Genomic DNA, 57,671 nt, shown 5'->3' with positions numbered 1-57,671 from the left:
GCGAAGCACTCGGCGTTCTCCACGCCGGTGGAGCTGCTGCAGTTCGTGGCACGCCTGCGCGAGCTGTCGGGCGGCAAGCCGACCGGCTTCAAGCTGGCGATCGGGCACCCCTGGGAATGGTTCGGCATCGCCAAGGCCATGCACGAAACCGGGCTGCTGCCGGACTTCATCGTGGTGGACGGTGCCGAGGGCGGCACGGGCGCGGCCCCGGCCGAATTCATCGACCACGTGGGCGTGCCGATGCACGAGGCGCTGCTGCTGGTCCACAACACGCTGGTCGGGCTGAACCTGCGCGACCGCATCCGGATCGGCGCGGCCGGCCGGATCATCAGCGGCTTCGATATCGCCCGCACCATGGCGATGGGCGCCGACTGGTGCAATGCCGCGCGTGGCTTCATGTTCGCCCTGGGCTGCATCCAGGCGCAGAGCTGCCACAACGACCGCTGCCCGACCGGCGTGGCCACCCAGGACCCGAAGCGCTGGAAGCACCTGGACGTGGCCGACAAGTCGGTGCGCGTGCAGCAGTTCCACGACAACACGCTCAAGGCGCTGCGCGACATGCTGTGCGCGGCGGGGCTGGAGCATCCGCAGCAGCTGGGGCCGGAGCACATCCTGCGGCGCGTCTCGCCAATCGAGGTGCGTTCGCTGGCCGCGCTCTACAAGTTCCTGGAACCCGGTGAACTGCTGGATGGGTTGCCCAGCCATGCGGTGTTCCGCGACTTCTGGCCGGATGCGCGCAGCGACTGTTTCGCGCCGCCGCGGCGGGTCAGTTCGCTGTGCGACACCAAGGACCGTTGACGGGCGGATGCGTTGACCAGGCCCCCGGTCCGCGCTTATCATTCGCGCCCCGATGATTTCGGGCGGTTAGCTCAGCGGTAGAGCACTGCTTTCACACGGCAGGGGTCACAAGTTCGAAACTTGTACCGCCCACCAGTTCCAGCGAAAAGCCCGGCCTTGGCCGGGCTTTTTCGTGTCTGTCCGGCAGGCGTGTGCGCAGACGTCACGCGCGGCCGCGCGGCGCGGCCGATGCGTGACCTTAAGTGCTTGTTTCGCGAGGTGAAACGGCCCGTCGGGTAGGGTGTCTGTGGTACACTCGGCGCGCTGCAGAACCCGCCGGAATCCCCGCCCGATCCTGCCCCGCCGGACTTGTCCCGGCCAGGCGAGCTTTGGCCCGGATCCAGGCCCGAAACACTCTGAGAACACGGAACCCGAATGGCCGATACCGCCAAGGAAATCATCCCCGTCAACCTTGAAGACGAGATGCGTCGCAGCTATCTCGATTACGCGATGAGCGTGATCGTGGGGCGCGCGCTTCCGGATGTCCGCGACGGCCTGAAGCCTGTCCACCGGCGCGTCCTGTTCGCGATGAACGAACTGGGCAACCACGCCAACAAGCCGCACGTGAAGTCCGCCCGCATCGTCGGTGACGTGATCGGTAAATACCACCCGCACGGCGACCAGTCGGTGTACGACACGCTGGTGCGCATGGCGCAGCCGTTCTCGCTGCGCTACATGCTGGTCGACGGCCAGGGCAACTTCGGTTCGGTCGACGGCGATTCCGCCGCCGCCATGCGTTACACCGAAGCGCGCATGGCCCGTCTCACCCACGAGCTGCTGGCCGACATCGACAAGGAAACCGTCGACTTCCAGCCCAACTACGACGAGAAGGAACAGGAGCCGACGGTCCTGCCGACGCGCTTCCCGAACCTGCTGGTCAACGGTTCGGCCGGCATCGCGGTGGGCATGGCCACCAACATCCCGCCGCACAACCTGTCGGAAGTGGTCAACGGCCTGATCGCGCTGATCGACAATCCGGAACTGGATGTCGACGGCCTGATGCAGTACATCCCCGGCCCGGATTTCCCCACCGGCGGCATCATCAACGGCACCGCCGGCATCATCGCCGGCTACCGCACCGGCCGTGGCCGCGTGCGCATGCGCGCCAAGGCCGACATCGAGGTCAACGACGACAACGGCCGCGAGTCGATCATCGTCACCGAGATCCCGTACCAGGTGAACAAGGCGCGGCTGATCGAGAAGATCGCCGAGCTGGTGAAGGAAAAGAAGCTCGAGGGCATCAGCGAGCTGCGCGACGAGTCCGACAAGGACGGCATGCGCATCTACATCGAGGTCAAGCGCGGCGAATCGGCCGAGGTCGTCCTCAACAACCTGTACCTGCAGACGCCGATGGAATCGGTGTTCGGCATCAACATGGTGGCGCTGGTCGATGGCCGTCCGCAGCTGCTCAACCTGAAGCAGATGCTGGAAGCCTTCGTGCGCCACCGCCGCGAAGTGGTGACCCGCCGGACCATCTTCGAACTGCGCAAGGCGCGCAACCGCGCCCACATCCTGGAAGGCCTGACGGTCGCGCTCGCCAACATCGACGAGATGATCGAGCTGATCAAGACCTCGGCCAATCCGCAGGAAGCGCGCGAGCGCATGCTGGCCAAGACCTGGGAGCCGGGCCTGGTCGGTTCGCTGCTCGCCGCCGCGGGCGCCGAGGCCTCGCGTCCGGAAGACCTGCCTGCCGCGATCGGTTTCGTCGACGGCCGCTACCAGCTGAGCGAGGCGCAGGCCACGCAGATCCTGGAAATGCGCCTGCACCGCCTGACCGGCCTGGAGCAGGAAAAGCTGACCGAGGAATACCGCCAGCTGCTGGAAACCATCGCCGGCCTGATCCGCATCCTCGAGAACCCGGACGTGCTGCTGCAGGTGATCCGCGACGAGCTGCTGAACGTCAAGGCCGAGTTCGGCGACGAGCGCCGCAGCGAGATCCGCCACAGCGAGGAAGACCTCGACATCCTCGACCTGATCGCGCCGGAAGACATGGTGGTCACGCTGTCGCACGCCGGTTACGCGAAGCGCCAGCCCGCCAGCGCCTACCGCGCGCAGAAGCGTGGCGGCCGCGGCCGCAGTGCGGCGTCCACGAAGGAAGAGGATTTCATCGACCAGCTGTGGCTGGTCAACACGCACGACACGCTGCTGACGTTCACCAGCAGCGGCAAGGTGTTCTGGCTGCCGGTGTACCAGCTGCCGGAGGCCGGTTCCAACGCGCGCGGCCGCCCGATCATCAACTGGATCCCGCTGGAGCCCGGCGAGAAGGTGCAGGCCGTGGTGCCGGTGCGCGCCTATGAGGAAGGCCGCTACGTCTTCTTCGCCACGAGGAACGGCACGGTCAAGAAGACGCCGCTCACCGAGTTCGCGTTCAAGCTGGCGCGCGGCAAGATCGCGATCAACCTGGACGAGGGCGATGCCCTGGTCGGCGTGGCGCTGACCGATGGCGAGCGCGACATCATGCTGTTCGCCTCCAACGGCCGTGCCGTGCGCTTCTCCGAAGCGCTGGTGCGCGCCATGGGCCGTACCGCCACCGGCGTGCGCGGCATGCGCCTGGTCGAGGGCGCGGATGCGGACGCCGAGGGCGACCATGACGAAGGCGAGATGGCGGACGGCGAGAGCGCGGCACCGATCGTGGAGTCGGGCTCGGAAGTGGTCAGCCTGGTGGTCGTCGACGGCGATGGCGACATCCTGACCGCCAGCGAGCGCGGCTATGGCAAGCGCACCCCGGTGGCCGACTATCCGCGCAAGGGCCGTGGCACCCGCGGCGTCATCGCGCTGAAGACCACCGAGCGCAATGGTCGCCTGGTGGGGGCGATCCAGCTGTCCGACCACCACGAGGTGCTGCTGATCTCCGACGGCGGCACGCTGGTGCGCACCCGCGCGGCGGAAATCTCGCAGGTCGGCCGCAACACCCAGGGCGTGACCCTGATCCGGCTCTCCGAGGGCGAGACGCTGCAGGCGGTGGAACGCCTGGACGCATCGCTGGACGACGAAGAGGGCATCGAGGGCGTGCCCGGCGTGGTCGCCGCGACGCCCGAAGCGACCGACACGCCGCCGGAGGCCTGATCGCCGATTGACCGAAGGCGTGCGGGAATGACCCCGCCGCCTTCATCGCTGCGTTCTATACTGCCGGTACGACCACGGCAGGGAATGGCAGATGGGATCGGTAGACGGGAACAGCAACAACGCGCGCAGCCGCTGGATGCGCGCGTTTTTTATTGGCCTGCTCGCAGCGGCGGCACTGGCCGGCTGCAAGCGCAACGAGTCCGGGCAACTGCCCGAGGCCAGCGGCGAGCCGATCAAGGCACAGGCCGCCACGGTGGACGGCTTCGCGCTGGTCGGTGCCTATCCCGACCAGCATGACGGCGACCTCGCCATCGCGCTGGAATTCAGCCGCCCCCTGGTCAGTTCGCAGGACTTCGACGCGTTGCTGGTGGTGAAGGACGCCAACGGCGCTGCGGTGAAAGGCAGTTGGGTACTGGACGACAAGGGCCTGGTGCTGCGCTTCCCGTCGGTGGAAGCGGCCAAGGACTACGAGGTCACGCTGAAGGCCGGCCTGTCCGCCGCCGACGGCACGCGCCTGGGCAAGGACGACACGCGCAAGGTGCACACCGGCGAACTCGATCCGGCCGTGGGCTTCGCCTCGCAGGGCAGCGTGCTGCCGGCGCGCGAGAGCCGCGGCCTGCCGGTGGTGTCGATCAACGTGCCGGAAGTGGACGTGGAGTTCCTGCGCGTCACCGAGAAGCAGTTGCCCAAGTTCTTTGCCGAGTACCAGCGTGGCGGCCGCCGCGGCAGCTGGGACCTGGACAGCGACTACGGCGACAGCACGCCGCTGGGCAAGCTGGCCGAACCCGTCTACCTCAACCGCTTCGTGCTGGGCGGCAAGCCCAACGAGCGCGTGCTGACCTACCTGCCGATCCAGGACATCCGCGAGCTGCAGGACCCGGGCCTGTACTTCGCGGTGATGAAGCGCACCGGCAAGTTCGCCGGCGAGTTCGAGACCGCCTTCTTCACGGTCAGCGACATCGGCCTGCACACGCGCGCGTACAAGGACAAGCTGTTCGTCCACACCGCCTCGCTGCAGGACGGATCGGCCACCGGCGGCGTCGAGCTGAAGGTGCTGGACGCCCGCGGCGAAGCCATCCTGGCTGGCAAGACCGACGGCAATGGCAATGCGTTGCTGAACTACACGCTGGACGCCGCCCATGTGCTGGTCGCCACGCGCGGCAAGGACGTGTCGATGCTGCCGTTCAACCAGCCGGCGCTCGATCTGTCCGAGTTCGCCGTGGCGGGTCGCGAGCAGGCGTGGTTCGACGTGTTCGCGTGGTCGGGGCGCGACCTGTACCGCCCGGGCGAGACCGTGCGCATCTCCGCGCTGCTGCGCGACAACGACGGCAAGCCGGTGCCGGCCCCCAAGCAGGGCGGCGGCCAACCCGTCTTCCTGCGCCTGAAGCAGCCCGACGGCAAGGTCTTCCGCGAGACGCGCCTGCAGCCGGGTGCGCAGGGTTATTTCAGCTTCGAGCAGGCGATCCCGGTGGAAGCGCCGACGGGACGCTGGCAGGTGGAGTTCCGTACCGACCCGGCCAGCAAGGAGGCGGTGCAGGGCATGACGCTGCGCATCGAGGAGTTCCTGCCCGAGCGCATGAAGCTGGACCTGGACGCGGCGCCGGTGCTCAAGCCGGGCCAGCCGCTGAAGCTCAAGGCGACCGCCGCCTACCTGTACGGCGCGCCGGCCAGCGGCAACCGCTTCACCGCCAAGCTGGCGGTGGCGGTGGAACAGCATCCGCTGGAGCAGTTGCCCGGCTATTTCTTCGGCGATCCGACCATGGAACTGCCCAAGGAAGCCAAGGACGTCGTCGACACCACGCTGGCCGAGAACGGCGTGCTGGAGCAGGACATCGCGCTGCCGGCCGAAGCCAAGCCGCGCAGCCCGATCGCCGCCATCGTGTCCGGCAGCGTCTACGAGACCGGTGGGCGCACGGTCAACCGCACGCTCAAGCGCGTGCTGTGGCCGGCCGATGCACTGGTCGGCATCCGCCCCCTGTTCGACGACAAGGACGGTGCTGACGCCAACGCCAACGCCGGCTTCGAGGTGGTGCGCATGGACGCCGCCGGCAAGCCGCAGCCGGGCAAGGGGCTGAAGGCCACGCTGGTGCGCGAGCTGCGCGACTACCACTGGAACCATTCCGACGACGGCGGTTGGGATTACGACTTCACCCGCCGCTTCGAGAACAAGGAGACGCGCACGCTGGACGTCGGCACCGGCGCGTCGAAGATCGACTTCCCGGTGGAGTGGGGCGAGTACCGGCTGGACGTGTTCGATCCCGCCACCGGCCTGACCACGCGCTATCCGTTCCGCGCCGGATGGAGCTGGGACGACCAGAACCGTGGCCTCGACGCGCGCCCGGACAAGGTCAAGCTGGCGCTGGACCGGACCGGCTACAAGGCCGGCGACACGCTGAAGGTCACGGTCACGCCGCCGCATGCCGGCAAGGGCCTGTTGATGGTCGAGAGCGACCGCATGCTGTACGTGCAGGCGATCGACGCCAAGCCGGGCAGCACGTTCTCCATCCCGGTGACCAAGGACTGGGAACGGCACGACGTCTACGTCACCGCGCTGGTGTTCCGCGGCGGCTCGGCGCCCAGCAAGATCACGCCGGCGCGTGCCGTCGGCGTGGCGCACGTGCCGATGGACCGTCGCGACCGCCGCGTGGCGGTCGGCCTGTCGGTGCCGAAGCAGATGCGTCCCGAGCAGAACCTGCCGGTCACCGTCAGCGTGCCGGAACTGGCCGGGCAGGTGGCGCACGTCACCGTGTCCGCGGTGGACGTGGGCATCCTCAACATCACCCGCTTCCCGGTGCCCGATGCGAACACGCAGTTCTTCGCGCAGCGCCGGCTGGGCGTGGATGCCTACGACATCTACGGCCGCGTGATCGAGAGCTTCGAAGGCGGCAGCGCGCGGATGCGCTTCGGTGGCGACATGGCGCTGGCGGCCCTGCCGCAGGCCAAGCGGCCGACGTCGCGCGTGCAGACGGTGGACCTCTTCTCCGGCGCGGTGAAACTCGACGGCAAGGGCAATGCGCGCGTCGCGCTCAAGGTGCCGGACTTCAACGGCACGCTGCGCGTCTCGGCGCTGGTCTATTCGGATACGCGCTACGGCAACCGCGACCGCGAGACCGTGGTGCGCGCGCCGATCGTGGCCGAAGCCAGCCTGCCGCGCGTGCTGGCGCCGGGCGACAGGAGCACGGTGACGCTGGACGTGCAGAACTTCACCGGCAAGGCCGGCGCGTTCAAGGTGCTGGTGAACGGCGAAGGTCCGTTGAACATCGCCGAAGGCAGCAAGGCCGCCGACCTGGCGGTCGATGCCAAGCGCACGCTGACGTTCCCGATCACCGCGGGCGAGGGCTACACCACCGCGCAGGTGCGCGTGCGCGTGGAAGGCAACGGCTTCAAGGTCGACCGCCGCTACGACGTACCGGTGCGTGCGGGCTGGCCGGCAGTGCTGCGTTCGCGCACGCAGGTGCTGGACAGCCTAGTGCCAGTGGAGATGGGTGCGGGCTTCGCCGATGGACTGATGCCGGGCTCGGCGACCGCCCGCATGACGGTCAGTGCGCTGCCGCCGATTCCGTTCGCCAGTGCCTTGAAGGGCGCGCTGGAGTATCCGTACGGCTGCGCCGAGCAGACCACCAGCAAGGGCTATGCCGCGCTGGAACTCGACGATGCCACGGCCAGGCTGCTGGGCATCGACGGACTGGAAGCGAAGAAGCGTCGCGAACGCATGGAGGGCGCGTTCGGACGGCTGGCGTCGATGCAGGTGGCCAACGGCCACTTCTCGATGTGGGGCAACGATGACTACGTCAATCCCGGCCTGACGCCGTACATCGCCGAGTTCCTGCTGGATGCGCGCGAAGGCGGCTTCGCCGTGCCGGACGCCGTGCTGCAGAAGGCGCTGACCCGTCTCAACGAGGACCTGCTGGCCGGCGGCGCGCAGTTCTACGGCTACGACCGGCGTGACCACCTCAAGTTCGCCAACCAGGCCTACGCCGGCTACGTGCTCGCACGCGTCAACCGCGCGCCGCTGGGCACGTTGCGCGCGCTGTACGACAACGAGCGCGGCAAGACGCTCACCGGCCTGCCGCTGGTGCACCTGGGCATCGCGCTGACATTGCAGGGCGACAAGAACCGCGGTGCGAAGGCGATCGCCGAGGGCTTCGCCAAGACCGGTGACCGTCCGGAGTATCTGGGCGACTACGGCACCCGGCTGCGCGACGATGCGCTGATGATCGCGCTGGTGCACGAGCGCAAGCTCGCCAAGCCGGAGTACGACCGCCGCGCGATCTCGCTGGGTCGCGAACTGGATGCGCGCCGCAACAGTGGCTGGATGTGGCTCAGCACGCAGGAGCAGGTGGCGCTGGCGCGGCTGGGCAAGGCGCTGATGGTGGACCAGAAGAAGCTGGTGTCCGGGCAGTGGAGCATCGGCGGCGATGCGGAAACCGTGGCACCGGTGCGCCTGTTCGGCCGCAGCATCGACTACGCGACGCTGGCCCGTGGCGCGCGCTTCACGCCGGAGGGCTCGCCGCCGCTGTACGCCTCGCTGGATGTGGCGGGTATCCCACGCAGCGCGCCGGCACCGGACGATCGCCAGATCGGCATCGAGCGCCGCTACTACACCACGGACGGAAAGGAGTGGAAGGGTGGCACGCTGAAGGAAGGCGAGGCGCTGATCGTGCGCGTGGGCATTACCGCCAATGTCGCGATGCCGGATGCGCTGTTCACCGACCTGCTGCCGGCAGGGCTGGAGATCGAGAACTTCAACCTCGGCGACGCCAAGCAGTGGGCTGAGGTGGTGGTCGATGGCATCTCGATCAGCGACCGCGGCGGCGCGGCGGACGTCAAGCACGAGGAGTTCCGCGACGACCGCTATGTCGCGGCGCTGAAACTCGAACGCGGCAGCACCGCCAAGGTGTTCTACCTGGTGCGCGCGGTCACGCCCGGCACGTACAGCGTGCCGCCATCGCTGGTGGAGGACATGTACCGTCCCGACATCCGGGGTGTCGGCAGGGCGTCGCCGGCGACGATCACGGTGGTGCAGCCATAACACCCAGGACCGATGCCGTCATCCCGGCGCATGCCGGGATCCATCTCGATCTTCAGGCAGACACGGCCCCTGACTCAGCAGATCAAAAACAGGATGGATGATCCGCCATGCGGCGGCTGAGTAGCTCCTCCAGCATGCGCTGGAATGACGGGATGGGAGGGGCAAAAGGTCTCCCGGCCGTCATCCCGGCGAACGCCGGGATCCATCTTGATCTTCAGCCATCCATGGCCCATGACACAGCGGATCAAACGCGAAGTGGATTCCAGCATGCGCTGGAATGACGAAGCTCGGAGAGGTCGCTGGCTGTCCCGCCTTCGATGGTCGACGGTGGTGGTGCTCGTCGCACTGCTTGTGGCGGATCTCGTCTTCCCACCCCCTCTGCCAAAGACCCGCGACACCAGCACCCTGGTCGTCGCGCGCGACGGCACGCCACTCCGGGCCTTCGCCGATCGTGAGGGCGTGTGGCGTTACCCCGCGTCGCCCGACACGGTCTCGCCGCTCTACCTGCAGGCGTTGCTGAGCTACGAAGACCGCTGGTTCTGGCAACATCCCGGCATCAATCCCTGGGCGCTGGTGCGTGCGGCCGGGCAGTTCGTGCAGCACGGCCGCGTGGTCTCCGGCGGTTCCACGCTGACCATGCAAGTGGCGCGCATGCTGGACCGGCATTCACGCACGCCGTGGGGCAAGGCCAAGCAGATGCTGCGGGCGGTGCAGCTCGAAGTGCATCTGTCCAAGCGCGAGATCCTGACGCTGTATCTGGAACGTGCGCCGTTCGGCGGCACCATCGAAGGCGTGGATGCGGCGAGCTGGGCCTATCTCGGCAAACCGGCGGCTCGGCTCTCGCATGCCGAAGCGGCGCTGCTGGCAGTGCTGCCGCAATCACCGAGCCGGCTGCGTCCGGACCGCCATCCCGATGCAGCGCGCCTGGCGCGCGACAAGGTGCTGCAGCGCATGGCCGACCTCGGCGTCTGGTCGAAGGCCGAGGTCGACGATGCCCGCATCGAACCCGTCGTCGCCCGCAGCCTGCAGGCACCCTTGAGCGCCGCGCTGCTGGCCGAACGCCTTCGCCGGCAACAGCCACGCGCGCCGCGCATCACCTCCACCCTCGACGCCGGTCTGCAGCGTACGCTGGAAGGGCGCGTGCAGGGTTACTTCTCCACGCTGCCCGCCCGTACCTCCGCCGCGCTGCTGGTGGTCGACAACGCCACGATGGAGGCACGTGCCTATGTCGGCTCGGTGGCGTTCGGCGATCGCGAGCGACTCGGGCACGTGGACATGGTGCAGGCATGGCGTTCGCCCGGTTCGACGCTGAAGCCGTTCCTGTACGGGCTGGCCTTGGACGATGGACTGATCCACTCGGAAAGCCTGCTGATCGACGCACCGCAGTCCTTCGGCGGCTACCGCCCCGGCAACTTCGACGCCGCCTTCAACGGCCCGGTCAGCGCCGCCGATGCGCTGCGCCTGTCGCTCAATGTGCCGGCGGTGGACCTGCTGGATCGCGTCGGGCCGGCGCGCTTCTCTGCGCGACTGGCGAACAACGGGCTGGTGCTGCGCTATCCGCGCGGTGCGCAACCGAACCTGTCGCTGATCCTCGGCGGCACCGGTGCACGGCTGGAGGATCTGGTGGGGGCGTACGCCGGATTGAACCGCGGCGGACTGTCGGGCCGCGTGCGCTACACCGCGCAGGAGCCGACGTCCGACCGGCGCCTGCTGTCGCCCGGCGCGGCGTGGATCATCCGCGAAGTGCTGGAGGCGAATCCGCGCCCCGGCTACGGCAGTGGCGTGCTGGATATCGGCCATCGTCCGCGCGTGGCCTGGAAGACCGGCACCAGTTACGGCTTCCGCGATGCCTGGGCGCTCGGCAGCACGCGGCGCTACACGGTCGGCGTGTGGGTGGGTCGCCCCGACGGCACGCCCTTGCCCGGCCAGTACGGTGCCGTCACGGCGCTGCCGTTGATGTTCGAAGTGATCGACAGCCTGCCGCGCGCGCAGGGCGATGCCGGTCCTGCGCCGCCGCCTGCCGATGTCGCGGAGCAGGCGATCTGCTGGCCACTGGGCACACAGGCAGACGCCGAGTCGCCGCAGCTCTGTCAGCGCCGGCGCGAGGCGTGGACGCTGGGCGGCAACGTGCCGCCGACCTTCGCCGAGCGCGACGCGCGCCTGTGGAATGCGGGGCGCGAACGCTTCGAGGTGGATGCCCGCACCGGCCTGCGCCTGTCAGGCGAATGCGCACGGGCGCATGAGGCGCGCGGCACCGAGATCGCGCGCTGGCCCGCACTGGCCTCTCCGTGGCTGCCCGCGCGTGAGCGGATAGCGTCGCGGCTGCCGCCGCTGTCGCCGGACTGCCAGCCCGATGGCCGCGACGCCGCCGAGGAGCTGCGCATTGACGGCCTCAACGATCTCGCCACGCTGGCCCGCGCACCCGGCAGCGAGCATGGCGTGCGCCTGCAACTGCGCGCGCTCGGCACCGACGCGCGCGTGCAGTGGCTGCTGGACGGTCGCTGGATCGCGGAGACGCGCGGCGCGCAGGCGTTCCAGCAGGATTTCACCGAGCCGGGTGAGCACCAGCTCACCGCACTCGCCGACAGCGGTGCCTGGGCGCGAGTGCGGTTCACCGTGCTGCGGTAGGGCGCTCAAATACCCGCGCGGCGTCGCAGGAGCGGGCCTGCCCGCGATGCTTGTTCATGCGATACAGCAAGGCATCGCGCCCGAGGGCGCTCCTACAAGGAAGCGGGTGCGGGACGCGTGGACTCAGCTGATCTGTTCCAGCACATGCTCCGCGCCGGAGACCTTGTACTCGCCCGGGGCTTCGACGAACACGTTCTTCACCACGCCGTCTTCGACGTACAGCGCGAAACGCTTGGCGCGGATGCCCATGCCGTAGGCGCTGGCGTCCATCTCCAGGCCCAGCGCCTTCGCGAAGTCGGCGTTGCCATCGGCCAGCATCTGCAGGCCGTCCGGCACGTGCTGGGTCTTGCCCCAGGCCTGCATGACGAACGGGTCGTTGACCGACACGCAGAACACCTCGATGCCGCGGCTGCGGAAGTCGTCGAAGTGCTGCACATAGCTGGGCAGGTGCTTCTCCGAGCAGGTCGGGGTGAAGGCGCCCGGCACGGCGAACAGCACCGCCTTGCGGCCGTCGAACAGGGTGGTGGTATCCACCGTTTCGACGCCTTCGCGGATACGCTTGAGAGTGACTTCGGGGACGCGCTCGCCAACCTGGATGCTCATGGGATTGCCTTGTGTGGACGGAAACTGAATGCAGTGTAGCGCGCACCCGTGGCGGGGCCGTGACGGCCTTGAAAGCCCGGGCGTCGCGCCTACTTTCCCGGGCACAGGCGGCCGGCGTGGCCGGCGCCACTTCCCGAGGAGACATCGACATGAGCATCGTGCAGTACAACCCCTGGGGCAACGCCCGTGGCCTGCAGGACGAGATCAAGCAGGTCTTCGACCGCTTCCTGGGCGAAGCCGACGCCGACCAGTCCAACGTGGTGACCAGCCAGTGGGCGCCGCGCGTGGACATCCGTGAAGACGGCGACCGCTTCGTGATCCTGGCCGACATTCCCGGCGTGGACCCCAAGGACATCGAGATCCACATGGACAAGGGCATCCTGACCCTGCGCGGCGAGCGTGCCGCGGAGAAGAAGGACGAAGGCACGCGCTTCTCCCGCGTCGAGCGCGTCTACGGCACCTTCTACCGCCGCTTCTCGCTGCCGGACAGCGCCAATCCCGACGGCATCACCGCCAGCGGCAGGCACGGCGTGCTGCAGATCGACATTCCCAAGAAGCCCGAAACCACGCCGCGCCGCATCCAGGTGCAGTGACCCGCGCGTCCCGCCGTCGCTGCACGGCGGGGCCACGGGCGTAGCGATAGAATCGGCCCGTGGCGCCCGCGTCGCGGGCCGTTCTTTTTTCCGGATGTCGTGCGTCTGCGCGCATCCGCGTGATCCTGCGGAGATCCCATGCAGTTCAAGGACTATTACGCGGTACTGGGCGTCGAGCCCACCGCTGGCGATGCCGAGATCAAGACGGCATACCGTCGGTTGGCCCGCAAGTACCACCCGGACGTCAGCAAGGAAGCCGGCGCCGAGGACCAGTTCAAGGCCGTCAACGAGGCCTACGAGGCGCTGCGCGACCCGCAGAAGCGGGCGGCCTACGACCAGTTGCGCGCGCGCGGCTACCGGCCGGGCGAGGAGTTCCGGCCGCCGCCGGATTTCGGCCGCGGCGGACCCGGCGCGCAGGAGTTCGACTACGACGAGATCTTCGGCGGCGCGGGAGGCGGCAGCGGCGGCTTCAGCGATTTCTTCGAAGGCCTGTTCGGCCGTCGGGCGCGTGCGGAGCAGGGCGGCCCACGGGGTCCGCAGCCCACGCGCGATTCGCGCGCCAAGCTCGCCGTACCGCTGCAGGCGGTGCACGACGGCGGCAGCGTGCGCGTGAACGTCAACGACAGGCAGCTGGACGTGAAGGTGCCGAAGGGCGTCAAGCCCGGCCAGGTGATCCGGCTGACCGGGCAGGGCATGCAGGGCGGCAACCTCTTGCTGGAAGTGGAATACGCGCCGCATCCGCAGTTCGAGGTCGACGGCCGCAACATCATCCATGTGCTGTCCCTGACGCCGTGGCAGGCCGCGTTGGGCGCGACGCTCAGCGTGCCCACGCTGGGCGGCGAGGTCGAACTGAAGATCCCCGCCGATTCCGACGCGGGCCGCAAGCTGCGCTTGCGCGGCCGCGGCCTGCCCGGCACGCCGCCGGGCGACCAGATCGTGGAACTGGAAGTCACCGCGCCGCGCGCCGAAACCGAGGAGCAGCGCAAGGCGTACACCAAGCTGGCCAAGGCCTTCGGCCACGCGTAAGGCCAAACATCGCCCCCATGCAGGAGCGGGCCATGCCCGCGATGCTCTTGAGGACATGTACGAAAGGCATCGCGGGCATGGCCCGCTCCTGCAGGCCGGGATGGTGGCGGTACAGCCCGCCGTCACGGGGCCGGAGCATGGCGAAAATTTCGCCACCGATCTTGACAGCCCCGCCGTGCAAGGCGGTCACGCGGTTATCCACAGATTGATGCACGCGTCATCCACATGCCCTGTGGAAAACCCGGCGGCCGGCGACGGCTTTCCGTGGCCCGGAAAGCACCACGCCACCCGAAGGTGGCGTGGTGGAAACGGCCGCGAAACGTCAGGCGCTTACTTGACGGGCTTGCCTGCCGGCGCGCTTTCCGGTGCGGTCAAGCCACGCTTCTCCAGCAGCGGCTCGATCTTCGGATCGTGGCCGGCGAAGTCGCGGAACAGCTTCATCGCGTCCTGGCTGCCGCCCTGCGACAGCAGCGTCTTGCGGAAGTGGTCGCCGTTCTTGCGGGTCAGGCCGCCATTGTTCTTGAACCACTCCACACTGTTGGCATCCAGCACTTCCGACCAGATGTAGGCGTAGTAGCCGGCCGAGTAGCCGCCCATGATGTGGCTGAAGTACGGCGTCTTGTAGCGCGGCGGCACCGGCGCGTAGTTGATGCCGTCGGCGGTCAGTGCGGCGGCCTCGAACTTCATCACGCCGGCGGCGTCGGGCACCTGGTCGGCGGTGATCTGGTGCCAGCGCTGGTCCAGCATCGCGGCGCCGAGGTACTCGGTGGTGGCGAAGCCCTGGTTGAACTTGGACGCGGCGATCACCTTGTCCAGCAGCGCCTGCGGCATCGCTTCGCCGGTCTTGTGATGCTTGGCGTAGTTGGCCAGGATCGACGGCCAGTCGGCCCACATCTCGTTGACCTGCGACGGGTATTCCACGAAGTCGCGCGGCACGCTGGTGCCGCTGAAGTACGGATACTTCACGTCGGAGAACATGCCGTGCAGCGCGTGGCCGAATTCGTGGAACGTGGTGGTCACTTCGTCCCACGTCATCAGCGTGGGCTCGCCGGCCGGCGGCTTCGGCACGTTCAGGTGGTTGGCGACCACCGGCTTGTCGCCGCTCAGGCCCGACTGCGAGACGTACGAGTTCATCCAGGCGCCACCGCGCTTGGAGTCGCGCGCGTACGGGTCGAAGATGAAGATCGCCAGCTGCGAACCGTCGGCGTTGAACACGTCGTAGGTCCAGGTGTCGGCGTGGTACTTCGGCAGGTCGGTGCGTTCCTTAAAGGTCAGTCCGTACAGCTGGGTGGCGGCGAAGAACACGCCGTTCTCCAGCACGTTCTTCATCTCGAAGTACGGCTTGAGCTGCGACTCGTCGAAGTTGTACTTCGCCGCGCGCACCTTCTCGGTGTAGAACGCCCAGTCCCACGGTTCCAGCGCGAAGGTCGGCTGGCCCTTGGCCTTCTGCTCCTGGTCGATCATCGCCTGCAGGTCGGCGGCTTCGCGCTTGGCGTTTGCCACGGCAGCCGGCGCCAGCTTGCCAAGCATCGCGTTGACCGCTTCCGGCGTGCGCGCAGTCTGGTCTTCCAGGCCGTAGGCGGCGTGGTTGGGGTAGCCCAGCAGCTTCGCGCGGTCGGCGCGCAGCTTCATGATGCGCGAGACCAGCGCGGTGGTATCGAACTCGCCACCGCGGCTGCCGCGCGCCACCGAGGCCTCGTGCAGGCGCTGGCGCAGGGCGCGGTTGGTCAGCTGCGACTCCGGCGGCTGGCCGGTGGTGTTGAGCAGGGTCAGCACGTACTTGCCTTCGTGGCCACGCTTCTTGGCGGCTTCGGCGGCGGTGGCGATCTGGCCCTCGGTCAGGCCATCGAGCTGCTTGACGTCATCGACCACGATGGCCGAGGCATTGACTTCCTTCAGCACGAAATCGCTGAACTTCGTGCCCAGCGAGGCGAGCTCGGCATTCATCGCCTTCAGCGTGGCCTTGTCGGCATCGTTGAGGTTGGCGCCGGAGCGGACGAAGCTGGTGTGGTAACGCTCGATCAGGCGCACGCCCTGCGCGTCCAGGCCCAGCGCGTTGCGCTGGTCGTACAGCGCCTTGATGCGGGCGAACAGCTTCGGGTTCAGGCTGATGGCATCGCCATGCGCGGCGAACTTTGCCGAGTAGTCGGCGCGCAGCTTGTTGCGCGCGTCATTGGTGTCGGTGCCCACCAGGTTGAAGAACACGGTGGTGGCGCGGTCCAGCACCTGGCCGGACTTCTCCAGCGCGATGATGGTGTTGTCGAAGGTCGGCGCGGCCGGGTTGTTGGCGATGGCGTCGATCTCCTTCAGCTGCTCGGCCATGCCGGCGTCGAAGGCGGGGGCGAAGTCGCTGTCCTTGATCTTGTCGAACTGCGGGTAGTGCAGCGGCAGTGGGCTTTCGGCGAAGAAGGGATTGGCCGCCTGGGCGGTCTGGGTGGCCGGCGTGGCGGCCTGGCTGTAGGCGGGCATGGCGAGTCCGAGGGTCGCGGCAAGCGCGATGGCGAGGCGGGTGGTCATGAAGCGCTACGTCCTTACAAAGGTGGATTCCCAAGGGTAACCCAAGGGGGAAAGGCCGGACCCATGACGAAAGGCATGGGCGGCCGGCCCGGCGGCATCCCAAGCTCCGGCAGAATGGCGCCTGCGCCTCTGTCGGAGAGACCTGTGAAGCCTGTCCTTGCCTTCTGCTGCGCCTTGTTGCTGACCCCCGCCGCGCTGGCAGCCGAAACGCTGAGGTACGTCGCCCTGGTGGACGGCGGCAAGCAGGCCGGCGAACAGACGGTCGTCACCGGCGACGACGGCATCACGCGGGTGGACTTCATCTTCAAGGACAACGGGCGCGGCCCGGACCTGAAGGAAGAATTCCGGTTGCGGGCGGACGGCACGTTCGAGCGCTACCAGGTAAACGGCGCCTCGACGTTCGGCGCGCCGGTCGACGAGACGTTCGTCCGCGAAGGCGACACCGGCACCTGGAAGAGCACCTCCGACAGCGGGACGCACACGTTCACCGGCACCGCGCTCTACACCCCGCTGGGCGGCACCCCGGCCGCGATGTCGGTCGCGCTGGCGGTGCTGGCCAGGCAGGCCGACGGCAAGCTGCCGCTGGTCCCGAGCGGCACGCTGACCCAGCGCAAGGTCGCGTCGATGGACATCGCCCGCAACGGGAAGACGCAGACCGTCGACCTGCTGGCGTTGACCGGTATCGGCTTCACGCCCAGCTTCGTGTGGGTGACGCGGGGCACCGAGCCGCGCCTGTTCGCCTACATCCAGCCGGGGTTCCTGCAACTGATCGAGGACGGCTGGCAGGGCAGCGCAAACGCACTCGAGGCGCGCCAGAAGACCGCCGAGCGCGAAGCGCTCGTCGCGTTGCAGCAGCGGTTGGCGCATCCGCTGCCGGGCACCACGCTGATCCGCAACGCGCGCGTGTTCGACAGCGAGAAGGCGGTGCTGGGCGCGCCGTCGGATGTCGTCGTGCGCGACGGCAGGATCGTGTCGGTGTCGCCGGCCGGCGCGGCGCCGGTGGAGGCGCAGCAGGTGGTCGACGCGGACAACCGTGTGCTGTTGCCCGGCCTGTACGACATGCATGTGCATGCCGGCAGCTGGGAGGGCGGGCTGCACCTTGCCGCGGGCATCACCAGCGCGCGCGACATGGGCAACGACAACGCCACGCTGCAACAGCTGATGGCGGAGGAGAGGGACGGCACGTTGATGCACCCGCGGGTGATCCCGGCGGGTTACATTGAGGGCAAGAGTCCGCACTCGTCGCAGGGCGGCTTCGTGGTGGAGGATCTGGCCGGTGCGAAGCGGGCCATCGACTGGTATGCCGATCACGGCTACCCGCAGATCAAGATCTACAACTCGTTCCCGAAAGAGATCTTGCGCGACACCACCGCCTACGCCCATCAGCGCGGCATCCGTGTCAGCGGCCATGTGCCGGCGTTCCTGCGCGCGCAGGACGTGGTGGAGCAGGGTTACGACGAGATCCAGCACATCAACCAGGTGATGCTGAACTTCTTCGTCACGCCGGACACCGACACCCGCACGCTGGCACGCTTCTACTTGGTGGCGGACCGGACCGACGGCCTGGACTTCGATAGCGCGCCGGTGCAGGACTTCATTGCCGAACTGGCGAAGAAGCAGGTCGTCGTCGATCCGACGCTGGCCACGTTCGAGTTCCTGCACCAGCGCGAGGGCCAACTGTCGCCGATCGTGGCGGATGTCGCCGCCCACCTGCCGCCGGACGTGCAGCGCAGCCGGCGCGCGGCGGAAATGGATATTCCGGACGATGCCACCGGCGCGCGCTACAAGCGCAGCTTCGACAAGCTGGTGGAGTTCACCGGGCGGATGTACCGAGCGGGCGTGCCGCTGGTGGCAGGCACCGACGAACTTCCGGGCTTCACCCTGCAGCGCGAGCTGGAACTGTACGTGCAGGCCGGGCTGACGCCGTCGCAGGTACTGCAGGTGGCTACGTGGAACGGCGCCAAGTACAGCCGCACGCTCGACGACGCCGGTTCCATCACGCCCGGGAAGCGCGCCGACCTGGTACTGGTGGATGGCGACCCGACCACCGACATCGCCGACATCCGCAAGCTGGCGCTGGTCATCAAGAACGGGCGCGCGTACTACCCGGCGGAGATCCACGAGGCGCTGGGCATCCGGCCGTTCGCGCCGGCACTGAAGGTACAGCCGGCACGCTGACGCAGCTGTTGTGGGAGCGACGTCAGTCGCGACAGCAGATCAGGAGTGCGCCAGGTATGTGGTCGCGACTGACGTCGCTCCTACAGGAGGGCAGGGCTACGTCAGGATTTCGTAGCGCCGCCAGATCCACGACAACTCGTATAGCAGCGCCATCACCGCGAACGTGCCATGGAAGCGCGGACTGCGCGTGGCGATGGCCACCAGGCTCCCGGCGATGTACAGCGCATTGCGTACCCAGTACTCGGAGCCGAGCTGCTGTGCATACGCCAGGCCTTTGATAAGGGTGTCTCCGATATCCACCACGAACATCAGCGCGAGCAGTCCGAAGAACCAGGTCCGTCGGTCGTAGTAGTAATCACGGTAGCCGCTTCCTTCGGTCAGCGATTCGGGAAATACCAGTGCGCACAGCAGGTAGAGCAGCAGCGCGTACAAGGTGACGTACAGGTAGAGCATGAAGCTCCAGTGCGACTGGTGGGAGAGGCTGAATTCCCACCACCAGAAGTGCAGCATGTAGACGAACATGAAACCCGCCCAGACCAGGTGCACGCCGTAGATCCGGTGCGCCCGGGGGCGTTCGACGATGCGCGCCACGTGGCGCAGCAGGTGGGTCAGGCCCAGGCCGACGATCATGCCCAGCAGGATGCGGACATGGATGTAGAGGTTGGCATGGCTGGCGGGATCGTCGGTTTGCATGAGCGTCCACGGACCGGTGCTGGCGGCTACGTTAGCGGATCATCGCCACGCTGCCCATCCGGAGCAGGGGGAGCCTTGCCCTGTCCGCGCCGGAGGTGTCTGATAGCGGCTTTCCGGGAGCCAACGCATGACCACCGCCTACGACTTCTCCGCGCAGGACCTCGACGGTCGCGAGCGATCGCTGTCCGAGTACCAGGGCAAGGCCCTGTTGATCGTCAACGTTGCATCCAAGTGCGGCTTCACCCCGCAGTACACCGGGCTGGAAGCGCTGTGGCGGGAGTTCGGACCCAAGGGGCTGGTGGTGCTGGGTTTCCCGTGCGACCAGTTCGGCCACCAGGAGCCCGGCGACGAGGCCGAGATCCGCAACTTCTGCTCGCTGAACTACGACGTGACGTTCCCGATGTTCGCCAAGGTCGAAGTGAACGGCAATGGCGCGCATCCGCTGTGGACGTGGCTGAAGCAGGAGAAGAGCGGGCTGCTCGGCATCAGCGCCATCAAATGGAACTTCAGCAAGTTCCTCGTCGGTCGCGATGGCAAGGTGATCAAGCGCTATGCGCCCACCGACACGCCCGAGTCGCTGGCGGGCGACATCCGCGCCGCGCTGGGCTGAGGATGCCATGAGCGGTGCCGATACGCGCGTGTTCCACATCGAGTTCGGCAGTACCGACTACGGACTGCGCGCGTGGGTGACCGGCACCAACGGCACGCTGGAAACGACACTGGCCTGCTGGCGGGCCATCGCCGACGAGGTGCGCCGGCTGTCGCCCTTCGGTCTGCTGGTGGTCGACGACATGGAAGGCGTGGCGCCGCCGCCGGAGCAGTTGCTGGAGTTCGTGCAGTCGATGCGCGGGCAGGGCATGGAAGCGGTCCGCATCGCGTATGTCGAGAAGCATGCCGAGCAGATCCCGGAAGTCGAGTTCGCCGGGCTGCTGGCGAACGAGCACGGGTTCGTCGCCCGCGTGTTTGCCGACGAAACCGATGCCGTCCGGTGGCTGCGCTACGGCGAGCGCTGAGCGTCCAGCCGCGCCGGGCCCGCGGCGGCGAGCAGGCGCCGGGCCAGGGGTGACCACACCTTCCACGCGTGGCCGCCTTCCACCACCACCGTATTGTCCTCCGGCAGCAGCGCGGCGAGCGGCGGCATCGCTCCCGCCAGCCGGTCGTCGGCCCCGTAACCCAGCCAGACCGAGCGCGTGCGCGCCGGATCGTTGCGCCAGCCCTGCAGGTGTCGCCACAGCTCGCGCTGGTAGTTGCCGGCGTTCACCTCGGCGGGCACCGGACCCGCATCCCACTGCATCAGTCCGCGGGTACGGATGTCGTCCACCAGCGCGCGATCGCCCAGGTAGGGCGCCAGCAGCACCAGGCCGTCGGCGTCGCCGGGATACGCGCGGTCGTACATCAACGTGCCCATGCCGCCCATGGAGGCACCCATCAGCCACACCTCGCGGTAGCCGCGGGCGCGCGCCGGCACGATCACTTCGTCATGCAACCGTTGCGGTGCGCGTCCCTGCATGTAGTAGCCGAAGCCCAGCCCGGTGAGCACGACGTCGGCGTCGGGCCATGCGGACTGGATGGCCGTCGCGATACCGCTGTCGCGCAGCGCCTGCACATCGTCGCCGCGGCCGGGCAGCACCACCACGAGTCGCGCAGGCGTCCCGGACGCGGGGACGAGCGCCTGCGGCACCGGTGCATGCGGGTTGATCGCAGGCAGGCAACCCGCCAGGGCAAGAGAGACCGCCAACACTGCCCCGTACCACCGCCCGCCTGCCGTCATCGCATCGTCTCCCTGCATCGAGGCGGCGAGACTAGCATCGCCCGCAGGACGGATGCGTGGACGCGCGCGGCGGGCGTGTCAGGGACTGCGCGGCGGTACGCGGCCCTGCAGCGCCTCTTCCGGCAGCAGCGCCATTAGTTCCCGCGCGAAGGACTCCAGCACCGCCTCCGAGTAGCCGCGGTGCGTCTGCACGATCAACCCATCCTGGCCGATGATGAACATGTTGGGCAGCGCGGTGACGCCGTAGCGATCCGTCACCACACCACGCACGTCATGCACGAAGGTCAGGTCCAGGTCCTTGTTCGCACGCAGCACGCCGAGGTAATCGCTGCGCGGCTCCTTCATGTTGATGGCGATGACTTCCAGGTACTCGCGCCCGACCAGCTTCTGCACGTGGCCGAGCATCGGCAGCTCGCGCCGGCAGGGGCCGCACCACGACGCCCAGAACGTCACCACCACCACCTTGCCCTTGAGCGCATCCAGGTCCACCGGATCGCCTTCGCGGTCCTTCAGCGTGATCGGTGGCGGCAGCTCGCCGATCGCGGGTTGCTTGACGGCATCGGCCGCCTGCACGCAAGGAGACGCGGCCAGCAAGGCGGCCAGCAGGAACAGGCTACGGATCACGGCAGGTCCTCCCCAGGACGTCGTGGGCGCAGCCTAGCACCCGTCGCGACCGCGGGGCGAGCGCGCGCTACTTCTCGACGAAGGCGCGCTCGAACACGTACTGGCCGGCGGTGCCGATGCGCGGCGCGGCGGTGAAGCCGCGGCCATCCAGCAGGGCGCGGAAGTCGGCCAGCATCTGCGGGCTGCCGCAGATCATGGCGCGGTCGTGCTCGGCATCCAGCGGTGCGATGCCGAGGCTGTCCATCATCGCGCCGCTGGCCATCAGGTCGGTCAGGCGGCCCTGGTGGACGAAGTCCTCGCGGGTGACGGCCGGGTAGTACAGCAGCTTCTCGCGGATGGTCTCGCCGAGGAACTCGTGCTGCGGCAGTTCCTTCTCGAAATAGTCGCGGTAGGCCAGGTCTTCGGCATGGCGCACGCCATGGGTCAGGATGACCTTGTCGAAGCGCTCGTACGTTTCCGGGTCCTTGATGATGGACAGCCACGGCGCCAGGCCGGTGCCGGTGCCCAGCAGGTAGAGGTTGCGGCCGGGATGCAGGTCGCTGATCAGCAGCGTGCCGGTGGGCTTGCGCCCGATCAGCACGGTGTCGCCGGGCTGGATGTGCTGCAGGCGCGAGGTCAGCGGACCGTTCTGCACCTTGATGCTGAAGAACTCGAGCTGCTCTTCCCAGTTGGCGCTGGCGATCGAATAGGCGCGCAGCAGCGGCTTGCCGTCGACTTCCAGCCCGATCATCACGAACTGGCCGTTCTCGAAGCGGAAACCGTCGTCGCGGGTGGTGGTGAAGCTGAAGTAGGCGTCCGTCCAGTGACGGACGTCGAGCACCGTCTCGGTGCCGAACGCAGAGGACATGGGGGAATGGGGGCGAGTGAAGCGACGCGTCATTGTAGCCGACCGGCGCGCGGCGGCCTTGATCGTGCTCAATCCGCACCGTCTGGAGCGGGCATCCGCCCGCCGCGCTGGTGGAAGCAGAGTTGCTCGACGATGCGGCGTACCGGGCGCGCCGTCAGCAGCAGGTCCATCGGCGCATCGAACTGTCCGTGGTCGAACGCCCAGCGCAGCAGGCGTTTGAACGCGAAGCCCGGAACCGGCGGCGCCATCGAGGCGTCCGCGGCCGCTTCGCCGGACAGGTGGCGGGCCAGCCCGTGCCCGATGGCCGCGCCGTGGCGAAGGCCGGAATGGATGCCGCCGGCCGTCAGCGGCGACACCATGCCGGCGGCATCGCCGACGAGCACCGCGTCGTCGCGCCGCATGGGCCGGACCGGACCGCCGCACGGAATCAGGCCGGCGCGGATGCTGTCCGGCCGTCGTGTGGCCGTCAGCCCCGTCATCGGTGCGATGTGCTGCAGGAAGCCGATCATGTCCGGCGCCTGCGTGCTGCCCGGTCGGTACCGCCGCGCCAGACCCGCCTGCACGCCGGTCGGTGTCTGCGCCACCCAGCCCAGGTAGCCGGGTGCGAAGCGCTTGCTGACGAAGCAGTGCAGGGCATCGGGTTCGCGCAGCGCGATGCCGTCGAACTCGTATTCAACACCGTGCAGGAACTGGTTCACCCGGCCCAGTCCCAGCCGCTGCGCGACCCGCGAGCGTGCGCCATCGGCGCCGACCAGGAAGCGGGCGTGGCCGACGCCTTCCACCTGCCATCCCGTCGAGGTTCGCACCGCGTTGCGGAACGCGCAGCCCCGCTTCAGTTCCACGCCGCACGCCTCGCCACGCTCGCCCAGCCAGCGCATCAGCGCCGGCGTGTCGGTGGTGAGGAAGCGGTAGCCGTCCGCGCCGAGCCGCACGCTGCGCAGGTTCGGCGCGTAGAGGCGGACGTGGGGCACCGCACGCACGAGGGCCGGCGGCAGGCCGGCCAGCAGCGGGGCGTCGCAGGCTTCCTGCACGAGGATGCCGGTGGTGTGGACGCGCTCGCCGAGATCCTGCTTGCGATCGATCACGCAGGCGCGAAAACCACGATGGGCGAGTGCGTGCGCACAGGCGAGGCCGGCGAAGCCGGCACCCACCACGATCACGTCATAACGGGGGGCCTGCATCGGCGGGCATGCGCTCCATCAAAGATGGAGTGCAGCGTGCAGGCCTGACGGGGAGTGGCGATGAAGTCGCCATGAAGTCACCGCGACCAACCCGCAGAAAGCGAGAAGGCGCCGATGGGCGCCTTCTCCGTGTTGCTTCAACCGTGGCCGCCACCGCCGCCACGGGGGCCGCGCTGGCCGCCGCCGCCGGGACGACCGCCGGGGCCGCGTCCACCCGCAGGACGTCCGCCCGGTCGCGGACCGGCCTGCTGCGGACGGTTGCCGCCGCCACCGGGACGCCCCTGCGGCCGCGGGCCGCGCGGCTGCTGGCCGTAAGGACTGAAACCGGGATTGGCATGGTCGGAGGGGAAGCTCGGCGCGCTGCCGGGATGGCCGTACGGACGCGCCGCACGCTGCGGTTTGCCGGCAGCGCCCTGGGCGCCCCGCGGACCGCGTTCTGCCCCGAAGCCGGGACCACGCTCGTTGCCGAAGCGGTCGCCACCGAAGCCACCCGGTCCGCCGCCGGGGCCACGCTTGCCTGCGCCGCCACCGGGCTTGCCACCCGCGCCCGGACGCCCGCCCGGCTTGCCGCCGTAGGGCTTCTTCGGGCCGCCGGGACCGGCGTTGCGGTGACCGGCCGGGCCGGTGTCCACGCCATCCGGGACGTACCAGCTGCGGAACGCGGCCGGATTGCCATCCGGCAACGGCTTCGGCCCCTTGGGCGTGCGCTGCTTGAACGGACGCTGCGACTGCTTGGCCGCCTGTTCGCCGCTGACGGTCAGGCCGCCGTGCGGCTTCTTGCCGCGACCACCGCGGCCGCGGTCTTCACGCACATGGTCGAAGCGGCGCAGTTCGCGGCCTTCGTCGGCGCTGTTGTGGCCGTTGACGTAAGCGCTGCCGCTGCGGCCGCCGCCCACGTGCACGGTGGACTTGGCGGCCTTGCGCTGGCCGATCACCGGCTGCAGGGTCAGGGCGGCGGGCGCGCCGACGTCCAGGCCCAGGTCCTTGCGCAGCGCTTCGACCTGCGCGTCGGGCAGTTCCTGCGTCTGGCCGCGCAGCAGCGGCTGCGGCAGGCTGACCTTGCCGTAGCGCACGCGCTTGAGGCGGCTGACCTGGCAGCCCTGCGATTCCCACAGGCGGCGCACTTCGCGGTTGCGGCCTTCCTTGACCACCACGCGGAACCAGTCGTGCGAATCGGTGCCGCCGATGCGGTCGATCTCGTCGAACTTGGCCGGGCCGTCTTCCAGCGCCACGCCGCGGCGCAGGCGGTCGACGATGTTGTCCGGCACGCTTTCCTGGCCTTCCGGCGCACGCACGCGCACGACGTACTCGCGCTCTACTTCGTACGAAGGATGCATCATCGCGTTGGCGAGTTCGCCGTCGGTGGTCAGCACCAGCAGGCCGGTGGTGTTGATGTCCAGGCGGCCGATCGCGATCCAGCGCGCACCCTTCAGCGAGGGCAGCGCTTCAAAGATCGTCGGACGGCCTTCGGGGTCTTCGCGGGTGGTGACTTCGCCTTCCGGCTTGTTGTAGATCAGCACGCGGGCCGGTTCGGTCAGTGCGCTGGCGACGAAGGTCTTGCCGTCCAGTTCGACGCGGTCGCCGCCCTTGATCGACATGCCGGTCTGCGCGACTTCACCATTCACCTTGACCAGGCCGTCGGCGATGCGCTGCTCCAGCGCACGGCGCGAGCCCAGGCCGGCCTGCGCGAGCACCTTGTGCAGGCGTTCTTCCAGGCGGTGGGTGTCCGCTGCCTCGGCACCTTCGCCGCGCTTCAGCGACAGCTTGCCCAGGGAGGTTTTCTTCGGAGGGGTGTTGCTCATTGTTTCTGCTCCGACGGTGCCCGGTCTTCCTGGTCGGAAGCAGCGGCGTCGTCATCTTCGGGTTGAGGTTCATCGTGATGGCTGGTGTCGTCGCCAGCGTCGTCCGATGGGGTGTCGTCGTCGGCATCGTCCGATGCCGCGGTGTCGTGGTGCTGGTCGTCCGTGGCGCCGTCATCGTCCGCGACGGGCGTGTTCTCGTTGTGCGTGTCGTCGTCCTGATGCGGGTCGACGGCATCGCCACTGGCGATGCTGACCGGCAACGGGGCGCCGTCCAGCGGCAGCTGCGGTTCCAGTTCGCCGATGTCCTTGAGTTCGGACAGCGGCGGCAGTTCGTCCAGCCGCTTCAGGCCGAAGTAGTCGAGGAAGCTCTTGGTGGTGCCGAACAGCGCCGGCTTGCCGGGCACGTCGCGGTGGCCGACCACGCGGATCCATTCGCGTTCTTCCAGGGCCTGGATGATGTTGCTGCTGACCGCCACGCCGCGGACCTGTTCGATCTCGCCGCGGGTGATCGGCTGGCGGTAGGCGATCAGTGCCAGCGTTTCCAGCGTGGCACGGGTGTACTTGGTCTTGCGCTCGGTCCACAGGCGCGCGACCCAGGCATGCACGTCGGCCTTGACCTGGTAGCGGTAGCCGGAGGCGACTTCGACCAGCTCCACGCCGCGGTCGGCGCAGGCGTCAGCCAAGTCCTGCAGCGCCTGTTCGACGCTGCCTTCCGGCGCAGGGTCGTCCTCGGGGAACAGGCCATGCAGCTGCGCCAGCGTCAGCGGCTGGGTGGCGGCCAGCAGGGCGGCCTCCACGATGCGGTTAATGAGCGATTGATCCATGCGGTCCTGTCGTTCGGAAGTGCGGCGGGCGGGCGCCCGGCCGCGGTCACGGGCTGTCGTTGGCGGCGTCGCTGTCGTCGAATTCGCTTGAGAACTGCAGCGGTTCGTTGGTGTTGTTCAGCGCCAGCGACTTGATGTAGATGGGAGCGAGCGGAGCTTCCTGCACGATGTCGAGCAGTTGCTCCTTGGCCAGTTCCAGCATGGCCAGGAAGGTCACCAGCACGCCAAGCTTGCCTTCCTCGGGGGTGAACATGCTCTCGAAGCGATGGAACCGCCCGTCCTCCAGCCGGGTGAGCACGTCGCCCATCCGCTGGCGCACGCTGAGCGCCTCGCGCTTGATGGCGTGGCCGGTGAACAGCTCGGCGCGCTTCAACACGTCGTGCAGGGCCAGCAGCATTTCCTTCAGCTCGACCGGCGGCGGCAGTTTGACCGAGGCACGGTCCGGCACGTCGGCATGCACCGGGGTGGTGTCGCGGTCCTGGCGGGGCAGGGCGTCCAGGTCCTCGGCCGCCTGCTTGAAGCGCTCGTACTCCTGCAGACGGCGGACCAGCTCGGCGCGCGGGTCGCCTTCTTCGCCTTCCTCGCTCACCGGCCGCGGCAGCAGCATGCGTGACTTGATCTCGGCCAGGATGGCGGCCATCAGCAGGTATTCGGCGGCCAGCTCGAACCGCAGCTCCTGCATCACATTGATGTAGGCCACGTACTGCCGGGTGATCTCGGCGACGGGGATGTCCAGGATGTCCAGGTTCTGCCGGCGGATCAGGTACAGCAGCAGGTCCAGCGGGCCCTCGAAGGCATCGAGGATGACTTCCAGCGCGTCCGGCGGGATGTACAGGTCCTGCGGGATCTGCAGGACGGGCTGGCCATGCACCACCGCCAGCGGCATTTCCTGCTGCTGCGGACGCGTGGACGGGGATTGTGGGTTCGCGTCGGACGCGAGTTCTGGGCTCATCAAGTAACAGCCATCGTGCGGGTCACCCTGCGGGCCTGCACGTGGCAGGACGGCGCGGCACCGGCAATGCACCAACCATCATCATGCGTCGCAGGGCGAACGCTTCCCTTACAGCAACCAGCAAAGCACACCGCAGGACTGCGGTGGCGGACAGCGAGAGGTCGTCGGGCGCGGGCGGGTGGGGGCAGCGAATCGAACGTCCCGGTGGTCCCTCGACGGGGCAGGGAGGTCGGCGTGGCCGGTCTTCCCCTGGACGGGCCGCTGCTTCCGGCCGTGCAATGGAACACAGGGTAAGCCTTGGCCCCGACCGTGTCCAGCATCGGCAAGCGGGCCGGCCCGTACAATTCAGACTTCGCCCCAGGAGTGAACACCATGTGGTATGCCATTGAAGGCCATGACGGCCCCGACGTTCTGGCCCGGCGCCTGGCCGCGCGGCCCGAGCACCTGGCGCGGCTGACCGCGCTGCGCGACGAAGGCCGGCTGCTGCTGGCCGGTCCGTGCCCGGCGATCGATGCCGAAGATCCCGGCCCAGCCGGGTTCAGCGGCAGCATCGTGATCGCCGAGTTCGATTCGCTGGAAGACGCCCGGGCCTGGGTCGATGCCGACCCGTATGTCGCCGCCGGCGTCTATGCCCGCGTCGACGTGCGCCCGTTCCGCAAGGTCCTGCCGTGAGCCGGGTCGAACGCATCCGCGACGCGCTGCAGGCCGCCCTGCAGCCGTCGTCGCTGGAGGTGGTGGACGACAGTCACAAGCACGCCGGCCACGAAGGCGCCCGCGACGGACGCGGTCACTTCACCGTTCGCATCACCAGCGACGCCTTCATCGGCAAGGCCCCGCTGGCCCGCCACCGGGCCGTGTATGCCGCCCTGGGCGAGATGATGCAGACCGACATCCACGCCCTGGCCATCGAGGCCCGCACACCGGACGAAGCCGGCTGACATCCTCTGTTCGGCAGCGCGGCATGCGCCGGCCGATGAAAACGTTTACATTCGCCCCCTTTCGTCACGCCGGGAGGGCGCCATGTTCATCAATCACCTTTCATCGCGCCCGCTGCTGGCTGGCCTGATCGCCACCTTGCTGGCCGCCCCGGCCGCCGCCGCGCCGCCGGTATATGCCACACCGCAGGAGAAAGCCTTCGTCGACGCCCTGATGGCGAAGATGACGGTCGAGGAGAAGCTGGGCCAGTTGAACCAGCCGGCCGGCGTGGGCAACAACACCGGCCCGGCCGCCATGACCGGCAACGAGGACCAGATCCGCAAGGGCGAGATCGGCACCTACCTGGGTACCCAGGGCGCGGTGCTGACCTGCCGCCTGCAACGGATCGCGGTGGAAGAGTCGCGGCTGAAGATCCCGCTGATGTTCGGCTTCGACGTGATCCACGGTCACCGCACGGTGTTCCCGGTTCCGCTGGGCGAGTCGGCCAGCTTCGACCCGGTCGAAGTGCAGAACGGCGCCCGCGTGGCCGCGGTCGAAGCGGCGGCGCACGGCATCCACTGGACCTACGCGCCGATGGTGGACATTTCCCGCGACCCGCGCTGGGGCCGCATCGTCGAGGGCGCCGGCGAAGACCCGTATCTTGGCTCGGTGCTGGCCGCTGCACGCGTGCGTGGTTTCCAGGGCGATGACCTGAGCGCGGCGGACACCGTGCTGGCCACCGCCAAGCACTTCGTCGCCTACGGCGCGGCCGAGGGCGGCCGCGACTACAACGTGGCCGACATCTCCGAACGCGCGCTGCACGAGGTCTATCTGCCGCCGTTCAAGGCGGCCGTCGATGCCGGCGCGCAGTCGATCATGGCCGCCTTCAACGAAGTGGCCGGCGTGCCGATGCACGCGCATCGTCCGTTGATCGAGGACGTGCTGCGCAAGCAGTGGGGCTGGGACGGCCTGCTGGTCAGCGACTACACCGGCGTGATGGAACTGATGCCGCACGGCGTGGCCGCCAACCGCGAGGAGGCCGGCATCCTTGGCCTGCGTGCCGGCGTGGACGTGGACATGGTCAGCCAGATCTATGTGAAGGACCTGCCGGCGGCGGTAAAGGCCGGAAAGATCCCCATGGCCGAGCTGGATGCATCCGTGCGTCGTGTACTCAACGCGAAGTACCGCCTGGGCCTGTTCGACGATCCCTACCGCTACTGCACCGACGACGGCGCCCGCGAGCGCGCGCTGACGCTCACCCCGGAGCATCGCGCGGCGGCGCGCCGCATGGCGCAGAAGTCGCTGGTGCTGCTGGAGAACGACCGCAACGTGCTGCCGCTGTCGAAGTCCGTGCGGACGCTGGCGGTGATCGGCCCGCTGGCCGACCATCGCCGCGCCATGCTCGGCAACTGGGCGGTGGCCGGGCGCGAGGAAGACGCGGTGACGCCGGTGCAGGGGCTGAAAGCCGCGTTGGGCGAGGACACGCGGCTGATCGTCGCCAAGGGCGCCGACATCGACAGCCAGGACACGTCCGGCTTCGCCGAGGCGGTGGCGGCGGCGCAGCAGGCCGACGCGGTGGTGATGTTCCTTGGTGAACATCCCGACATGAGCGCCGAGGCGCACAACCGCACCACGCTGGACCTGCCGGGCGTGCAGGAACAACTCGCGCTGCAGGTCGCCGCGACCGGCAAGCCCGTGGTGCTGGTGCTGCTGAACGGGCGTCCGCTGTCGATCGGTGCGCTGAAGGGCAAGGTGCCGGCGATCCTGGAAGCGTGGTTCCCCGGTGTGGAAGGCGGACATGCCATCACCGACGTGCTGTTCGGCGACGTCAATCCGTCGGCCAAGCTGCCGGTGACGTTCCCGCACAACGTCGGGCAGATCCCGCTCTACTACGCGCACCGCAACACCGGCCGTCCGCCAAGCGACACCGACAAGTACACCAGCAAGTATCTGGATGCGCCGTCCACGCCGCTGTACGCGTTCGGCCACGGGCTGAGCTATACGACCTTCCGTTACGACGCGCCGGTGGTGGCGAAGAAGACGCTGGCCCCGTCCGCCCTGCAGCAGCAGGTCAGCGTGCGTGTCACCAACACCGGCAAGCGTGCAGGCGAGGAAGTGGTGCAGCTCTACGTGCGCGACGACGTGGCCAGCGTCACCCGCCCGGTCAAGCAACTGCGCGGCTTCCAGCGCGTGGCGTTGCAGCCGGGCGAGTCGAAGACGGTCACCTTCGAACTCGGCTTCGAGGATCTGGCGATGTACGACGCACGCATGCAGCAGGTGGTGGAGCCGGGCACCTTCACGGTGTTCGTGGGCGGAAGCTCGGATCGCACGCAGCAGGCCGCGTTCTCGGTGGCGGCGCCCTGAAGGACGACTGCGGTGCGGCATCGGTGATGCTGCGCCGCAATATTTTCTGCGACATCAAGGTTCGCGCAAACGACTGAATTCACAACGTATTTCGCACCAACTAACGCGGGCTTTACACGTTTCCGTGAAAACGGTTACAGTCCGCGCCACTCAAGGCTGTCATCACCGCGGAGGGGCGGGGAATGGCGAGAACCTCGGTCACCATCAAGGATGTCGCACGCGAGGCGCGGGTCTCCGTCGCCACCGTGTCGCGTGCCTTGAACGGGCACGAGAACGTCGCCGACTCCGTTCGCCAGCAGGTCCTGGCCACGGCCGACCGCCTGCGCTACCAGCCGCATGCCGCCGCGCGCAGCCTCAGCAGCCGCCGCACACAGACCATCGGCGTGGTGTTGCCGGACCTGTACGGCGAGTTCTTCTCCGAACTGATCCGCGGCATCGACCAGGTCGCCCGCGCACGCCGCCAGCATCTGCTGGTGTCCAGCTACCACGGCCATCCGGAAGAGCAGGGCGAAGCGCTGCGCGCGATGCGTGGCCGCGTCGACGGCTTGCTGGTGTTGTCGCCGTATACCGACCGTCCGGGCTTCCTGGTCGACAACCTGCCGTCGTCGCTGCCGGTCGTGCTGATCAACACCGATGTGCAGGACTCGCCGTATCCGGCGTTGACCATCGACAACTACAGCGCCGCCGTGGCGATGGTCGAGCACCTCGTCCAGGCTGGCCATCGCCGCATCGCGTTCATCGGCGGGCCGGAGGGCAACTTCGATGCGCGTGAACGCTTGCGCGGCTACCGCGATGCGATGGCGCGTCTGCTGCCGGGCGCGCAGCCGCAGGAATTTTCCGGCGATTTCAGCGAGTCCGCCGGCTACGAAGCAGGCAAGCACATCGCGCATTCGGCGGACAGGCCGCAGGCCGTGTTCGCCGCCAACGACATGACGGCGCTGGGTTGCCTGTACGCCTTCAACGAAGCCGGCGTGCGCGTGCCGCAGGACGTGGCCCTGGCCGGTTTCGACGACATTCCGCTGGCGCGCTTCGTTCACCCGACCTTGACCACGATGCGGGTGAGTATTGCCGAGCTGGGGGGGCAGGCGATGAGCCGTCTGCTGGAAACGATCGAATCCGATGGTGCGCGTGTGGCGCCTTCGGCCATGTTGACGCCGGAGCTGATCGTCAGGGCGTCCAGTGTGGGAGAGGGCCGCCACACACAGACATAGGGAAAGCGTGACCGCTTTTTTTTGGAGCGGGTTGTAATCGATTACAAGCGGCATCAAGCCGATTTGCAGTACATCAATCTTTGGAGGGAGAGCCAATGAAGCAGCGCAACCGCACCACCACATTCCGACCCAATCGCAAGCTGTTGTCCTGTGCCCTGGCGAGCTGCCTGGCCATGGCGGCGCCGCAGGTGATGGCGCAGTCCACGTCCGCCACGCTGCGTGGTGCAGTGACGGCGGACTCGACCATCACCGTCACCAACGTGGATACCGGCCTGACCCGTACCGCGAAGGCCGCGAACGGCAGCTACAACATCGGCGGCCTGCCGCCGGGCACGTACCGGATCGACGTCAATGCCGGCGGCCAGACCAGCAGCCGTGCAGTGACCCTGGCCGTGGGCCAGACCGCCACGCTCAACCTGCAGGACGCACCGCCGGTGTCCGCGCCGACGGGTGACGCGACCACGCTCGACACCGTGCGCGTGACCGCGCCGATGCTGGTGGAAACCAAGACGTCGGAAGTGGCCACGTACGTGTCGAACAAGCAGATCGAGCTGCTGCCGCAGAACTCGCGCAACTTCCTGGCGTTCGCCGACACGGTGCCGGGCATGCGCTTCGTCACCAGCGGCAACGGCAACGAATCGCAGCTGCGCAGTGGTGCGCAGGGTGCCAGCCAGATCAACGTCTTCATCGATGGCGTCGGCCAGAAGAACTACGTCACGCCGGGCGGCATCACCGGTCAGGACGACAGTCGCGGCAACCCGTTCCCGCAGCTGGCGATCGGCGAATACAAGGTCATCACGTCGAATTACAAGGCCGAGTACGACCAGATCAGCAGCGCAGCGGTCACGGCGGTGACGCGTTCCGGCACCAATGACTTCTCGGGCAGCTTCATCTGGGACCGCTACAGCGAAGGCTGGCGCGAGCCCACGCCCGGCGAAGAGGTCGCCGGCCGGAAGAGCGAAGAAACCACCGAGCAGTACGGCATCGCCTTCGGTGGTCCGATCATTCGCGATCGTCTGCACTTCTTCGTGACATACGAAGCGAAGGATTTCATCGTGCCGGAGCTGGTGACCCGCCCGAACAACACGGGACACGTGAATATTCCGGCGAACATCCTGGCGCAGTACGGACCGACCAGTCGCCCCTTCGACCAGGACGTCTACTTCGGCAAGTTGAGCTGGCAGGCCAGTGACGAGCACCTGATCGAGTTCTCCGCACGCGTTCGCGAGGAGGTCGGCATCCTGGACGTGGGTGGCACGAACGCCCAGAGCGCGGCGACCGCGCTGAACAACGACGAGACGCGTTATGACCTGCGCTCGCTGTATTCGGCCGAAAACTGGATGAACGATGCGCACCTCACTTTCGAGGAGTCGTCCTACAATCCGTCTCCGCTGGTGAACGCGCCGATCATCCGCTACACCGCCCGCAACCAGGCGAACAATGGCGACATCACCCTGCTCAACACCGGCGGCGGTGGCAGCTTCCAGGACAAGGGCCAGAAGGGTTGGGGCCTGCAGAACGATTTCACCTGGTACGGGTGGCAGGACCACACCATCAAGGCGGGCGTGAAGTACAAGGACGTCGAGCTCACCGCGTTCCAGCAGTTCCCGCCGAATCCGCGTTATATCTACGACGTGGCGGTCAATCCCGGGCAACCCTATCGCATCGAGTACACGACGGCCCGTGCCGGCCGTACGCCCTTCGTCGAGTCCGGCAACAAGCAGTTCGGCCTGTACATCCAGGACGACTGGCAGGTCAACGACAAGCTGACGTTGAACATGGGTATCCGCTGGGATTACGAGGACATGGCGGCGTACAGGGACTATGCGCTCGATCCCGCCATCGCGAGTGCCTTGCGTGGTTGGACGAACATCCAGAACACCGATTACGACATCGAGAACTACATCAGCGATGGCGGCAACCGCAAGAGCGACAAGGACAATTTCGCTCCGCGCATGGGCTTCTCGTACGACCTCTCCGGCGACCAGCGTCACGTGATCTTCGGCGGTATCGGCCGCTCCTACGACCGCAACCTGTTCGACTACATGGCGCGCGAGTTCTACGGTGGCGCGTTCACGACGTACACCATCAACTTCCCGGACGTGAACCATCCGTGCAATCCCAGCCCCACCTGCATTCCGTTCAATCCGGCGCTCCTGACGCCTGAGGGTCTGGCGGCATTCGCGGCTGCCAATCCCACGGCAGGTGGTGAAGTCAATCTGCTCGCGAACGACCTGGAAACGCCGTACTCGGACCAGTTCAGCATCGGCACGCGCAACACGTTCACGGTGTGGGGCCATGACTGGAACACGTCGGCGACGGTCGCGCACATCCGTGCGAAGGAAGGCATCTACTTCCGTCTCGGCAACCGTTATCCGGGCGGCAGTTTCCGCGACCCGGCGTTCCCGAACGCCACGTGGGGCCGTCAGCCCTGGGGCCAGGCCATCCCGGGTTACGGCAGCCTGATCCTTGGCCAGAATGGCATCGAGAGCAAGCTCAATTCGCTGCTGCTGTCGATCGACAAGCCGTACACGGAGCAGTCGCCGTGGGGCGTGACGTTGGCGTACACCTACAGCGACGCCAAGGAGAACCGCGTCAACGCGTCGAACGGCGAGACCTATGTCTTCGACTACCCCGATGCCGGTGATACGTTCTATCTGTCCAATGGCGTGCCCAAGCATCGTCTGGTGGCGACGGGCATCTATGGACTGCCGTGGGATGTGACGCTGTCGGCCAAGCTGATCCTGGAGACCCCGACGCCCCGCAGCGCGACCAACTGCTTCGATGCGCCGAGCAACGACAACTGCTTCTTCGATCCCTACGAGCGTTCGGAAACCATCGGTTTCAAGCAGTTCGACATTGCGCTGCAGAAGGTCTGGGATACCGGTACCGATCTGAAGTTCAAGGTCCGCGCCGATCTGATCAATGCCTTCAACTGGCGCAACTGGACGGATTTCGACGACTGGCGCGGCGGCCCGGGCGTGGCCAATCCGAACTTCGGTCAGCGTAGCGGCAATGGCATCCTCTGGCCCACCCGCACGTTCAAGCTGTCGCTCGGCTTCGACTGGTAATACATACCCGCCCTCGGGCGGCGCCTCCGGGCGCCGCCTGACCGGCGGGTTTGTTTTGTGCTCTTTTGTAATCGGTTACAACGGGATAACGTTTTGAACAAGATCACCCCAGCCCCGCGCACGCCCTGGCTTATAGGCGTCGTGCTGACTCTGTTGATCGCCGGCTGCCAGAAGGCGCCGGAGGAGAAAGCCGCACCCGCCGCGAAGCCTGCCGCTCCCGTCGTGGCCGCCAAGCCGGAACCGCCGGCGAAGCCGGAGTTGCCGCCCCTTTTCCGCGACATCGAACGTCGTACGTTCCAGTTCTTCTGGGACACCACCAACGAAGTGAACGGCATGACGCCGGACCGCTATCCGTCGCGTCCGTTCGCCAGCATCGCCTCCATCGGCTACGCGTTGACCGCGTATCCCATCGGCATCGAGAACGGCTGGGTCAGCCGCACGCAGGCGGTCGACCGCACGCTGACCACGTTGAAATTCCTGCGCGACATCCCGCAGGGCCCGCAGAAGGAAGGGAAGGGCGGCCACAAGGGCTTCTACTACCACTTCCTCGACATGAACACCGGCGAGCGCTTCAACACCTGGGTGGAACTGTCCAGCGTGGATACCTCGCTGCTGTTGATGGGCGTGCTGTTCGCGCAGTCCTACTACGACCGCGACGATGCACGCGAGAAGGAGATCCGCGCGCTTGCCGACACCATCTACAAGCGCGTCGACTGGACGTTCCTGCAGAACAACAAGCCGCTGATCTCGATGGGTTGGTTCCCGGAGAGCGGCGTCATCCCGCACGACTGGAAGGGCTACAACGAGGCCATGATGGTCTACGTGCTGGCGATGGCCTCGCCGACGCATCCGGTGGGTCCGGAAGCGTGGGAAGTGTGGACGCGCAGCTACAGCGAACTGTGGGGCGTGTTCCAGGGGCAGGAATACCTGACCTTCGCACCGCATTTCGGCCACCAGTACAGCCATGTCTGGATCGACTTCCGCGGCATCCAGGACGCGTACATGCGCGAGCGCGGCATGGACTACTTCGAGAACAGCCGTCGCGCCACCTACGCCCAGCGCGCCTACGCCATCGAGAATCCGATGAAGTGGAAGGACTACGGCGCGAACGTCTGGGGCCTGACCGCTTCCGACGGGCCGCAGCAGACCACCCAGGAATACCGCGGCGAACAGCGTCCATTCCGCCATTACTCCGCACGTGGCGCGGGCTTCCGCGAGAACTTCGATGACGGCACCATCGCGCCGACGGCGGCCATCGCCTCGCTGCCGTTCGCGCCGGAGATCGTGATTCCCGCCACGGAGGAAATGCATCGTCGTTACGGCGACTACCTGTACTCCAGCTACGGCTTCCTGGATTCGTTCAATCCCAGCTTCGACTACGACATCCCACTGAAGACCGGACGCATCGTGCCGGGCAAGGGCTGGGTGGCCAGCGACTACATCGGCATCGACCAGGGTCCGATCCTGGCGATGATCGCGAACTACCGCAGCGATTTCGTCTGGAGCGTGATGAAGAAGAATCCGTATATCCGTGACGGATTGAAGAAGGCCGGCTTCCAGGGCGGCTGGCTGGATGCGGAGAGCGAGCATGCCAGCGGCAGCAGCCCCGTGGCGGCGCCGACCGCACCGCCGGATCTGGACGCGGCCGCGGCGCGCGCGCTGGGCACCGCGGAGTCGCGCGCCAACCAGGCCTCACAGCCCGAGGCGACGCGCCCGCAGCAGCCCGAGTAAGCTGTTCGCATGGATCGGCGTGCACCAGCAAGGGTCTCTCCAGCACGCATCAGGGTCTTCTCCGGTGGAAGGAGGGCCCTGGTGCGCTGCTGTTTCCCTGCGCTCCTGATGCTGCTGGTGCTGGCGATCGCCGGTTGCGCGCGCACGCAGGACGACCGCACCACCGTGCGGTTCTGGGTGATGGGCTACGAAGGCGAGGTCGTCGCCCGGCTGTTGCCCGAATTCGAGCGCCTGCACCCCGATATCCGCGTTGACCTGCAGATCGTGCCGTGGCTGTCGGCGCACGAGAAACTGCTGACCGCCTTCGCCGGCGAGTCGCTGCCGGATGTCAGCCCCATCGGCAATACGTGGATCCCGGAGTTTGCGGCGCTGGATGCGCTGGAGCCGTTGGATGACGAGATCGCCGCGACGCCTGGCTTCGATCAGGCCGACTTCTTCCCCGGCGTCTGGGACACGGGCGTGATCGAGGGCCGCGCCTACGCGGTGCCGTGGTATGTCGAGACCCGGCTGCCGTTCTATCGGCGCGACATGCTGGCCAAGGCGGGCGTGGAGACGCTGCCGGTGAGCTGGGACGACTGGCGGGTCGCGATGCGCGAGGTCAAGCAGGTCGCGGGGCCGGGCAACTATTCCATCCTGCTGCCGCTCAACGAGTTCGAGCCGCTGTTGAGCCTGGCGATCCAGCAGCCGGAGCCGTTGCTGCGCGAAGGTGGCCGCTACGGCAATTTCCGCAGCGTAGGCTTCCGCCAGTCACTGGGCTTCTACAAGGAGATGTTCGAGCAGGGCTGGGCGCCGGTGGTCACCAACAACCAGATCTCCAACGTGTGGGACGAGTTCGGCAAGGGGTTCTATTCGTTCTACATTTCCGGCCCCTGGAACATCGCCAAGTTCAAGGAGCGTCTGCCGGCCGCGCAGCAGAAGGACTGGGCGACGATGCCGTTGCCGGGCCCCAACGGCCCCGGCGCATCGCTCGCCAATGGCACGAGCTTCGTCGTGTTCAAGGATTCGCCCAACAAGGCGGCGGCGTGGCAGCTTATCGCCTGGTTGTCGTCGCCGAAGGTGCAGGCCGAATTCCACGCGTTGACCGGCGACCTGCCGCCGCGCCGCTCGCCGTGGCAGACGCCCGCGCTGGCGAGTGATCCCTACGCCAAGGCCTTCCGCGAGCAGCTGGAGCGCGCGGTGTCCACGCCGAAGGTACCGGAGTGGGAACGCATCGCCACCGAGATGCGGCTGGTCGGCGAACAGGTCGCCAATGGCCGCATGAGCGTGGACCAGGCGGCCGAGGAACTGGATCGCCGCGCCGACCGCATCCTGGAGAAACGTCGCTGGATGCTGGACCACGCCGGCAAGGCGGGGGCGGCGCCATGAGGTCCACGCACTCGCTCGCCGGCTGGCTGTTCGCCGCGCCTGCGCTGACGGTGATCGTGGTCTTCTTCGGCCTGCCGGTGCTGGCCGCGCTGGCGCTCAGCCTGACCGATTTCGACATCTACGCGCTGGCCGACATCGGCAACCTGCGCTTCGTCGGCGTCGACAACTACGTCGGCCTGCTGCAGAACCCGATGTTCTGGAAGTCGCTTGGCAACACCGTCTACTTCGTCGTGGTCGGCGTGCCCCTGTCGGTGGCGCTGTCGCTGGGCGCGGCGCTGCTGCTGCACTCCAAGCTCGGCCGCTTCAAGGGTTTCTTCCGCACCGCGTTCTTCGCGCCGGTCGTCACCACGGTGGTGGCGGTGGCGGTGATCTGGCGGTACCTGTTCCACACGAAATACGGTCTGGTGAACTGGGGCCTGTCATGGGTCGGCATCGATCCGGTCGACTGGCTGGGCGATCCCACCTGGGCGATGCCGACCATCATCCTGTTCGCCGTGTGGAAGAACTTCGGCTACAACATGATCATCTTCCTGGCCGGCCTGCAGAGCATTCCGGAAGACCTGTACGAGGCGGCCCGCATCGACGGTGCCTCGCGCTGGGCGCAGTTCCGCCACGTCACCCTGCCGCAACTCGGTCCGGTGCTGCTGCTGGTCGGCATCCTGACCATGGCGGGCTATTTCCAGCTGTTCGCCGAACCCTACGTCATGACGCAGGGCGGCCCGCTGGAAAGCACCAAGAGCGTGCTGTACCTGATGTACGAGGAAGGCTTCAAGTGGTGGAACCTGGGCAATGCGTCCGCGGTGGCCTTCCTGCTGTTCGTGCTGATGACGGCGGTGACCAGCGGCCTGCTGTGGTTCGCCCGCAAGCGGGGCGTGGAATGAACCCTCGGCTCGCCACCGTCGTCGTCAACGCCTTGCTGGTCGCGCTGGCGATCGTCAGCATCGGTCCGCTGCTGTGGATGCTGTCGGTGTCCTTCATGCAGACCGGCGAGGCCGGCCACTTCCCGCCACCGCTGCTGCCATCGGCACCGACGCTGGACAACTACCGCGAACTTTTCGTACGCGCCGGCATGGGGCGTTACCTGCTCAACAGCTTCATCGTGTCCACCAGCGTCATGCTGCTGTCCCTGCTGTTCAACACCATGGCCGGTTATGCCTTCGCCAAGCTGCGTTTCAAGGGGCGCGACCGCACCTTCCGCGTGCTGATGGCGGCGCTGGTAATCCCGGCCCAGGTGGCGATGATGCCGCTCTTCCTGCTGCTCAAGCAGATGGGCCTGGTGAACACCTACGCCGGCGCCATCGTGCCAGGCATGGCGGCGATCTTCGGCATCTTCCTGGTACGCCAGTACGCGCGCTCCATACCGGATGAACTGCTGGAGGCCGCGCGCATCGACGGCGCCAGCGAGGCGCGCATCTTCTTCCAGATCGTGTTGCCGGGATTGAAGCCGATCCTGGTGACGCTAGCGATCTTCAGTTTCCTCGGCGCATGGAACGATTTCATGTGGCCGCTGATCGTGTTGAGCGATGACAGCCTGCAGACCCTGCCGGTCGCGCTGGCGGGCCTGTCGCGCGAACACGTGATGGACTACGAACTGATGATGGCCGGTTCGGTCGTCACCATCCTGCCGGTGCTGCTGCTGTTCCTGGCATTGCAGCGCTATTACATCCAGGGCCTGTTGCTGGGCAGCGTCAAGGGCTGACCGGGAAGCCGGATCGTCGCGGAGCTTGAATCACCATGAACATCGAACCGTCATTCCTGCGCAGTCGGGAAACCCATGTCTTCGCTTTCCGCAAGGCTGCACTGGCTTGCGGCGTACTGCTCGCGTGCGCTGCGCCGGCCTTCGCCGCAGAGGAGGGCATCCGCATCCTCGACGACTTCAGCGATGCGTCCGCATGGCGCGTGGTGACGTCCAACCAGGTCAGTGGGGCGCTGCGTACGGTCGACGGCGTGGACGGCAAGGCGCTGTGCCTGGACTATGACTTCAACGGCGTATCGGGCCATGCCGGCATCCAGCGCGACCTGCCGTTGTCGTATCCGGCCAACTACCGGTTCGGCTTCCAGCTGCGCGGGGATTCGCCGCGCAACGACCTGCAGTTCAAGGTGGTCGATGCCAGCGGCGACAACGTCTGGTGGGTCAACCGGCCGAAGTACGAGTATCCGACGGTGTGGACGCCGGTGCGCTACAAGCAGCGCCACATCGACAAGGCCTGGGGCCCGGACCCGGACCGCGTGCTGCGGCGGAGCGAGAAACTGGAGTTCACCGTCTACAACAACGCGGGCGGCAAGGGCTCGGTCTGCTTCGACCAGCTGACGTTCGAGCCGCTGCCGGTCGACGACGGTGCGCCACTGACGGGCAAGGCGAGCGCATCGCTTGCATTTCCGGCGGGCGCCGCGGGGTTGGCCGTCGATGGCAACTCCGACAGCGCGTGGGCAGCCGATCTGCGTGGCGAACAGGATCCGCAGCTGACGCTGGACCTGGGCAAGGTGCGGGAGTTCGGTGGCCTGGTGCTGCGCTGGAAGCCTGGCCAGCATGCATCCGACTATCTGGTGCAGCTGTCCGACGACGGCGTGCGCTGGCGCGATGTGCGCACGGTCGTTGGTGGCAACGGGGGCACGGACTACCTGGCGCTGCCGGAGTCCGAGGCGCGGTACGTGCGCCTCGCGATCGGCGACGGGCCCGAGCATTCGTTTGCGCTGGCAGAGCTGGAAGTGAAACCACTCGCCTTTGCCGCACATCCCAACGATCTGTTGAAAGCGATGGCGGCGGAATCACCCAAGGGCTGGTTCCCGCGCGGCTTCAGCGGCGAACAGCCGTACTGGACCATCGTGGGCCTGGATGGTGGGCGTGAGCAGGGTCTGATCGGCGAGGATGGCGCCATCGAGATCGCCAAGGGTGGCGTCAGCGTCGAGCCGTTCGTGCAGGTCGATGGACGCTGGGTCGGCTGGGCCGACGTGGTGTCCACGCAATCGCTGCAGGACGGCTACCTGCCGATCCCGACGGTGGCCTGGCAGCACGCGGACTTCGCGCTGACGACCACGGCTTTCGCGGCAGGCAAGCCCGGCGATTCGCGTGTGGTCGCCCGGCATCGGTTGACCAATACCGGCAAAGTGCCGCGCGAGTACGTGCTGGCGCTGGCCGTGCAGCCCTGGCAGGTCAATCCGCCCAGCCAGTTCCTCAACACGACGGGTGGCTTCAGTCCGATCCGCGATATCGCGCTGCGCGATGGCGTGGCCAGCGTGAACGGAAGGCCGAGCGTGCGCTTCACGCCACCGGATGCGGCGCTGGCGTCGCGCTTCGACGAAGGGCTGGTGCGCGAGCGGCTGGCGTCCATGGAGACAGACATGGACGGTGCCTCCGCGCAGATATCCGGCGAATCGAACGGACTCGCGTCGGCGGCGGTGCTGTACCGGATCACGCTGGCCGCCGGCGAAAGCCGCGACATCGACTGGGTGGCGCCGCTGGAAGGCGCTTTGCCCGCACGCATCGACGCCGCACGCGACCAGCAGGCCACCGCCAGCATGTGGCGGACCAAGCTCGGCGAAATGAAGCTGCAGGTCCCCGCCGAAGGCCAAGCCATCGCCGACACTCTGCGCACCGCGCTCGCGCACATGCTGATCTCGCGCATCGGCCCGCGCTTGCAGCCCGGTACGCGTTCGTACTCGCGCAGCTGGATCCGCGACGGCGCGATGATCTCCGAGGGGCTGCTGCGCCTCGGTCGCCCGGAGGTGGTCAAGGAATACGTCGAGTACTACGCGCCGTACCAGTTCGAGAACGGCAAAGTGCCGTGCTGCGTCGACGACCGTGGCAGCGATCCGGTGCCGGAGAACGACAGCCACGGCGAGCTGATCTTCAACATCGCCGAGTATTACCGCTATACCGGCGACAAGGCGTTCCTGAGGAAGATGTGGCCGCACGTGCAGGGGGCCTTCGCCTACATGGAAGAACTTCGCCTGAGCGAGCGCACCGAAGCCAACCGCGCGGTCAACGCGGCGTTCTACGGCATGATGCCGGCGTCGATCAGCCACGAAGGCTACTCGGCCAAGCCGATGCATTCGTACTGGGACAACTTCTGGGCGCTGCGCGGCTACAAGGATGCCGTCGAGGTCGCCGATGCGCTGGGCGAGACGGCGGCGTCGAAGCGCATGGCCGCCTCGCGCGACCAGTTCCGCGACGACCTGTACGCCTCGTTGCGCGCGGCCACGCAGATCCATGGGATCAACTACCTGCCGGGTGCGGCGGAGATCGGCGATTTCGATCCCACCTCGACGACCATCGCACTGGCACCGGGCGGCGAGCAGGGCAAGCTGCCGGCGGACCTGCTGCACGGCACGTTCGAGCGCTACTGGACCGAGTTTGTGCAACGCCGCGACGGCCAGCGCGCGTGGAAGGACTACACACCGTACGAATGGCGCAACGTGGCCGCTTTCGTCCGCCTGGGTTGGCGCGAGCGTGCCTGGGAGGTGGTGGACTTCTTCTTCAAGGATCGCGCGCCGCCGGCCTGGAACCAGTGGGCGGAAGTGGTGTCGCGCACGCCGCGCACGCCGTTCTTCGTCGGCGACCTGCCGCACGCCTGGGTAGGCTCGGACTTCGTGCGCTCGGCGCTGGACATGTTCGCCTACTCGCGCGAACTCGACGACAGCCTGGTGCTGGCGGCCGGCGTGCCGGCGACCTGGCTGGACGGCGAGGGCATCGCCATCGACGGCCTGCGCACGCCGAATGGCGTGCTGGGCTACTCGCTGCGCAGGACCGGCGGCGACGTGGTGCTGGAAGCGAAAGCCGGACTGAAGCTGCCGCCCGGCGGCCTGGTACTGACGTGGCCGTACAAGACGGCGCCCGGTGCGACCCGGGTCAACGGCAAGCCGGCGCAGTGGAAGGACGGCGAACTGCGCATCACCGTGCTGCCGGCACGCGTCGTGGTGACGTCCCCCTGACCTGTAGAGCGGAGCTTGCTCCGCTGCGTGTCGCAGTTGATCGTACGTAGAGCCGAGCAAGCCCGGCTCTACGCCAGGGGCGGAATCCGTCCCGGTGCGCCGATTCGTAGAGCGGAGCTTGCTCCGCTGCTTCGATGCCAAGGGAACCGGCATGCGCTGCCTGCATGAGTCGCGCAAGCTCGGTTCTACGCTTGGGGCGGAATCCGTCCCGGTGCATCGATCCGCAGAGCGGAGCTCGCCCCGCTGCGTGTTGCGTCGAATTGCCCTTGGCTGGACAGGTGCGGCTCCACGTCGCGTCGCGGGACGGAGTACATTGCCGGGCAACGTCCTGTCCTGTCGTTGTCATGGTCGCTGACAACTCGCGCATCCCGCTCTGGCCGCTGCCACTGTTGCTGACGCTGCTGTTCGTGGTCGCCGCCCACGCCGCCTATCTGTTGTCGATCCAGGGCGGCCACGTGCCGGCCTGCATTCCCTATCTCGATGGGTGCGTGTCGATCAGTCGCGCCGCCCGGCACGGGTGGGGCAACCACCTGTTCCGGCTGCTGGTGATTCCCTGCGCTGTGCTGCATGCGCTGGTGTGGTGGCTGTCGATGCGCTGGTTGCGCGACGGACGCGTCATGCTGTCACTGGGTGTGGTGTCTGCGTTCGCACTGGCCGTGTATGCCACGTTCCTCGGCACGGAAGGCGATATCTACCGCTTCCTTCGCCGCTACGGCGTGATCGTGTATTTCGGATTCGGCTATCTGGCGCAGTTGGCGTTGATGCGGCGCGCGTCAGCGGCGAAGGCGCTGCCACCGCGCCTCATCGTGGCGATGTCATGGATATCGATCGCGATGCTGATGCTGGGTGTCGCGAACGTCGCGGCCGGCCAGCTCGCGCCCGATCCGGCGATGAAGGATCGCTGGGAGAACATCTTCGAGTGGTGGCTCGGCCTGCTGATGGTGGGCTGGTATGCCGTGCTGGCCGTGGGGTGGCGAAAGCAGCATCTTGCGGTGCACATCGAGCGTCGCGACCCGCTGTAGGAGCGACGTCAGTCGCGACCGCACGGCAACAATTCTCCGCAAGGCGTCAAAGCAGGCGCGGCATAACTTTCTGTCTGGAATCCGCGCGCGTTCCATCATCAGGACGCTCGATTCTCGCGGTCGCGACTCACGTCGCTCCTACATGTCGGGAGACGCGTCAGCGGCGGACGCTTCTCACGATGGTGGCGGCCTTCGCCGAGCTCTCGGTGACCTTGTCCCACTCGCCGTTGTCGAGCCAGCCCTTCGGCACCATCCACGAACCGCCGATGCAGACCACGTTCGGCTGCGACAGGTAGTCGGCAGCGGTGTCTTCGGTGATGCCGCCGGTGGGGCAGATCTTCAGTTCCGACAGCGGGCCGGCGAGGCCCTTCAGCATAGCCAGTCCGCCGACGGCGGTGGCGGGGAACAGCTTGCAGACGCGGAAGCCGCGCGCCATCAGCGCCAGCAGCTCGGTCGGCGTGGCGGCACCCGGCACCACCGGAATGTCGGCGGCGGCCAGCGCATCGGCGAGCGCCGGCGGCGTGCCGGGCGTGACCAGGAAGTCGGCGCCGGCGTCGATGGACTGCGTCATCTGCTCGGTCGTCAGCACCGTGCCGGCGCCGATCACGATGTCGGGCAGTTCCTTCTTCAGCATCGCCAGCGCTTCCATCGCGACCGGCGTACGCAGCGTCAGTTCGATTGCCGGCAGCCCACCTTTCAGCAGCGCCTCGGATACCTTGCGCGCCTCATCCAGCGTGTGGACGGTGACGACCGGCAGGATGCCGGCGGCGCGGAGGAGGGATTCGGCTTTCTGCTGGCGGGCTTCGATGGTCATGGTGTGTCGATCAGTTGGAGTGAGCCCCTCTCCCATCGGGAGAGGGGTTGGGGAGAGGGCGACGAAGGTCAGGGCAGTTCACCCTCACCATGACACCCGCCCTCATCCGCCGTTCGGGCACCTTCTCCCAGGGGGAGAAGGGAAAGGCTCAGGCATCCTTGGCCTCATGCGGTGCCTCTGCCGCATGCGCGGCGTCGCCCAGTTCGTATTCGGCATCGTATTCCCAGGTGCCGTCGTGGTAGGGCAGGCCGCAGGAAATCGACATCGCGCCGCGGTCGGCTGGCGTGACCACGTCGCGGCTGACCGCGAACAGGTTGCGGCCCAGGTCCAGCGCGGCCGGCGAGGTGTTGGGCGCGATCTCGCGTGCGGCCCACTCGTCGGCATCGACCAGCGCTTCCAGCGTGCCGGCCTCCGCATCGAGGCGGATGATGTCGCCCTCGCGCAGCTTCGCCAGCGGACCACCGCGCGCGGCTTCCGGGGTCAGGTGGATGGCGGCGGGGATCTTGCCCGAGGCGCCGGACAGGCGACCGTCGGTGACCAGCGCCACGCGACGTCCCTGGTTCTGCAGCAGGCCCAGCAGCGGCGCCAGCGAGTGCAGTTCCGGCATGCCGTTCGCACGCGGACCCTGGTAACGCACCACGGCCACGAAGTCCTGCGGCAGCACGCCCGCGGCGTGCAGCTTGTTGAGCGCACGCGGATCATCGACGACCACGGCGGGCGCCTCGATGTAGCGGTACTCGGCCTTCACCGCGGAAGTCTTGATCAGCGAGCGACCCAGATTGCCGCGCAGCAGGCGCAGGCCACCCTGGGCCTCGAACGCACGCGTCACCGGGCGTACGACATCTTCGTCCGCGCTCTGCGCGACACCGGGGGCGTAGGCGAGCTTGCCCTCCTGCAGGCGCGGTTCCTCGCAGAACGCACGCAGGCCACCGGGCACGATGGTGGTGATGTCGTGCATCAGGCCGGCATCGAGCAGTTCGCGGAACACGAACTGGATGCCGCCGGCTGCGGCGAAGCGGTTCACGTCGGCATCGCCGTTCGGATACACGCGCGCCAGCAGCGGCACCGTCTGCGCGATCAGGTCCATGTCGTCCCAGGTCAGCACGATGCCGGCCGAGCGCGCCACGGCGATCCAGTGGATCGTGTGGTTGGTGGAGCCGCCGGTGGCCATCAGGGCGGTCATCGCGTTGACGATGGCGCGCTCGTCGATCAGCCGGCCGATCGGGCGATAGTCGTCGCCCAGTGCGGTGATGCTGAGCGCGCGCTCGGCGGCGGCACGCGTCAGCACGTCGCGCAGCGGCTGGTCGGGATTGACGAACGAGGTGCCCGGCAGCTGCAGGCCCATCGCTTCCAGCAGTACCTGGTTGGAATTGGCGGTGCCGTAGAACGTGCAGGTGCCGGCCGCGTGGTAACTCGCGGCTTCGGCTTCCAGCAGCTCCTCGCGCGTGGCTTCGCCGGCGGCGTAGCGTTCGCGGACGGCGGCTTTTTCCTTGTTGGGGATGCCCGGCGACATCGGGCCGGCCGGCACGAACACCGCCGGCAGATGGCCGAAGGCCAGTGCGCCCATCAGCAGGCCGGGCACGATCTTGTCGCACACGCCCAGGTAGAGCGCGGCGTCGAACATGTCGTGGCTCAGCGAGATCGCCGTGGCCTGCGCGATCACGTCGCGCGAGAACAGCGACAGTTCCATGCCGGGGCGGCCCTGGGTCACGCCGTCGCACATCGCCGGCACGCCACCGGCGACCTGCGCGGTGGCGCCCAGGTCGCGCGCGACCTGGCGGATGATCTCGGGGTAATGCTCGAACGGCTGGTGCGCCGACAGCATGTCGTTGTAGGCGTTGATGATGCCGAGGTTCGGCGTCACGTCGGCGCGCAGGCGGCCCTTGTCGGTGGGGCCGCAGGCGGCGAAGGCATGTGCCAGGTTGCCGCAGCTCAGGCGCGCGCGTTGCGGGCCGTCGCGATGGGCGGCGTCGATGCCGTCGAGGTAGGCGCGGCGCAACGGGGCGCTGCGCTGGCGGATGCGTTCGGTGACTTCCTGGATGCGGGGGTGCAGGCTCATGGGCGTAGGGCTAGGCTGCAGACACGGACATTCTGCATGGCGTGGCGAAATGAGGCCGTGAGGCGCAGCCTTCCGGCATCTCCAGCGCGTGGAGGGGAAGGGCGGGGAACGACGGCGACGGCATGATGCTTTCTACCGCCTTTGCCGCAGGCGCGAAAGCGACCAAAGGCAGACCAGTCTCCGCAGCGGGGCCTTGCGCGTGTTGCGTTGCAGCGCGCATCTGCGCAAAACCTCAGCTGCGAGCCGCGCTATTCGGACCGAACAGTTCGACCGCGTATGCCGCCGCACCCAGCAGGCCGGGCCGCGGATGCATGTTGGCGAGCGTCGGCACGCGTCCCATCGCCGGCGAGAAGCGGCCCTTGTGTTCGAAGCGCTGACGGAAGCCGGAATGCTGCAGCGACGTCAGCAGCTTCGGCACCAGTCCGCCGGTGAGGAACACGCCATCCCAGGCGCCGGTGGTCAGCACCAGGTCGCCGGCGATGGCGCCGAACACCGCGCAGAACACGTCCAGCGTGCGCACGCAGCGCGGATCGCCGGCAGCGGCGCGTGCGGTGACGTCCTTCGGTTCGATCGGACCACCCGGGTCCTCGCCTGCGATCTCGCTGAGCGCGCGATACAGGTTCACCAGGCCCGGGCCGCAGATCAGGCGCTCGTTGGAGACGCGGCCGAACTGCGCCGACAGGATGTCGAGGATGCGGATTTCTTCCGGCGTGCCGGGCGGAAAGCTGACGTGGCCACCTTCGGTTTCCAGCGGATAAGCGCGGCCGTCGCGGATCACCAGCGCGGCCACGCCCAGGCCCGTGCCGGGACCGATCACGGCATAGGTGCGCGGTACCGACAGCGGTGCCGGCGTCCATTGCGTACCGCCGATCGCCACCACGTCGCGTGGCGTCAGCAGCGACACCGCCATCGCCTGCGCGGCGAAATCGTTGACCAGCTTGAGGCCCTGGAAACCCAATGCCTGCCGCGTGCGATTGACCGAAATGACCCACGGATGATTGGTGATGCGGGCTTCGTCGCCATCGACGCGACCGGCAACGGCAAAGACGCCGTTCTGTGCGGTGGCACCGGTCTCGTCCAGGTAATGCCGGGCGGCATCGGCAAGCGACGGGAAATCGGCCACCACGAATTCGCGCACGCTCTCGTCCAGCAACGGCACGCTGGCGCAGGCGTCGGCCAGCGCGAAGCGCGCGTTGGTGCCACCGATGTCGGCAAGGAGGACGCGATCGGTGCTGCTCATGCGGCAAACATCCTGTTCGATGCGGGGTGGCTTCCAAAACGGGTCCGCTGCATTCGCCTGGTCGATCCTGTGCTGCCGGGAAGGGGCCACATCGCGTGGGCGGCGCATGATAGCGCGCACCCGCGCGGCCGGTGCGCGGGCACGCACGAACGCGCGCCATCCGTATACGTATGCGCGGTTTCGCGAACGAAGTGTGCGATGGCGGATCTGCGGAGACGCGAGTGGGACATGGACGGCGAAGGGAAGAAGCGAAGGGCCCGGGCCACGTGCGCACGCTGTCCGCTTGCGTGGTGAAAACGGTTACATGGCAGAATAGCGCAACTTCCCGCACGGCGGAACGGGAGGCCGGGTGCATCGCCCACGCGGGCAGGCCCGTACCGGGAGGGCCGGGCCGCCGCGAACAATCACGGGCGTCGCCCGACCGGAGCAATGATGGCCAGTGTCCAACTCGACCGCGTGCGCAAGGTGTACGACAACGGCCAGGTGGCCGTGCACGGGGCCAGTTTCGAGATCGCCGACGGCGAGCTCATGGTGCTGGTCGGTCCGTCCGGCTGCGGCAAGTCCACGCTGCTGCGGATGATCGCCGGCTTGGAGGAGATCTCCGAAGGCAACCTGCTGATCGGCGAGCGGCGCGTCAACGACGTGGCGCCGAAAGACCGCGACATCGCCATGGTGTTCCAGAGCTACGCGCTGTATCCGCACATGACGGTGGCCGAGAATCTCGCCTTCGGGTTGAAGCTGCGCGGCGTGCCGCGCGCCGAGATCGACCGGCGCGTCCGCGATGCGGCGGAGACGCTCGGTATGACCGACATGCTGGACAAGCTGCCGCGCGAGATGTCCGGCGGACAACGCCAGCGCGTGGCGCTGGGCCGGGCACTGGTGCGTGAGCCGTCGGTGTTCCTGCTGGACGAACCGCTGTCGAACCTGGACGCCAAGCTGCGCCATTCCGTACGCACCGAGATCGGCCGCCTGCATCGCAAGCTCGGCGCAACGATGATCTACGTGACCCACGATCAGGTGGAAGCGATGACGCTGGGTCAGCGGATCGTGGTGCTGAAGGACGGCGAGATCCAGCAGATCGACACGCCGATGGCGCTGTACGAGAAGCCGGCCAACCTGTTCGTCGCCGGCTTCCTCGGCAGCCCGGCGATGAACGTGTTGCACGGCACGCTGCAACAGGCCGACGGCCTGCAGCTGGCGCTGGACGGCGGCGGGCAGATCCCGTTGGGCCATGCGGCGGTCGCGGAGGCGTGGATCGGGCGGCGCGTCGCCCTGGGCATCCGTCCGGAACACCTGCAGCCTGCCGGCATCGGCAAGCTCGCGTTCGAGGCGCATGTCGACCTGATCGAGCCGGTCGGCAACGAAGTCTTCGTCAACCTGCGCTTCGTCGGTCAGCCGCTGGTGGCGCGGATGCCGCCGCAGGTGTTGCCGGAGCCGGGGCAGGGCCTGCGTGTCACGGTCGAGAACGCGGCGCTGCACTGCTTCGATCCGGACAGCGGCCTGCGTCTGGGCTGAGGCTGCCTGAGGCGACAAAGAAAAGGGAGGCCATGGCCTCCCTTTCTTGTACCCGATAACGGTGCAGGTCAGCCGCGACTGACCGTGCGCACCGCGTCGGCCACATAGCCGAGGTTCTGCTGGTTCAATGCGGCCACGCAGATGCGGCCGGTGCCCACCGCATAGATGCCGAACTCGTCGCGCAACCGGTCCACCTGCGCCTTGCTCAGGCCCGAGTACGAGAACATGCCGGCCTGCTGCTGGATGAAGGCGAACTCCGGTGCGCCGAGGGCGGCCAGCTTGTCCACCAGGCCGGCGCGCAGGGCATGGATGCGCTCGCGCATGCCGCCCAGTTCGCTTTCCCACAGCGCACGCAGCTCGCTGCTCGCCAGTACGCCGGCCACCAGCGCGGCGCCGTGGGTGGACGGGCTGGAATAGATGGTGCGGATGATGCGTTTGACCTGCGACTGCACTGCCTTGGTCGCGTTCGCATCCGGACCGACCACCGACAGCGCGCCGACGCGCTCGCCGTACAGCGAGAACGACTTGGAGTACGAATTGGCGACGATGAAGGCGTCGATCCCGGCCTCGGCGACGATGCGCACCGCGGCACCGTCCTCGACGATGCCCTGGTCGAAGCCCTGGTAGGCCATGTCGATGAAGGGGAACAGGCCGCGGTCCTTCATCAGCGCGGCCACCTGCTTCCACTGCTCGACCGTAAGGTCGGCGCCGGTGGGGTTGTGGCAGCAGGCGTGCAGCAGCACCACGGTGCCGGGCTTCAGCTGGCCGACATCGGCGAGCATGCCGGCGAAGTCCAAGCCATGCGTGGCGGCGTCGAAGTAGGTGTAGTCGACGATGTCGAAGCCGGCCGCGCCGAACACCGCGCGGTGGTTTTCCCAGCTCGGGTTGCTGATGGCGATGGTGGCGTGCGGCAGCAGCTTCTTCAGCAGGTCCGCGCCCACGCGCAGCGCGCCGCTGCCGCCGACGGTCTGGGTGGTGGCGACGCGGCCGGCGGCCACCAGCGCCGAGTCCTTGCCGAACACCAGCTCGCGGGTGGCCGCGTCGTAGGCGGCCAGGCCGTCGATCGGCAGGTAACCACGCGGTTGGCCGGCGGCGGCGAGCGCCTGTTCCACCTGGCGGACGCAGTCGAGCAGGGGAATGCGCCCCTGTTCGTCGTAATAGATGCCGACGCCCAGATTGACCTTCTGGGTGCGGGGATCGGCGTTGTAGGCCTCGGTCAGCCCCAGGATGGGGTCGCCGGGCACCAGTTCGACGGATGCAAAAAGAGACACGGAGTGGGGACCGTTGATGGGTGAGGGAGGGGGGTGAAGCCGCCCGCGATGCTAACAGGCGCGCGCCCGCTCCGTACGCCCGTGGCGCGTCGGCGTACGGCGCCCGCAGGCCCGGGCATCGCGTGACAGGGGCGGCTATACTCATCCGTTGGCGTGCCTGATGGCAGGCCGGATTGCCGGACAATCAACAACTTGGCAGTCGAAGCTGATCCCACTTCACACTTGCGGCAGCGCGTCGGACCGGTCCGGTCGCGGTGCCCGGAAGACACCGTCGCATGCGCCTTTCCACCATCAAGCTGTCCGGCTTCAAGTCGTTCGTCGATCCCACCGTGCTGCACCTGCCGACCAACATGACCGGCGTGGTCGGGCCGAACGGCTGCGGCAAGTCGAACATCATCGACGCCGTGCGCTGGGTGATGGGCGAGAGCTCGGCCAGTCGCCTGCGCGGCGACTCGCTGACCGACGTGATCTTCTCCGGCTCGGCAGCGCGCAAGCCGGTCTCGCAGGCCTCGGTCGAGCTGATCTTCGACAACAGCGACCACACCATCAGCGGCGAGTTCGCCGCCTTCAACGAAATCTCGGTCCGGCGCCTGGTCAGCCGCGACGGCCAGAGCAACTACTACCTCAACGGCACCAAGTGCCGCCGCCGCGACATCACCGACCTGTTCCTCGGCACCGGCCTGGGCCCGCGCAGCTACTCGATCATCGAGCAGGGCATGATCAGCCAGATCATCGAGGCCCGCCCGGAAGACCTGCGCGTGTACCTGGAAGAGGCCGCAGGCATCTCCAAGTACAAGGAGCGCCGCAAGGAAACCGAAACCCGCATCCGCCACACCCGCGAGAACCTGGACCGCCTCAACGACCTGCGCGAGGAGATCGGCAAGCAGCTCGAACACCTCAAGCGCCAGGCCAAGCAGGCCGAGCAGTACAAGGCCCTGCAGGAAGAGCGCCGCATCAAGGACGCCGAGTGGAAGGCGCTGGAGTACCGCGGTCTGGACGGCAAGCTGCAGGGCCTGCGCGAGGCGCTGTCGCAGGAAGAGACCAGGCTCCAGCAACTGATCGCCGAACAGCGCGAAGCCGAACGCCTGCTGGAAACCGACCGCGTGCGCCGCGAGGAAGCCGCCGACGCGCTGAACAAGGCGCAGGGCGAGGTGTACCAGGTCGGCAGCACGCTGGCCCGCATCGAACAGCAGATCCAGCACCAGCGCGAGCTGGGCGACCGCCTGAAGCGCGCGCGCGACGAAGCCCACAACGCCCTGCAGGAACTCGGCCAGCACATCAGCGGCGACGAGACCCGCCTGAACGTGCTGCGCGAATCCGTCGCCGACGCCGAACCGCAGCTGGAGCAGCTGCGCGAAGACGACGTGTTCCGCCAGGACGCGCTGCGCGAGGCCGAGGCCGCGCTGGCCGACTGGCAGCAGCGCTGGGAAACCCACAGCCGCGAGTCGGCGGAAGCCTCGCGCGCCGGTGACGTCGAACGCACCCGCGTGGACTACCTCGACCGCCAGTCGCTCGAAGCCGAGCGCCGTCGCGAGGCGCTGGCCAACGAGCGCCTCGGGCTGGACCTGGACGCACTGGCATCCGCCTTCGAGCAACTGCAGCTGCAGCACGACACGCAGAAGGAATCGCTGGACACGCTGGCCGAGCAGGTCGAGGCGCGCAAGCAGGGCGCCGCCGACGTGCAGGAACAGCAGCGTGGCACGCAGACCGAACTGTCCGACGTGCGCAAGCGCGCGCAGGAAGCGCGCGGTCGCCTGTCTTCGCTGGAAACCCTGCAGCACGCCGCGCTGGGCCAGGAACAGGGCGCCGCCATGACCTGGCTGAAGGCGCGCGGGCTGGACAATGCCGCGCGCGTCGGCGAGAAGCTGACCGTCGAGCCGGGCTGGGAAAATGCCGTCGAAGGCGCGCTTGGCCAGCTGATCGAAGGTGTGCTGGTCGATGCGCCGGAAGCCCTGGTCGACGCGCTGGGCGAACTCGGCGACGGCCGCATCGCGCTGGTGTCGGACGACCGCAGCGATGTCGCGTTCGCACCGACCTCGCTGGCGGCCAAGGTGCAGGGCCCGGCCGCGATCCGTCGCCTGCTGGCCCGCCTGCACGTGGCCGAGAACCTGGCCGAAGCCCGCCGCCTGCAATCGCAGCTGGGCGACGGCGATTCCGTCATCACCCGCTCCGGCGAGCGCCTCGGCGCCGGTTGGGTGCGTGTGTTGCGCTCCGGCGCGGCCAAGCAGGGCGCACTGCTGCGCGAGCGCGAGATCCAGTCGCTGCGCGGCGAAATCGAAACCCTGCAGGCGCGCGAAGCCGAGCTGGAAGAGCGCCTGGCCCACCTGCGCGACCAGTTGTTGGCCGCCGAACAGCAGCGCGAGGACGCCCAGCGCACCTTGTACATGGCGCACCGCGGCGTCTCCGAACTCGCCGGCCAGCTGCAGAGCCAGCAGGGCAAGGTGGAGTCCACCCGCACCCGCCTGGAACGCATCGACGGCGAGATCGCCCAGTTGGTCGAAACCCTCGACGCCAGCCGCGAGCAGGCCCGCGAAGCGCGCAGCAAGCTGGAAGATGCGGTCTCCCGCATGGGCGACCTGGAATCCGCACGGCAGGCACTGGAAGGCGAGCGCCGCCAACTGGTAGACGCCCGCGACCAGGCCCGCGAAGCCGCGCGCAGCTCACGCGACACCGCGCATGCGCTGGCGCTGACGCTGGAGTCGCAGCGCGCGCAGATCGTCTCGCTGAGCCAGGCGCTGGACCGCATGGGCGGCCAGCGCGGCCAGCTCGATTCGCGCCTGGAAGAACTCACCCTGCAGCTGAGCGAAGGCGATTCGCCGGTTCAGGAACTGGAAGCCCAGCGCCAGGCCGCGCTGGAACACCGCGTCACCGCCGACCGCCAACTGGCCGAGGCGCGTTCGCTGCTGGAAGGCATCGACAACGAACTGCGCCAGTACGAACAGACCCGCCAGCAACGCGACGAACAGGCGGTGGCCCAGCGCGAGCGCATCTCGCAGCGCAAGCTCGACCAGCAGGCGCTGGCACTGAAGGCCGAGCAGCTGTCCGAGGCCGTGGTCGCCGGCGGCTTCGTGCTGGACGACGTCATCAACACGCTGCCCGAGGTCGCCGACATCCGCGAATGGGAGCAGGCCGTCACCCAGATCGATGGCCGCATGCGCCGGCTGGAGCCGGTCAACCTGGCCGCCATCCACGAGTACGGCGAAGCCAGCCAGCGCTCGGAGTATCTGGACGCGCAGAACGTCGACCTGACCACCGCGCTGGAAACGCTGGAAGAAGCCATCCGCAAGATCGACCGCGAGACCCGCGGCCGCTTCAAGGACACCTTCGACCGCGTCAACGCCGGCGTGCAGCAGCTGTATCCGCGCCTGTTCGGCGGCGGCCATGCCTATCTGGAATTGACCGGCGAAGACCTGCTCGACACCGGCGTGGCCATCATGGCGCGTCCGCCCGGCAAGCGCGTGTCCAACATCTCGCTGCTGTCCGGCGGCGAGAAGGCGATGACCGCGGTGGCGCTGGTGTTCGCCATCTTCCAGCTCAATCCCGCACCGTTCTGCCTGCTGGACGAAGTCGATGCGCCGCTCGATGAAGCCAACGTCGGCCGCTTCACCAACATGGTGAAGGAGATGAGCGAGAAGGTGCAGTTCCTGTTCGTATCGCACAACAAGGCCACGATGGAAGCCGCACACCAGCTCAGTGGCGTTACCATGCGTGAACCCGGTGTCAGCCGGCTGGTGTCGGTGGACCTGGAAGAAGCCGCCCGCCTGGCCGGCGCCGCCTGACCCTGATCGATCCCAACCTGCCGGAGAAACCCCTGTGTCCGACATGGCCATGCTTCGTTTCGGAATCATCATCGCCGGCGTCCTGCTGGTGGCGGCGATCTTCCTGTTCGGACGCCCCAAGAAGCCCAGCCAGGGCCGTCGCATCGAAACCACCGAGCGCGACAACGCGCGCGTCGAGCCCAGCATCGCCGGCGACGACACCAGCGAGCAGGTGCAGGACTACAGCGACGCACGCGTCAGCCAGCCCGAACTGGGCCTGCCCGGCGGCACGCCGGTCGCCGGCGTGGAAAGCGACCTGGGCAAGCGTCCCAGTCAGGATTTCGACAAGATCGTCTCGCTGTACGTGGCGGCCAAGGCCGGGCAGGTGCTGCGCGGCGAGGACATCGTGGTGGCCGCCGAGAAGACCGGCCTGACCTTCGGCCACATGAATGTCTTCCACCGGTTGGTGGAAGGGCATCCGGAACGCGGCCCGGTCTTCAGCATGGCCAACATCATGCAGCCCGGCAGTTTCGACATGGCCAACATCCGCACGCTGGAAACCCCGGCCATCGCCTTCTTCCTCACGCTGCCCGCGCCGATGACCGCGCTGGAAGCGTGGGAAAAGCTGCTGCCCAACGTCGAGCGCATGGCCGAACTGCTCGGCGGCGTGGTCCTCGACGACAGCCGTAACACCCTCGGCCGCCAACGCATCCAGCATATCCGCGAAGAACTGCGTGCGTACGATCGCCAGCATGAGGCGCCGCCGCTGACTAAGGCGCCGCGGTGGTGAGGTTGCGGCGGGGCTAGTTCAATTCTTGGTTAGCCGATGACGAACATAACGCCCAGCGTGAATTGCGGAAAATGTTGGGCGGCGTGTCTCGACGGATGTGGCGGTGGAGCATCTAGGGAGCATTTGGTATCCAAGGCGATGTTGCCTGAAACCAATGTCACGGTGATGGGTTTTGATTGGTGTCCGACTTGGACCAAGGTGGGGGTCAGTTCACTTACGAGCAAGATTCTTTGCCGGCGTCACAACAGTCTCCTTTCCAGCGTAGATGAAGTCGGCTTACTAGTAAGTCGTTCGCTCAGAGATCCGGCCGACTCTAGATCTGTTCTCGGATTCGACTTTGAGCGTTGGCTTCTAAAAACCCTCATAAACATTTCAATTGGGGGCGATGCAAGAATTGGGATTGGCATGGCAGGCGGCGCATTGGGGATTGCGCCGCCCTACTTGGTAGATGTTGCCTTCGGAAACCTAAATTTGACCCATCGTATGGGTCTGTATTTTCTCCGTTGCATTGAACCCTATGGGGCAAATCCCGGAGAGATTATGTGCACCCCGTTTGTACGGGATGCGGAAATAGGTGGTGCGCTGTTTTTGATCGCAGGGATGTACTTCTTCCTGTCTTTGAATCCCGGACACGCCCCCAGCAGGATCGGCGAAATGGCTCGCGGTTCTTGGCCGGGGCATCTCGCAACTGCGGAGCTTGTTTACCGACCTGAGTATCTACGAGTTCAGATGCGGGACGGGCGGGATGGTGTGATCAACTTTGACTGGGGCACGTAGGATGGATATCGCTTTCGGATCAGCGCATAGGTTGGGTGAGCGAAGCGAAGCCCAACGTCGCACGCGTTGGTCAGGCGTCGGACTCTGATCGAATTTGCGTGTTGGGGTTCGCTTCGCTCACCCCAACCTATCGGGTTCATGCCGACGTCAACGCAGTGCGTAGGATGGGTTGAGCGAAGCGATACCCATCATCTTGAATTCCGAAACATTTTGATGGGTATCGCCTGCGGCTCAACCCATCCTACGATTGCGATTCATCGCTTCGTTTCGTGCCTCTGAAGGAATGACGATGTCCGGCCACCGCATCTTCACGACCCCCTTCGCCAGCGTGTATCCGCTGTACGTGCAGAAGGCCGAGCGCAAGGGCCGGACGAAGGCGGAGGTCGATGAGGTCATCCGCTGGCTGACCGGCTACGACCAGGCCGGGCTTGAGCGGCAGATCGATGTCAGGAAGGATTTCGAGACCTTCTTCACCGAGGCCCCGCAGCTCCACCCCCATGCGTCGCTTATCAAAGGCGTGGTCTGCGGGTTGCGTGTGGAAGACGTGGACGACCCGCTGATGCAGAAGATCCGTTACCTCGACAAGTTGGTCGACGAACTCGCGAAGGGGAAGGCGATGGAGAAGATCCTGCGCTGATCGCGGGCGGCGGGCCAAGGCCCGCCCTACGCGGATCGGGTTTTGCGTAGGGTGGGCCTTGGCCCACCGCCACACGATCCCGCACACTCGCGCCATGCCCCGCAACGTCCTCTTCATCTGCACCCAGAACCGCCTGCGCAGCCCGACGGCCGAGCAGGTGTTCGCCGAGTGGCCGGGGATCGAAACCGCGTCCGCCGGCCTGGGCAACGACGCCGAGGTCCCCGTCTCGCCGGAGTTGCTGGCGTGGGCGGATATCGTGTTCGTGATGGAGAAGGTCCACCGTACCCGTTTGTCGGCGAAGTTCGGGCGCCACCTCAACGGCAAGCGGGTGATCTGCCTCGACATCCCGGACGAGTACGACTACATGGATCCGGACCTGGTCCGCCTGTTGAGGCAGAAGGTGACGCGCTTCCTGCCTGCGGCATGAGGGTCTCCTCGCGCCTTCAGCAACGGAGACCGCCATGACCCCGACATCAGGCCCCGAAGCCGACGCCCTGCAACGCGCCGTCAGCGAGGTGCTGCACTACGTCTGGGATCCCATCGGCGTCGCCGCCAGGCCGGAGGCGCGCAACGAATACGACGGCTATGTGGAAGGTGTCTGCGCGCTATTGTGGCGCGGTACGGATGTGGGCGGGCTGGTCGCATACCTCGTCGACATCGCCGATACGTCAATGGGTCTGGCAGGTACGCACGCACGTGCGGACCGTGCCGCGAACATCTTGCTGACCTGGCGCGATATCGTGACGCGCTGACGTTTTGCCCCCGGGCGAGAGCACTGTAGGGCGTGGTTGGAGCGCAGCGGAAACCCGGCAGAGCCGACATCGCGCGCGATGCTGGGTTTCCGCTGCGCTCCAACCCAGCCTACGAACGCGGCAACGAGGTGGCGCGATTGCATGCACCTTATCTCTTGGCGATCTGCCAGATTAGATGCCGAGAGCCGGCGTGGTCGAGCGTCACACCTTGGGTGCTACGACCGCGGGAGAGCAAGCTCGCCACGCCGGAATCTCCCTGCACACGCCCGAACA

At 67.4% G+C, this 57,671-nt stretch carries 41 protein-coding genes and 1 tRNA gene (1 of these 42 running past the window's edge); 28 read left to right on the top strand and 14 right to left on the bottom strand.

The genetic code is table 11. From position 1 onward, the window contains the following. The 5 genes from MMG85_RS07680 to pbpC form a co-directional block, all read left to right on the top strand. Window positions 1-798, top strand: partial view of an FMN-binding glutamate synthase family protein gene (locus tag MMG85_RS07680; RefSeq protein ID WP_241045515.1) — the 3' portion only. Its footprint begins 825 nt before the window's first position; the window shows 798 of its 1,623 coding nt (coding positions 826-1,623); the start codon falls outside the window, past its left edge; its stop codon occupies window positions 796-798. A 60-nt stretch (window positions 799-858) separates the two neighbouring features. Beyond that, window positions 859-933, top strand: a tRNA-Val gene (locus tag MMG85_RS07675). Window positions 934-1,212: 279 nt separating this feature from the next. Next, on the top strand, window positions 1,213-3,903 hold the full coding sequence (gyrA, locus tag MMG85_RS07670) for a DNA gyrase subunit A (protein WP_241045514.1): 2,691 nt from the start codon (window positions 1,213-1,215) through the stop codon (window positions 3,901-3,903). 136 nt (window positions 3,904-4,039) lie between these two features. Next, entirely contained in the window at window positions 4,040-8,935 is a 4,896-nt protein-coding gene (locus MMG85_RS07665; RefSeq protein WP_241045563.1) for an alpha-2-macroglobulin, read from the top strand. Window positions 8,936-9,202: 267 nt separating this feature from the next. Continuing rightward, entirely contained in the window at window positions 9,203-11,563 is a 2,361-nt protein-coding gene (gene pbpC, locus MMG85_RS07660; RefSeq protein WP_241045513.1) for a penicillin-binding protein 1C, read from the top strand. Between the two features lie 123 nt (window positions 11,564-11,686). On the opposite strand, the gene MMG85_RS07655 is transcribed toward pbpC, so the two are convergent. Then, window positions 11,687-12,166 (bottom strand): peroxiredoxin, encoded by a 480-nt coding sequence (locus MMG85_RS07655; protein ID WP_241045512.1) that lies wholly within the window; start codon window positions 12,164-12,166, stop codon window positions 11,687-11,689. A gap of 149 nt (window positions 12,167-12,315) precedes the next feature. Between MMG85_RS07655 and MMG85_RS07650 the strand changes: the two genes are divergently transcribed. Both MMG85_RS07650 and MMG85_RS07645 read left to right on the top strand, forming a co-directional pair. Further along, a complete protein-coding gene (locus MMG85_RS07650) occupies window positions 12,316-12,759 on the top strand; it encodes an Hsp20/alpha crystallin family protein (protein WP_055944230.1) in 444 nt (147 codons plus the stop codon). Window positions 12,760-12,897: 138 nt separating this feature from the next. After that, window positions 12,898-13,785 carry a DnaJ C-terminal domain-containing protein gene (locus MMG85_RS07645; protein WP_241045511.1) on the top strand — a complete coding sequence of 296 codons (888 nt, stop codon included), beginning with the start codon at window positions 12,898-12,900 and terminating at the stop codon, window positions 13,783-13,785. Between the two features lie 330 nt (window positions 13,786-14,115). Here the strand turns inward: MMG85_RS07645 and MMG85_RS07640 are convergent, their stop codons facing one another. Then, the gene (locus tag MMG85_RS07640; RefSeq protein ID WP_241045510.1) at window positions 14,116-16,302 is read right to left on the bottom strand and encodes a M3 family metallopeptidase; all 2,187 of its coding nucleotides are present in this window, start codon (window positions 16,300-16,302) and stop codon (window positions 14,116-14,118) included. 144 nt (window positions 16,303-16,446) lie between these two features. Here MMG85_RS07640 and MMG85_RS07635 point away from each other — a divergent pair, with 144 nt between their 5' ends. Beyond that, the gene (locus MMG85_RS07635; RefSeq protein ID WP_241045509.1) at window positions 16,447-18,480 is read left to right on the top strand and encodes an amidohydrolase family protein; all 2,034 of its coding nucleotides are present in this window, start codon (window positions 16,447-16,449) and stop codon (window positions 18,478-18,480) included. Window positions 18,481-18,576: 96 nt separating this feature from the next. Here MMG85_RS07635 and MMG85_RS07630 read toward each other — a convergent pair whose 3' ends face one another. Then, window positions 18,577-19,173, bottom strand: coding sequence for a hypothetical protein (locus tag MMG85_RS07630; protein ID WP_241045508.1), 597 nt, complete (start codon window positions 19,171-19,173; stop codon window positions 18,577-18,579). A 127-nt stretch (window positions 19,174-19,300) separates the two neighbouring features. Here MMG85_RS07630 and MMG85_RS07625 point away from each other — a divergent pair, with 127 nt between their 5' ends. Together MMG85_RS07625 and MMG85_RS07620 are read left to right on the top strand one after the other, a co-directional pair. Then, a complete protein-coding gene (locus MMG85_RS07625) occupies window positions 19,301-19,783 on the top strand; it encodes a glutathione peroxidase (RefSeq protein WP_241045507.1) in 483 nt (160 codons plus the stop codon). Window positions 19,784-19,790: 7 nt separating this feature from the next. Beyond that, window positions 19,791-20,186 (top strand): hypothetical protein, encoded by a 396-nt coding sequence (locus MMG85_RS07620; RefSeq protein ID WP_241045506.1) that lies wholly within the window; start codon window positions 19,791-19,793, stop codon window positions 20,184-20,186. Here MMG85_RS07620 and MMG85_RS07615 read toward each other — a convergent pair. From MMG85_RS07615 to MMG85_RS07585, 7 genes are all read right to left on the bottom strand, one after another. Continuing rightward, a complete protein-coding gene (locus tag MMG85_RS07615; RefSeq protein WP_241045505.1) occupies window positions 20,171-20,911 on the bottom strand; it encodes an alpha/beta hydrolase in 741 nt (246 codons plus the stop codon). The two genes, MMG85_RS07620 and MMG85_RS07615, sit on opposite strands and share 16 nt — an antisense overlap. A 111-nt stretch (window positions 20,912-21,022) precedes the next feature. After that, window positions 21,023-21,568, bottom strand: a complete 546-nt coding sequence (locus MMG85_RS07610) for a TlpA disulfide reductase family protein (protein ID WP_241045504.1) — start codon at window positions 21,566-21,568, stop codon at window positions 21,023-21,025. 67 nt (window positions 21,569-21,635) lie between these two features. Then, window positions 21,636-22,415, bottom strand: coding sequence for a ferredoxin--NADP reductase (locus MMG85_RS07605; RefSeq protein ID WP_241045503.1), 780 nt, complete (start codon window positions 22,413-22,415; stop codon window positions 21,636-21,638). A gap of 68 nt (window positions 22,416-22,483) precedes the next feature. After that, on the bottom strand, window positions 22,484-23,596 hold the full coding sequence (locus MMG85_RS07600) for an NAD(P)/FAD-dependent oxidoreductase (RefSeq protein WP_241045502.1): 1,113 nt from the start codon (window positions 23,594-23,596) through the stop codon (window positions 22,484-22,486). Between the two features lie 137 nt (window positions 23,597-23,733). Continuing rightward, complete coding sequence (locus tag MMG85_RS07595) at window positions 23,734-25,398, bottom strand: pseudouridine synthase (protein WP_241045501.1); 1,665 nt, start codon at window positions 25,396-25,398, stop codon at window positions 23,734-23,736. Continuing rightward, window positions 25,395-26,222, bottom strand: coding sequence for an SMC-Scp complex subunit ScpB (gene scpB / locus MMG85_RS07590; protein WP_241045500.1), 828 nt, complete (start codon window positions 26,220-26,222; stop codon window positions 25,395-25,397). The genes MMG85_RS07595 and scpB overlap by 4 nt, the downstream gene beginning before the upstream one ends. Window positions 26,223-26,268: 46 nt before the next feature. Beyond that, the gene (locus MMG85_RS07585) at window positions 26,269-27,174 is read right to left on the bottom strand and encodes a ScpA family protein (RefSeq protein ID WP_241045499.1); all 906 of its coding nucleotides are present in this window, start codon (window positions 27,172-27,174) and stop codon (window positions 26,269-26,271) included. A 372-nt stretch (window positions 27,175-27,546) separates the two neighbouring features. Here MMG85_RS07585 and MMG85_RS07580 point away from each other — a divergent pair, with 372 nt between their 5' ends. The 11 genes from MMG85_RS07580 to MMG85_RS07530 all read left to right on the top strand — a co-directional run bounded on the left by MMG85_RS07580 (window position 27,547) and on the right by MMG85_RS07530 (window position 43,785). Beyond that, a complete protein-coding gene (locus tag MMG85_RS07580; protein ID WP_241045498.1) occupies window positions 27,547-27,846 on the top strand; it encodes a YciI family protein in 300 nt (99 codons plus the stop codon). Then, window positions 27,843-28,112: a BolA family protein gene (locus MMG85_RS07575; RefSeq protein ID WP_241045497.1), complete on the top strand. Its 270-nt coding sequence runs from the start codon at window positions 27,843-27,845 to the stop codon at window positions 28,110-28,112. Before MMG85_RS07580 ends, MMG85_RS07575 begins: the two co-directional genes overlap by 4 nt. Before the next feature lie 82 nt (window positions 28,113-28,194). Continuing rightward, window positions 28,195-30,453: a beta-glucosidase BglX gene (bglX, locus tag MMG85_RS07570; RefSeq protein WP_241045496.1), complete on the top strand. Its 2,259-nt coding sequence runs from the start codon at window positions 28,195-28,197 to the stop codon at window positions 30,451-30,453. 182 nt (window positions 30,454-30,635) lie between these two features. Next, the gene (locus tag MMG85_RS07565) at window positions 30,636-31,664 is read left to right on the top strand and encodes a LacI family DNA-binding transcriptional regulator (protein ID WP_241045495.1); all 1,029 of its coding nucleotides are present in this window, start codon (window positions 30,636-30,638) and stop codon (window positions 31,662-31,664) included. A gap of 95 nt (window positions 31,665-31,759) precedes the next feature. Continuing rightward, window positions 31,760-34,735, top strand: a complete 2,976-nt coding sequence (locus MMG85_RS07560; protein ID WP_241045494.1) for a TonB-dependent receptor — start codon at window positions 31,760-31,762, stop codon at window positions 34,733-34,735. A gap of 132 nt (window positions 34,736-34,867) precedes the next feature. Then, a complete protein-coding gene (locus tag MMG85_RS07555) occupies window positions 34,868-36,466 on the top strand; it encodes a glucoamylase family protein (protein WP_241045562.1) in 1,599 nt (532 codons plus the stop codon). An 81-nt stretch (window positions 36,467-36,547) separates the two neighbouring features. Beyond that, complete coding sequence (locus MMG85_RS07550) at window positions 36,548-37,831, top strand: sugar ABC transporter substrate-binding protein (protein WP_241045493.1); 1,284 nt, start codon at window positions 36,548-36,550, stop codon at window positions 37,829-37,831. Continuing rightward, on the top strand, window positions 37,828-38,712 hold the full coding sequence (locus MMG85_RS07545; protein WP_241045492.1) for a sugar ABC transporter permease: 885 nt from the start codon (window positions 37,828-37,830) through the stop codon (window positions 38,710-38,712). Before MMG85_RS07550 ends, MMG85_RS07545 begins: the two co-directional genes overlap by 4 nt. Beyond that, window positions 38,709-39,530 (top strand): carbohydrate ABC transporter permease, encoded by an 822-nt coding sequence (locus MMG85_RS07540; protein WP_241045491.1) that lies wholly within the window; start codon window positions 38,709-38,711, stop codon window positions 39,528-39,530. Before MMG85_RS07545 ends, MMG85_RS07540 begins: the two co-directional genes overlap by 4 nt. Window positions 39,531-39,565: 35 nt before the next feature. Then, a complete protein-coding gene (locus MMG85_RS07535) occupies window positions 39,566-42,763 on the top strand; it encodes a discoidin domain-containing protein (protein ID WP_241045490.1) in 3,198 nt (1,065 codons plus the stop codon). Window positions 42,764-43,107: 344 nt separating this feature from the next. Further along, the gene (locus tag MMG85_RS07530) at window positions 43,108-43,785 is read left to right on the top strand and encodes a hypothetical protein (protein WP_241045489.1); all 678 of its coding nucleotides are present in this window, start codon (window positions 43,108-43,110) and stop codon (window positions 43,783-43,785) included. Between the two features lie 157 nt (window positions 43,786-43,942). Here the strand turns inward: MMG85_RS07530 and MMG85_RS07525 are convergent, their stop codons facing one another. The 3 genes from MMG85_RS07525 to glk all read right to left on the bottom strand — a co-directional run bounded on the left by MMG85_RS07525 (window position 43,943) and on the right by glk (window position 47,898). Further along, a complete protein-coding gene (locus MMG85_RS07525; protein WP_241045488.1) occupies window positions 43,943-44,599 on the bottom strand; it encodes a bifunctional 4-hydroxy-2-oxoglutarate aldolase/2-dehydro-3-deoxy-phosphogluconate aldolase in 657 nt (218 codons plus the stop codon). A 148-nt stretch (window positions 44,600-44,747) separates the two neighbouring features. Further along, entirely contained in the window at window positions 44,748-46,658 is a 1,911-nt protein-coding gene (gene edd / locus MMG85_RS07520) for a phosphogluconate dehydratase (protein ID WP_241045487.1), read from the bottom strand. A 232-nt stretch (window positions 46,659-46,890) separates the two neighbouring features. After that, the gene (gene glk, locus MMG85_RS07515) at window positions 46,891-47,898 is read right to left on the bottom strand and encodes a glucokinase (RefSeq protein WP_241045486.1); all 1,008 of its coding nucleotides are present in this window, start codon (window positions 47,896-47,898) and stop codon (window positions 46,891-46,893) included. 432 nt (window positions 47,899-48,330) lie between these two features. On the opposite strand from glk, the gene ugpC reads away from it, so the two are divergent. Continuing rightward, on the top strand, window positions 48,331-49,413 hold the full coding sequence (gene ugpC, locus MMG85_RS07510; RefSeq protein WP_241045485.1) for a sn-glycerol-3-phosphate ABC transporter ATP-binding protein UgpC: 1,083 nt from the start codon (window positions 48,331-48,333) through the stop codon (window positions 49,411-49,413). Between the two features lie 68 nt (window positions 49,414-49,481). On the opposite strand, the gene MMG85_RS07505 is transcribed toward ugpC, so the two are convergent. Further along, complete coding sequence (locus tag MMG85_RS07505; RefSeq protein WP_241045484.1) at window positions 49,482-50,684, bottom strand: amino acid aminotransferase; 1,203 nt, start codon at window positions 50,682-50,684, stop codon at window positions 49,482-49,484. Window positions 50,685-50,959: 275 nt separating this feature from the next. Between MMG85_RS07505 and smc the strand changes: the two genes are divergently transcribed. The 6 genes from smc (at window position 50,960) to MMG85_RS07475 (ending at window position 57,398) form a co-directional block, all read left to right on the top strand. Continuing rightward, on the top strand, window positions 50,960-54,463 hold the full coding sequence (gene smc, locus MMG85_RS07500; RefSeq protein ID WP_241045483.1) for a chromosome segregation protein SMC: 3,504 nt from the start codon (window positions 50,960-50,962) through the stop codon (window positions 54,461-54,463). Between the two features lie 34 nt (window positions 54,464-54,497). Then, window positions 54,498-55,232 carry a cell division protein ZipA gene (gene zipA / locus MMG85_RS07495; RefSeq protein WP_241045482.1) on the top strand — a complete coding sequence of 245 codons (735 nt, stop codon included), beginning with the start codon at window positions 54,498-54,500 and terminating at the stop codon, window positions 55,230-55,232. A 138-nt stretch (window positions 55,233-55,370) separates the two neighbouring features. Then, window positions 55,371-56,009, top strand: coding sequence for a hypothetical protein (locus tag MMG85_RS07490; protein WP_241045481.1), 639 nt, complete (start codon window positions 55,371-55,373; stop codon window positions 56,007-56,009). Window positions 56,010-56,298: 289 nt separating this feature from the next. Then, window positions 56,299-56,646, top strand: a complete 348-nt coding sequence (locus MMG85_RS07485; RefSeq protein ID WP_241045480.1) for a DUF2200 domain-containing protein — start codon at window positions 56,299-56,301, stop codon at window positions 56,644-56,646. Window positions 56,647-56,740: 94 nt separating this feature from the next. Further along, window positions 56,741-57,073 (top strand): low molecular weight protein tyrosine phosphatase family protein, encoded by a 333-nt coding sequence (locus tag MMG85_RS07480; RefSeq protein ID WP_241045479.1) that lies wholly within the window; start codon window positions 56,741-56,743, stop codon window positions 57,071-57,073. A 34-nt stretch (window positions 57,074-57,107) separates the two neighbouring features. Next, window positions 57,108-57,398, top strand: a complete 291-nt coding sequence (locus MMG85_RS07475) for a hypothetical protein (RefSeq protein WP_241045478.1) — start codon at window positions 57,108-57,110, stop codon at window positions 57,396-57,398. Window positions 57,399-57,671 lie beyond the last annotated feature (273 nt).

The sequence above is a fragment of the Pseudoxanthomonas sp. LH2527 genome (assembly GCF_022539275.1).
Classification (GTDB): Bacteria; Pseudomonadota; Gammaproteobacteria; order Xanthomonadales; family Xanthomonadaceae; genus Pseudoxanthomonas_A.
The sequence above is the reverse complement of the archived record's forward strand: the minus strand, read 5'-3'. Positions and strand labels throughout refer to the sequence as shown.

Coding starts and splice junctions, on each gene's coding strand:
- glk (WP_241045486.1), bottom strand. CDS start 47,898: ATGAGCAGCACCGATCGCGTCCTCCTTGCCGACATCGGTGGCACCAAC.
- MMG85_RS07530 (WP_241045489.1), top strand. CDS start 43,108: ATGGTCGCTGACAACTCGCGCATCCCGCTCTGGCCGCTGCCACTGTTG.
- MMG85_RS07585 (WP_241045499.1), bottom strand. CDS start 27,174: ATGAGCCCAGAACTCGCGTCCGACGCGAACCCACAATCCCCGTCCACG.
- MMG85_RS07540 (WP_241045491.1), top strand. CDS start 38,709: ATGAACCCTCGGCTCGCCACCGTCGTCGTCAACGCCTTGCTGGTCGCG.
- MMG85_RS07560 (WP_241045494.1), top strand. CDS start 31,760: ATGAAGCAGCGCAACCGCACCACCACATTCCGACCCAATCGCAAGCTG.
- MMG85_RS07490 (WP_241045481.1), top strand. CDS start 55,371: ATGTTGCCTGAAACCAATGTCACGGTGATGGGTTTTGATTGGTGTCCG.
- edd (WP_241045487.1), bottom strand. CDS start 46,658: ATGAGCCTGCACCCCCGCATCCAGGAAGTCACCGAACGCATCCGCCAG.
- MMG85_RS07625 (WP_241045507.1), top strand. CDS start 19,301: ATGACCACCGCCTACGACTTCTCCGCGCAGGACCTCGACGGTCGCGAG.
- MMG85_RS07535 (WP_241045490.1), top strand. CDS start 39,566: ATGAACATCGAACCGTCATTCCTGCGCAGTCGGGAAACCCATGTCTTC.
- MMG85_RS07475 (WP_241045478.1), top strand. CDS start 57,108: ATGACCCCGACATCAGGCCCCGAAGCCGACGCCCTGCAACGCGCCGTC.
- MMG85_RS07480 (WP_241045479.1), top strand. CDS start 56,741: ATGCCCCGCAACGTCCTCTTCATCTGCACCCAGAACCGCCTGCGCAGC.
- MMG85_RS07595 (WP_241045501.1), bottom strand. CDS start 25,398: ATGAGCAACACCCCTCCGAAGAAAACCTCCCTGGGCAAGCTGTCGCTG.
- MMG85_RS07580 (WP_241045498.1), top strand. CDS start 27,547: ATGTGGTATGCCATTGAAGGCCATGACGGCCCCGACGTTCTGGCCCGG.
- MMG85_RS07545 (WP_241045492.1), top strand. CDS start 37,828: ATGAGGTCCACGCACTCGCTCGCCGGCTGGCTGTTCGCCGCGCCTGCG.
- ugpC (WP_241045485.1), top strand. CDS start 48,331: ATGGCCAGTGTCCAACTCGACCGCGTGCGCAAGGTGTACGACAACGGC.
- MMG85_RS07620 (WP_241045506.1), top strand. CDS start 19,791: ATGAGCGGTGCCGATACGCGCGTGTTCCACATCGAGTTCGGCAGTACC.
- pbpC (WP_241045513.1), top strand. CDS start 9,203: ATGCGCTGGAATGACGAAGCTCGGAGAGGTCGCTGGCTGTCCCGCCTT.
- MMG85_RS07650 (WP_055944230.1), top strand. CDS start 12,316: ATGAGCATCGTGCAGTACAACCCCTGGGGCAACGCCCGTGGCCTGCAG.
- MMG85_RS07600 (WP_241045502.1), bottom strand. CDS start 23,596: ATGCAGGCCCCCCGTTATGACGTGATCGTGGTGGGTGCCGGCTTCGCC.
- MMG85_RS07665 (WP_241045563.1), top strand. CDS start 4,040: ATGCGCGCGTTTTTTATTGGCCTGCTCGCAGCGGCGGCACTGGCCGGC.
- smc (WP_241045483.1), top strand. CDS start 50,960: ATGCGCCTTTCCACCATCAAGCTGTCCGGCTTCAAGTCGTTCGTCGAT.
- MMG85_RS07485 (WP_241045480.1), top strand. CDS start 56,299: ATGTCCGGCCACCGCATCTTCACGACCCCCTTCGCCAGCGTGTATCCG.
- MMG85_RS07655 (WP_241045512.1), bottom strand. CDS start 12,166: ATGAGCATCCAGGTTGGCGAGCGCGTCCCCGAAGTCACTCTCAAGCGT.
- MMG85_RS07565 (WP_241045495.1), top strand. CDS start 30,636: ATGGCGAGAACCTCGGTCACCATCAAGGATGTCGCACGCGAGGCGCGG.
- MMG85_RS07605 (WP_241045503.1), bottom strand. CDS start 22,415: ATGTCCTCTGCGTTCGGCACCGAGACGGTGCTCGACGTCCGTCACTGG.
- gyrA (WP_241045514.1), top strand. CDS start 1,213: ATGGCCGATACCGCCAAGGAAATCATCCCCGTCAACCTTGAAGACGAG.
- scpB (WP_241045500.1), bottom strand. CDS start 26,222: ATGGATCAATCGCTCATTAACCGCATCGTGGAGGCCGCCCTGCTGGCC.
- MMG85_RS07525 (WP_241045488.1), bottom strand. CDS start 44,599: ATGACCATCGAAGCCCGCCAGCAGAAAGCCGAATCCCTCCTCCGCGCC.
- MMG85_RS07645 (WP_241045511.1), top strand. CDS start 12,898: ATGCAGTTCAAGGACTATTACGCGGTACTGGGCGTCGAGCCCACCGCT.
- MMG85_RS07630 (WP_241045508.1), bottom strand. CDS start 19,173: ATGCAAACCGACGATCCCGCCAGCCATGCCAACCTCTACATCCATGTC.
- bglX (WP_241045496.1), top strand. CDS start 28,195: ATGTTCATCAATCACCTTTCATCGCGCCCGCTGCTGGCTGGCCTGATC.
- MMG85_RS07640 (WP_241045510.1), bottom strand. CDS start 16,302: ATGACCACCCGCCTCGCCATCGCGCTTGCCGCGACCCTCGGACTCGCC.